Here is a 57,671-nt window from a genome sequence, read left to right as displayed (position 1 = left end):
CATGGTCGCGGGGTCGGAGAGCACGGTGAACCAGAAGTTGCGGCGCAGGTAGTCGACGGGCGAGTGGCTCCCGAAGTCGGCGCGGTAGTCGAGGTCGCGGCCCATGAACTCGATGCGGTCGATGAACATCGGCACCCATCCGATACCTCCCTCGGACAAGGCGATCTTGATGTCCGGGAAGCGCACCGGGATGCGGGCGAAGAGCCAATCGGCGGCGGCGGCCATCGAGTTGATCGGGAACAGCACGCCCAGGACCGCGGCCGTCGAGTCGCGGGAGGGAACGATCGTCTCGGAGGACGAACCGACGTGGAGGTTCACGACCGTGCCGGTCTCCTCGCACGCGCGGAAGAACGGGTCCCACGCGTCGCTGTACAGGGACGGCAGCCCGAGACGCTCCGGGTTCTCGCTGAACGTGACGGCGACGAAGCCGCGTTCGGCGTTGCGCCGGACCTCGGCGGCGGCGAGTTCGGGGTCGCCGAGCCAGGGGAGCTGACACGCGATGAATCGTTCGGGGTACGGAGTGATCCAGGCGTCGAGCAGCCAGTCGTTGTAGGCCCGCAGGGAAGCGAGCCCCAGGTCGTGGTCACCCATCGTGAGAAAACGTCGTCCGGCGAAGCCGAACGGCGCCGAGGGGAAGTTGAGTTGTGCGGCGATGCCGGCGGCGTCCATGTGGCGTACGCGTTCGCCCGCGTCGTACGTCGCGGGGTGCAACTCGTCGAAGTTGACCGGGCCGAGGTAGCCCTTGCCCGCTTCCCAGCCGCGGAGGGCGTCGGAGCCGAGCAGTGGGACGCGGTCGTTCTCGAACACCCACCAGTCGTTGCCCGCCGCGTCGCGTTCGAGGTGCGGCGCGGCGTCTCGCATGCGCGCGGGCACGCGGTCGCGGAACAGGTCGGGGGTTTCGATGAGATGGTCGTCGACCGAGATGATGTGGAACCGGTTCGTGCCGGTGGGGACTTCGCCGCGCAGCACGAGGTCGCCCTTCGGACCGGCGTAGGCGAGGATGCGTTCGAGCAGGTCAGCCATGGGAAGCCTCCGGGAATTCGGGGCGCGGTGCTGGGGGCGCGCCGATGGGGATGCCGAGCGGGGTCGTGCGGTCGTCGAGGTCGACGACCGCGCCGTCGCGGCGCGGGAAGAGGGCGTGCGGCGTCGCGTCGGTGATGCCGTGTTCCTCGAACGGGGGCGAGTGGTCGACGGTCGGTTCGCGCGCTTCGGTGACGCGGCGGGTGTCCCGGTGGAAGCGGCTGGAGCGGTCCGTGTCCGTGACGCGGTTCGCGACGGGGGCGAGGCGGTCGTAGGGCCTCGTGCTCACTCCGCGTCCCGGGCGCCGCTGCGCAAAATGGTGCCCGGCAGGCGGTGCAAGCGGTCGGTGACCTGCGCGCCGTGCTCGCGGATCGCGACGCCGGCCACGAGGATGTGGTCGAGTCCGGTGGGCGCGTCGGCGATGAGGCGTTCTCCGTCGGCGGGCAGGTCGCGCACCCGCCGGGTCGGGCCCGGGGAAAGGGCGTCGTAGTCGACGACGACGAGGTCGGCGTGGCCCCCCGGGCGCAGCCGTCCGCGGTCGACGCCGAGCACGTCGGCGATCTCCCCGGTGAGTTTGTGGATGCCGTGTTCGAGCGGCAGGACGTCGCGGTCGCGCACCCAGTTGGCGAGGAAGTCGGTGGGCATGACGGCGTCGCAGATCTGACCGACGTGCGCTCCGGCGTCGGACAGGCCCATGATGCAGCCTTCGCCGCGGATGAGTGTGGTGACGCCGTCTTTGTCGTCGTTGGCGAAGGTGACGGTGAAGCGGCTCGCCAGGGCGTCGTCGAGGGCGAGGTCGCAGATGACGTCGAAGGGCGTGGTGTCGCGTTGGGCGGCGATCGCCGCGACCGGCGCGCCGACCAGGTCCGGGCGCGAGGGCGAGTGGGTGACCGTGATGGTCTGCCAGCGCGGGTCGAGCCACCGGCCGCTCTCGAACTCGTCCCAGGCGCGCGCCCGCCAGGTCCGGTCCCGGAAGACGGTGTGCCGGCGGTCGACGGGTACGGCGACCAGGTCGGCGAACGCGGGCAGCGCGTAGAAGGAGGTCGGCTCGGCGACGGAGAACTCCTGGGTGATGGGTCGGCAGGTGACCTGCGCCCAGACGTCCGCGCCGTCGCGGCGGCCTCGCAGATGGTCGGCGAGCTTGTCCTGGTACGGCGCCCGGGAGGCCGTTCCCTCCGGGTAGGTGAGGATCGATGTCCAGGTCAGCGGGCGGCCGAGGCGGCGCTGGAAGTCGTACACCCAGCGGTAGTTCTCCCCGGTCGCGATGTGCACGATGCCCAGGCCGACCTCGGCGGTGACGGACGCGAGCGCTTCGACCTCCTCCTGGCCGGCGACCATGGACGGGACCAGGCGGCCGCCGTCGCCGAGGTGGAAGCCGGCGCGGTCGCTGGAGAATCCGAGGGCGCCGCCGCGGAGCGCGTCGGCGACGGCACCGCGCATTCGGGCGAGTTCGTCGTCGGTGGCGGGGCGTTCATAGGCCTCCTCGCCCATCACGTAGGTGCGAACGGCGGTGTGCCCCACGAATCCCCCGAAGTGGATCGCCGTACCGCGCCGCCGCACGGCCTCCAGGTATTCGGGGTAGGTCTCGAAGTCCCATGCCACGCCGGCCTCGAGGGTCGCGCCGCGCATGTCCTCGACCATCTCCAGCGTGCCGAGCAGCGAACGGCGGTCCTGCGGGCGGGCGGGGGCGAGGCTGTAGCCGCAGTTGCCGGCCACGACCGCGGTGACGCCGTGCCAGGACGACGGCGTCAGGAGCCCGTCCCACAGGACTTGCGGGTCGTAGTGGGTGTGGATGTCGAGAAAGCCGGGCACGACGAGGCGCCCGGTGGCGTCGATCTCGTGCCGGCCCGTCACGGTGTCCCCGATCTCGGTGACACGCCCGTCGCGGATGCCGACGTCGGCGCGGCGCGAAGGTCCGCCGGTGCCGTCGACGACCGTCCCGCCGCGCACGGCGATGTCGTTGCTACTCATGTTCGTTCTCCCGGTCGTTGCGTGTGGTGCCGGACGCGCCGGAGGTGGGTGCGCACCGCGCCCGGACGGTGGTCCGTGGCGGCCGCCATGACGTCCACGACGGCCGGCGTGTCTTCCGGCGTACCGCGGCGCCTCCGCGAGCCTGTGGAACGCCGCGGAATCCCCGACGGCGCCGCCCGTTCCTCGCCCGCAACGTATCCGGAGTAGATGCCTAAGGCAAGAGTTGCCGTAGGCAATGCTTGAATCCGAACAGGCACCTCGAACCAGGGAATCACCGGCTGACCGGTACCGTTCTGCCATGGTTGATCGCCGCGCCCGCAGCACACCGAACGCTTCCCGCCCCCCGGCCCTCGACGCCGCCGCGGACGCCGGCGGCGAGGATTCCGGCGACCGCGTGATCCGGGCCATCCAGCGGTTCTCCCGCAGCCCGGCACACGCCGAGCTGGCGCGTGCGCTGTACGGCGCCGGCGGCAAGGAACTCACGCCCACCCAGGTCGACGCGCTGGAAACCCTCGCGTCGCGGCCCGAGTGGCGCATGCACGAGTTCGCGGAGGCACTCGACATCGACCGGGGCGCGGCCAGCCGCACGACCGACCGCCTCCTCAAACTCGGGCTGGCCGAACGGCGGCCGGACGAGGGCGACCGGCGGTACGTCATCGTCCAGGCCACCACCGCGGGTCGGCGCATCAGCCGCCGCATCCAGCGCGACCGCTACGCGCTCATGCAGGAGGTCCTCAGCGGCCTGTCCGGCCGCCGACGCTCGGAACTGGCGGAACTGCTCGAATACGTCACCGCGGCCATGGAGGCGACGCTGAGCCGCAGGGCGGCCGCGGGACAAACGCCGACCTGATCGGACGCGCCCCGGCTCGACGTCGGCGGATGCCGGACCCACGGATGAACAGCCCTTCCCCCGAACACTCGCTCCGGTGCACGAGCACGGCGCGCACCGGGGCCACGACTGCCCCTACGGCATGATGCCGCCCAGGGGTTGCTCGGTCCAGATGGTCTTCCCCGTGGGGCCGTGGCGGCTGCCCCACCGGGTGGTCAGTTGGGCGACCAGGAACAGTCCTCGCCCGCCTTCGTCACTCCACTTGGCACGCCGCAGCCGAGGCTGGGTGTTGCTGGGGTCGGAGACCTCGCACACGAGGACCTTGTCGCGAATCAGTCGTAGCACCACCGGCCCGCCGGCGTAGCGGATCGCGTTGGTCACGAGTTCGCTGGCGACGAGTTCGGTGGTGAAGGCCGCGTCCTCCAGTCCCCACGCGGTGAGTTGCCGGGTGACTCGCTCACGCGCACCGGCGACGGCGGCCGGATCGGCGGGGATCTCCCAGGACGCGACGTCACACGAGTCGACGGTCCGCACCCGCGCCAGAAGCAGGGCGATGTCGTCGGACGGGTTGGCCGGGCCGATCTTCGCGACCAGTGTGTGGGCGGCTTCGTCGAGGTCCCGAGCGGGGTCGTGCAGCGGGACCAGCCCCTGGCGCAGGGCCTCCATCCCGGCGGTGATGTCACCCCCGCACTCCACGAGGCCGTCGGTGTAGAACGCGAGGGCAGTGCCCGGTGGCACGTCGATCTCGGTGAGTTCGAACGGCATTCCGCCGACGCCCAGGGGTGGGCCCGGCGTGACGTCGACGAACTCGACCGTTCCGTCGGGCCGTACCAGCGCGGGTGGCGGATGTCCCGCGCTCGCCATGGCCAGGCGGCCGGTGATGGGCTCGTAGACGGCGTAGAGACAGGTCGCGGCCGGCATGTCGTCGTGCGTCTCGTCGCTGTTTCCGGTCAGGCGCAGGACGATGTCGTCGAGGTGCGCCAGGAGTTCGTCGGGCGGGAGTTCGAGGTCGGCGAGGGTTTGGACGGCGGTACTCAGCCGACCCATCAGCGCGGTCGCGCGCAGACCGTGTCCCACCACGTCCCCGACCACGAACGCGACCCGGAGCGAGGAGAGTTCGATGACGTCGTACCAATCCCCGCCAACGCCCGAGCCGGTGCCCGTGGGCAGGTAGACGCCTGCCGTACGGGCGGCCGCCGTGTCGGTGGACGCCGACGGCAGCAGGCTGCGTTGGAGTGCGACGGCGGCCGTGTGCTCGCGGGTGTAGCGGCGGGCGTTGTCGATGCTCAACGCGCCGCGGGAGGCGATCTCCCGGAACAGGCGCACGTCCGCGTCGTCGAACGGCTCCGCTCCTTCGCGGCGCCACACCTCGATGCTGCCCAGGATCAGCCCCCGGGCGACGATGGCGGTGGCCATGAAGCCGTTGCCGCCGGCCGGGGCCAGGCGCTCGAACGCCCAGGTATCGCCCCCGAGTGCCGCGAGCATCGTGGCCCGGTCGGGAACCGAGAGGATCTCGCCCTGGCGGTACTGCGACCGGATGTCCATATCCGGAACACGCGGCAGATTCTCGCCCACGGGCACGTAGGGGGCCGAGTGGTCCACGCCCGCCGAGCTGACGGCGGCCCTTCGCAGCCCCACGTCCGCACCGCCTCGCTGGGGTGGCTCATCGCCGTCGAACACCTCGATGGCGAGGTTCACCACCGCCATGTCCCCCAGTTCCGGCACCAGGGCGGCGGTCAGTTGACGCGCGGTGGTCACCACGTCCAGCGAGTCGCCGATGGCCTTCGCCGCGTGGAACAGCAGATCCAGGCGGCGCCGGGCGCGTTCCTGCTCCGAGATGTCGGCGAACGCGAGGACCAGACCGGCCGGTCGACCCGCTGTGTCCCCCGTGCGCAACGCGGACAGCGAAACCACCAGGCGCGTACGGGGGTTGCCCGGGGTGGGTATCGACTGTGGGTGGTAGAGCAGCGGGGTTCCCGTTTCGAGGACGCGGCGCAGGGCCGAGACGAGCCCCTCCGCGTCCGCGGCGGACACCAGGGCGTCCACCCGGCTCCCCACGGGGATCGTCAGGCCGTGGAACCGCTCGGGCGCGACGTTGCTGCGCCGGACTCGCAGATCGCCGTCCAGCAGGGCCAGGCCGACGCTGCCCTCCCCGGTCAGCGCTTCGACGAGCGCCTCCTCCACACCGCCCATCGGCTCGCCGTCCATGGCCTCGGTGGGTGATGTCCCGGTGGACGGTGAGGGTATGTCCATGTTGCACCTTGGCTTTCACCTGTTGAGCCGTGCGGGTTGTCCCACGTGCGCCGGCGAACTCTCCACGATGCCAAAGTCGTCGCGGAACGTTCCTTTCCAGCCGGCCACGATATTGCCAACCGCGTGGTTACGGCTGGACAACCGCCCGCATGTCGTTCGAGCGGACCCTTGCGAAGCCGAACGTGTCGGACGAAACGCGGAAGGTTACGCGTGGCCCCGGCCACGACGCCGGTCTGATCCCGGCCCGCCCGGGGGACCGTGCCTCGCGCGGCGGCACGGTCCCCGTTCGGGTGCTCTTCGACACCCTTCCCCGACATCTCGAACCCGAGGAATTCGGTGTCCACCAGGCCGTCACGGACGGCGAGAACGCGGTCGCCCTCGACCACATGCGGGCCGCTACGAGCCGGCGCACGCCGTGAAGGCGAGGGCGTAGCACAGGACATCCTCGGCGATCGCCGCCGGCAGTGCGGGAATTCCGGTATTCGCGGCTGCGTCACGCCACGCCGCTCCCATGATGGCGCCGCCCACCGAGGCACCGGCGCCCACGAGCGCCGCGACCATCGCGCCGCCGCCGGTACGACGTGCCAGCATCGCGGCGGCCGTCGCTCCCAGCAGGACACGCGGAGCCAGGCCCGGCAGGCTCAGGCGCGACGGGACGTCGGGGCGCTTGTCCGCGACGAGTTCGCCGATCGCGGCCGAGCCGACGGCGAGCCGCGACGGGATGCCCGCGCCGCGCGCGGTGAAGCGAACGGCCGTGACCCCCGCCTGGCTTCGGCCGCCGCTCGCCGCCCCCACCAGGAAGGCGCGCAGGAGGGCGGTCACTTGGGGTCCATCGTCGCGAGCGCCGCGTACGTCGTGAAGCCGTACGCGATGTGCGGCACGATGTCGGCGGCCCAGTCGGTCGTCGACCACGCGCGCGGGTCCGACACCCGCAGCCCGGCCATCGGGGCGTTGGCGGCGATCATGGCAACGGCGCCCACGAGCAGTGAACCCGCCCAGATCGGCGGTCGCAGGCCGATGCCGCGCAACAGGCCGAAGGCGGCGCCGACACCTACGCCCGTCGCGATGCCCGACAGCGCGCCGAGCCCGGTCAATCGGTTCGCGCGCGTGTCGGAGGCGCCCCCGACGGGGTGTCCGATGCGGCGCGCGATGGTGGCCACCGTGCGTTGTGGCGTCTCACTGGCCGGACGCGCCCGTCCGGCCATGTCGGCGTAGGTGACCGCATCGAGAGCGGTGGTGCCGGCCGCGCCCGCGGCGGCTCCGCGCATGATCCCTGAAAACATGTCCACCCGTTGCCCACGCGCCGCGTGCGCAAACCGCCGTCGGGCGCCCCTGGCCGGCCCCGACGTCGGCCGATTCCGCCTCGTCCACAGAGCCGTTCGCCCCTCCCCTCGGCCCGGTCGTCGACGCGGTTCGCGCCCCGAACAGCGACGACGTCGAGTACGTCCGAACGCCCGGATCCTCGGAACCGCCGAGAGCATCGGCGCCGGGCAACCGGCCGACCGGGCGCGACCATCCTCGTGTCGTTGACGGCGGCGTGGACGCGTCCGTGGGCGGCCTTCGTATGCCGGGCACGGCGCCGATCACCTGTGCGGTTCCCCCGAGATGGATGTGCCGACGCTCCTCCGTCCGGTGGGCACCGGAACGTGTGACGACGTCCGGTCGAGCGCGCAGCCGCAACGATTACCGGCATCGGTTCACGGGCACGGGCACGGGCGGGGTGCCGCCACGGGATCCCTGTCATGAGGCCACAGGACACGGACGAGGATCCGGCGGAGCTCGTGAGGGACGCCCAGCGGGACCCCGAGGACCACCGGACCGGCGCTCGTGACCGGCCCCCGTCCCCGGGCATGGGGAGCAGCAGCGGTGCGACGCGCAACCGCCCGGCGAGAGGACGTCTTGTGCCCGATTCCACTTCGCTGCCCTCCGATGATCCCCACCGTCGCCCCGCCGGGGTGGACGACGCCACCGTGGCCGCCGTCGGGAGATTGTCGGAGGCGTGGGAGTACACCGCCCGCGCCCGGGGTCACCTCTACGCGTTCCATCAGCTCACCGGCAGCGCCGATCGCATCCTCCAGGACGCGGTGGACATGCTGTGCCGGGCCGGGCACGAGGAGGCCGCCCGCGTCCTGGCGACCGAGATCGCCGGTCGCGACGTCATCCCGGGACAGTGGACCTTCGAGATCGTCGAGGCGTACGACCACACGTACTACCAGCCGTTCGCCGACGCCGAACAACGCCTGCGCGAGGAGTTGGTCGGCGGCAGGCGGCATCTCCACGAGGCGGAGATGAAACAGCGCCTGCGCACCCGCGGACACTCCGACACCGCTGCCCAGCGGGAGCGTGTCGATCACACCGGCCCGGGCCGCGTGCCGGCGCCCGACGAACTCTAGCTGTCGAACTGCTCGCTGTGCGGCGGGCCGCGTCGAGGGGGTGGGGGGTCGGGGGACGCAGGCGCTGCCGCCGGTCAGCGGTGGAGCGTGAGCCAGGCGTCGGGCTCGGGGTGCACCTCGGTCCCGAACGGCCGGCCGGCCCGGGTCAGCGTTGCCGCGAGCCACTCGGCATCGACGCGTGGGGCGCGCCGGAGACGCATCCTGACGGCGCGCAGCGGTGCCATGCGCAGACCGACCAGCTCTCCCGTATCGCGGGCCACGGTGGCGAGATACAGGAGCCGCAGGTCGTCGCGGTAGTACTCGTGGCCGCGGATCCCTTCGTAGTCGTCGACGCAATCGCCGCAGCCGTACAGGATCAGCTTGTTCCGGTACACGTCAATCGCCCGCGGGTGATGCGAGGAATGACCGTGCACGACGTCCACGCCGCCGTCGATCAGGCGACGTGCGCATCGGGTCTGCGCCGGCTCGATGTCGTAGCCCCAGTTCGACCCCCAGTGCACGGACGCGACCACGACGTCCCCCGGGCGTTTCGCCCGGCCCACCCTTTCGACGAGTTCCGCGGCGTCCCGCTCCGATCCCTCATGGGTGAGGTCGACGCCGGAGCGGTTCGCGCTCGCGGCCCAGCCGGGCGGCACCCCGCTGGACTGCGTCCCCTGGGAAAAGACCACCACCCGCCCGTCTTCCCCGACGGGCACCACCGCGGGGCGCCGGGCTTCCTCGATGTCGGCCCCCGCGCCGGCGGTGCGCAGCCCCGCCCCGTGCAGCGCGTCGAGGGTGTCCGCCAGACCCGTACGGCCGAAGTCGAGGAGGTGGTTGTTCGCCAGGACGCAGACGTCCGGCCGGACCGCCTCGAGGCACGGGATGTTGTCGGGGTGCATCCGGTAGTGCACGGCCTTGAACGGCTCGAAGTCGTCGCTGGTGGTGATGCCGGTCTCCAGATTCACGATCCGCACGTCGGGCGCCTCGGCATCGAGGACCTCCAGCGCATCGCCCCAGGGCCAACGGAATGCCACCGGTCGCGGAATGGGTCCGTTGGCCTCCTCCGCCAATCGCACGTATTCGCGCGCGTCGCCGACGAAGCTTTCGCGCAGCGACGGATCCCCCGGGTGCGGAAGAATCCGGTCGATGCCGCGGCCCAGCATCACGTCTCCGCACAGACACAGCGTCACGTGGCGCTTGCTCATCCTTCAAGGATTCCACCCCCGGGCACCAGGCCCCGGGCCCCACCTCCGCGCACGGCGTCGCACCGGCTGACCGAGACGGCGTGGCGGCGCCCGGCGAACGCCCGGAACGGGCTCGTGCCCGGGGCGCCCCGGGGCCGCAGTGGGGAGTGCGCTCGTCCTTGACGTGCATTACCTTCGCGAACTCGTCCGTGCCGTCGAGCCGGATGTAGCGGATGCCTCGTTCGAGGCGGTGACCGCGTCCGGATCGGTGGAACGTTGCGGCGCCGCGGAGCCTTCCGCGGGCTCGGACCTCGCCGGCCACAGGCCGGTGAACACGGCGGTGGCCAAAGTGACGGCGCCGGCGGCGAGGAAGGCGCTGTTGAGGCCGGTCTCGAAGGAGGCGCCGCCGGATTGCCGGGTGCGGACGATGGCTCCGAGTACCGCCACACCGAGTACCGCGCCGATCTGCCGGGTGGTGCTGCTGATGCCCGACGCGAGGCCGCCTTCCTGCGGGCCGACCGCTTGGATGGCGGCTCCCGTCAGGGGGGACAGGGTCAGGGCGAAGCCGATGCCGACGGCTCCCAGCCGCCACCACACGTTCCCGTAGCCGGTGTCGGCGTGCACCATGCCGAGCGCCAGCAGTCCCAGGCCGGCCAGGGCCAGGCCGGTGGTAACCACGATTCGGAAGCCGTATCGGACGGCGAGCCGGCCCGCGTACGGGCTGACGATCACCATGGCGAGGGATGTCGGCAGGGTCTGCAGGCCGGCGCGCAGGATCGAGCTGCCCTGGACGTACACGAAGAATTGGGAGAAGAAGAACGACGAGCCCATGAGCGCGAACCCCACCACGACCATGGCGGTGTTGGAGACGGTGAACTGCCGCTGCCGGAACAGTCGCAGCGGCAGCATCGGAGCGGAACGGCGCGCTTCGACGGCGACGAAGGCGGCGAGGAGGATCACCGCGGCGGTGAAGCTGCCCAGGATCACCGGCGACGTCCAGCCGGCGGCACCACCCTCGATCAGCCCGTAGGTCAGCACCCCCACCCCCAGAACGGACAGCACCGTCCCCGGGATGTCGATCGCGGGGGCGTTCGGATTGCGGGTCTCCTCAAGGCTGCGCAGACCGACCAGCAGAAGGACCACGCCGATGGGCAGATTGACCAGGAAGATGGCGGGCCAGCCGAAGGCATCCGTCAGCACACCGCCGGCCACGGGGCCTGCGGCCAGGCCGATTCCGCTGAATCCGGCCCACAGCCCGATCGCCTTGACGCGTTCTTGCGGCACGGGATGGGCCGCGGCGAGCAGGGCCAGCGAGGCGGGGCTCAGCGCCGCGGCCCCGATGCCCTGCAGCACCCGACCGGCGACCAGCCAGCCGACCGAGGGCGCGAGGCTGCACAGCACCGACGCGGCGGTGAACACCGCCACGCCGGTCAGGTACACCCGCTTGCGGCCGAACCGGTCGGCGAAGACACCGCCGGACAGCAGCAGCATGGCGACCAGCAGTACGTACGCGTCGACGATCCATTGCAGGCCGGTCAGCCGAGTGTGCAGCCGGTGCTGCATATCGGGTAGCGCCGCTCCAACAATCGTGTTGTCGAGCAGGACCATGAATTGGCCCAGGCAGGTCACCGTGAGCAGCACGGCCCGGTTCGGTCGACTGCCTACGGCCGCGGGCGTTGCAGCCATGGGGATTCCTCTCGGTCGTTGGTTGCGCCTCTCCACGGCCGACGCGGTCGGCCTCCGGCGCTCTAAAGCAGTCAGTGGCTGCGTTAGGCGACTGTAGGGAAGGTTGCCTCACAAACGCAAGTGACGATTGCGTTAAGGTGGGGGCATGAACGAGCGAGAGCGAGAGCGAGCCCGACGGCCCGGCGGGCGCAGCGCCCGCGTCGGCGCGGAGGTACACCAGGCCGTCACCGACCTGATCAGCGAGCGCGGCCACGGCAACTTCACCGTCGGCGACGTCGCAGCCCGCGCGGGCGTGGCCGACAGCAGCATCTACCGCCGGTGGGGCAGCCTGGAAACCCTGCTCACCGACGTGGCGCTCACCCGCCTCAACGCGCGGTCGCCGATGCCCGACACCGGGAGCCTGGCCGGCGACCTGCGCACCTACGCGGCCAACGTGGCCCGCGAGATCACCGGACCCGACGGCCCGGCGCTGCTGCACCTGGTCGTCGCCCTGTCGAGCAACGGCCGGCAGGGCCTGCAGGCGCGTGACGACCTCCGCGCCGAACGCACCCGGCAACTGCAGTCCATGCTCGATCGCGCCCGCGAACGCGGCGAGGACGCACCCGACGCGTTCGGCGTGCTGGACCACATCCTGGCCCCGATGTACATCCGCGTCTTGTTCGGCGTGGGCCCGCTCACCCCGGACTACGTCGACGGGCTGGTCGACCGACTGTTGTGGCCTCGACCCGGGACTGCAACGCCGAACTCGGGCTGCCGCTGACGTGTGCCGACGAGGCGCGGCCCCTGGTCGCCGGCACACAGCGCACGGCCGTCGCGCACTCGGCGCACGCCGGTCCCCGGTGCCCGCCCCGCACGGGATGTACAAAGTCCCCGCGCCGAGTGCCAAAGACCCGGCCGACCTGTGTGCCGCACAGTGGAACCGTCGATCACGTCCCCGTCGCGGGGACATCACACCCGGCGGCCTGGATCACCGCCGATCGGATCTCCTGGTCCCCCAGGCGGATCGATGCGGCGAACCCGCCGGGAATTCACTGGGCGAACTCCTTTGACTACGGGGGTAGTCATGCGCATGAAGAAGGCGCTTTGCGCCGCGGTTTCGACGGCCGCCCTGGCCGGTGGCGCGACGGTGGTGTCCGCGGGCACGCGGAATCCGTGGAACTCCCTCGGAGCCAGGTGGCCGCCTTCGCGTTCTCCTCGATGACCGCCCGGCGCTCCCCGCTACAGATACGCCGGTGCGACACCGAGGCCTACTACTTCGTCGTCGTGCGCGACGGCGCGCTCCGGCTGGAGCAACAGCGCCGGGTGGCCTGCCTCGGCCGCGGGGACATGGCGCTGTTCTCGACGTCCCACCCCCTGGCGTGCGATTTCCTTGGGGCCGGCGGGCAGGTCGAGCTGACGCTGCTCCGGCTGAGCCGTACCGCCCTGCCGTTGGCCGCCGGGCGCGCGGACGGGCTGTTGGGCGAACGGCTGCCCGGCCTGGCCGGCTCGGCCGCCCTGCTCCGCAGCTATCTGTCCGACCTGCCGGCCGCGGCCCGCTCCTGCGGCTCCGCCGAGTTGGCCGGGCTCGACGACATCGCCGTGGCTCTCGCCACACGGTCCTCGCGGCTCGTCTCGGCCGACTACGCGACCTGCCCGCGGACACCCGGGCCGCCGCCCTGCGCACCCGCATCGGCGCGTTCATCGACCAGCACCTCGCGAACCCGGAGCTCCGGCCGGCGGCGATCGCGGCGTCCCAGCACATCTCGCTGCGGACTCTGCACACGTTGTTCCGCGACGAGCCCGAGACCGTCGCCTCCACCATCCGCCGCAGGCGCCTGGAACACTGCCGCGAGGAGCCGGCCGATCCCTCGCTCGCCGGCCGGACCATCGGGGAGATCGCCGCCCGCTGGGGATTTCGCAGCTCGGCCGACTCCAGTCGCGCATTTCGCCACGCCTACGGCATCTCCCCGAGCCAAGCCCGTCTTCGTGCCGAACCGTCCCCGGCGCAGGTCTATGCGTCGGGGACGGCGGCGTTGTCGGCGAAGGCGGCGCCGGTCGGCTCGAACTCGCCGGGCCCTGAGCCGGATCCGCCCGAGTAGACGATGTCGATCAGCAGGATCCGGTCGTTGCCCGCCGTGCCGTCCTTGTCCGTGGACGTGGTGAGCCAGATGTCCCCGTCGGAGTCGACCTCCACGGTGCGCAGCCGGTCGTACGTCCCCTCGAAGTACGTCTTCTGCTCGACCAGGTTGGAGCCGGAGTCGATGCGCAGCCGGTAGACCCGCTGGCCCCGAGTCGTGGCCACGAACACGTGGTCGTTGATGATGGTCAGGCCGCTCGGCGAGGCGGACGCCACCGGCCAGGTCTTCTTCGGCGCGATGTATCCGGAGCAACTACCTTCGGTGCCCTGACAGTTGGGCCAGCCGTAGTTGCCGCCCCTCTGGATCAGGTTGACCTCGTCCATGATGTTGTCGCCGAACTCCGCCTGCCACAGGCGTCCCTTGGAGTCGAAGTCCAGGCCCTGCGGGTTGCGGTGCCCGATGGACCAGACGGCGTTGCCGAACGGGTTGTCCGACGGGATCGAGCCGTCCGGGTTGATGCGCAGGATCTTGCCGTTGAGCGAGTTCTTGTCCTGCGCCCGGGAGTCGTTCTGGGCATCGCCCATGCCGGCGTACAGCTTGCCGTCAGGCCCGAAGCGAAGCCGCCCGCCGTTGTGGTAGCGGCTCTTGGCCATGCCATCGAGCAGCACCGTGTAGCCGCTCAGCGCGTTGTTCTCCAGCCTCATCCGGGCGATGCGGTTGCCGTCGGACGAGGTGTGCAGGAAGTACACGTAGTGGTCGGTGGCGAAGTTCGGGGAGACCTCCACGCCCATGAGGCCGCCCTCGCCGCCGGTGGTCTGCGAGTTGGGCACCTTGCCGAGCTGCGTCTTCTGGCCGGACTTGGTCAACCGGTAGACGTTGAAGGTGTTCCGCTCGGTGTAGATCCCGGAGCCGTCCGGCAGGAACGCCACGCCCCAGGCGACATCCACACCGCCGGCCAGGGTCTTCACCGTGCCCGGATCGGGGATGCCGCCCGGCTGGGAACCCGCGGTGGTGACGCTGATCTCCGGGCCGAACGCCGACCGGTTGCCCTTGGCGTCGAAGGCGCGCACCTTGAACCTGTACGTCGTGTCGGCCTGCAGACCCGCGACGGTCGTGGACGCGGTCCCCGAGGTACCCGCGGCGGCGCCGTCACGGTGGATGTCATACCCCGTGACCTTCACGTTGTCGGTGGACGGCGTCCAAGCCAGGTCGACACTCGTCGCGGTCTTGCCGGTGGCGCGCAGCCCCTGCGGGACACTGGGCGCCTCGCCGTCGGGCGGCGCGGGCAGCGTGGCGATGGTGACCACGTTGCTGGCGTCGGAGACGTTCGGGGCGGCATCGCGCGCGAAGACGGTCCAGTCGTAGCTGGTCTCGGGCGTCAGGCCGGTCACCGTGGTGGCCGACGTGGAGCCGTCGACCTGCTTCATGAGCTGGCCGTGCTGGTAGACGTCGTACCCGGTGACCTTCACGTTGTCACTGGCCGCGTCCCAGGTGAGGGACACGGAGGTGGCGGTCGGCTCCTTGTCCTTGCGCAGGTTCTTCGGGGCCGTCGGCTTCTCGGTGTCGGTCGGGCTCTGCGGGGTGAGGGTCAGGCTGTCCAGGTTGGGGCCGTCCACGCCCGAGGTGGTGGCGCGGATCCTGTTCGTGCCCGCGGCCAGTGCCGTGGTGACGGAGGCCGTCTTCCAGGTCGTCCAGGCGCCGGTGCCGGGGAAGGAGAGGTCGTCGGCGGCCTGGGTGCCGTTGACCGTGATGTCCAACCGCCGGTCGGCGGAGGTGCCGTTGGCGTAACGGAAGTCGAGCTTCGTGGCTCCCGGCTGCTCCGCCTGGACGGTGAACTCGACGTACGCGTCGGACACCACATCGAAGTTCACGAAGCCGGTGCCGGTGTGGCCGGCGTGGTTGGACTCCACCTTGCCCTTGACGACTTGGGCCGCCTCGGCCTCGTACGTGGCGGCGCGAGGGAGCGGAGCGGAGTGGGCGGCGGGCAGGGCCACGCAGAGCGAGGCGGTGGTGGCCGCGGCCACCAAGGCGCCGAACGCCCTGGACGGCCGGGATTTGACACATCTCACGGTGTCCTCCAGCGAAGAGGGGCTGAGCGCGGGGCGGCTCAGCGACTCGTGATGCTGCCCGGGCGGGTCCCTGCGAAGGTTTCACGGCAACCGACATCCGGCAACGGGCGATCACGCGGGGGAAGTTGGCGCTGGACCTTGATAGTTAGGAAACTTTCCTATCCGGTGATGGAGCACGCTAGGCCTCGGTGGTGTACCTGTCAACGGGTCACGCGCCACTCGATGCGCGGGCTCACTCCCGACCGCCCCTCGGTCGTGCCGCCGAATCGCCGCGTGAGGCATGGAACTTGCCGCACGGTCGCCCACCCACGACGCCGCCCCTGTCCGAGTGTTCGGACAGGGGCGGCGTCGTGGGTGTGTGGTCACACCGCCAGTCGGTGCACGCTTCCGTACGTCGTCCCCGCGAACAGCCACCGGCCGTCGGCCGACACGGTCAGCGACGACACCGACGGCTCCGGCAGGTTCCTGGTGATCGAGCCCCAGGTCCGGCCGCCGTCGGTGCTGCGCAACACCCCGAGCGCCGGGGTGAGGTAGTAGTGCGAGCCCGCGAACACCGTCGAGCCGTCCGGGGTGAACGCCAGCGAACTCAGGGAGCCGGTCAGGTCGGCGGCCACCTTCGTCAGGTGCTTGCCGTCGTCGGTGGTCACGTAGATCGCGTCCGTGGCGGCGATGACCGCGTGGCCCGGGGTGCGCGGGTTCAGCGCGATCGCGCTCACCCAGCCGTCGAGGACCTTGTTCAGGGTGACGCCGCCGTCGGTGGTGCGGAACAGCCCGTCCGGGCCGCCGAGCCAGGCGCTGTCGGGGTTGGCCCGGTCGACGGCGACGCTGGTGAAGCCCTTCAGGTCGTCGTGCCCGTTCTGGACGAGGGACTCGCCGCCGTCGTTGCTGGTGTACACGGCGGACGGCGAGTGGGTGGCGATGTACAGCCGCTTCGGGTCGGCGGGGCTGACCGTGATGCCGAGTGCCTTGCCCGGCACGGCGGTCTGGACGATGGTCCACCGCAGGCCCGCGTCGGTCGACTTCTCCAGGTAGAAGCAGGGTTGATCGGAGGTGCAGGTGTTGCGCACCCGGTACACCGTCGAAGGGTTCGACGGATCGGTGGCCAGGCCGTCGATCCGGTTGCCGAAGGTGTGCGGCGCGGCGCCGGAGAAACCCCATTCCTGGTACCCGCGCGGCAGCCGGCTCTTCAGTGGCGCGGACGACTGGTAGCTTCCGGTCATGGTGCCCGCGACGATCGCCGGGCCCGACCTGCCCTGGGCGACGGTCAGCGACAACACCTCGGAGCCGGGCACCCCGATCCGGCGGAAGGACTGGTGGTCGTCGGTGGTGTAGATGCCCGCGCCGGCCGAGATCACGTCCGTGCCGGGCCGTCCGGGGAAGGTGCCGGTGGACTCGTACAGGTCGATGCGGGCCAGGCCCGCCTCGGCGTGCCAGGTGCGGCCGTTGTCGCGGCTGCCCCATTGCTGCATCTCGCCGGTGGACTGGTTGACCTGGACGTGCAGCCGGCCCGAACCGTCCACGATCGCGGCCAGGACCACCACGTCGGTGCCCCACGGCCCGCGCAGCGTCCGCCAGTGCGCGCCCCGGTCGGTGGAGACCTGCGCGACCTGCAGGTCGCCCCTGGCGACCAGGGTGCCACCGGTGCCGGTGAACTGATCGACATCCGCGCCGGTCGAGCCGGGGCGGGGCAGCTTCACCGGGGTCCGCGCGCCCCGGCGGAGTACCCAGACATCGGCGCCGGACGTGAAGTACAGGTCGCCGCCGGTGAACTTGGGGTTGCGGGCGTCGGCGGGGGAACCGGGCAGCAGCCGCCAGGTGTTGCCGTGATCGGTGGTGACGTGCACGCCGTCGGCGGCCATGGCGTACAGCCGCGCGCCGGTCGGGTCGAACACGACGCCGCTGACGCGGCCCGGGGTGTCCAGCACCCGGGTGAACGTCTTGCCGGCGTCGGTGCTGCGCAGCACGTACCCGTGCCAGTTCTCCTTCTCCAGGCCGCCGGCGAACACCACGTCGGGCCGGAGCGGGCTGGCCGCGACGCCGCCGGCGTCCGTGGCGTCCACGGGCAGTTCGTTGCTCTGCTGCCAGGTGGTGCCCCGGTCGTCGGATCGGAAGACGACGTTGCCGATCGGGGTCTGCACGTAGGCCCGTTCGGGCCGGGCGGGGGTGAAGGCCAGCATGCCGCCGCTGCCGTTCGGGCCGACCTGCCGCCACTCGTTGCCCCGGGTGGCCAGGGTCGTCGTCGGGTCGTCGGGGGCCACTGGTTGCGCTTCGGCGGGCGCCGCGCCGAACGCGCCGAACACGGTGCCGAAGGCCACCGCGGCGATCAGGAATAGTCGGCGTCGGGACAGCTTCGCTGAACCCGACCGTGAATGCTGTGCGTTGGACATTCCGTCTCCCATGGGGCCGGTGGTGTGCTCTTTGTAGTCGCGCCTCCCGACGTCGGCCAGGTGTGGCCGGTGTCCGGTTGCGGCCGGCGCCGGAATCGGCCAAGCTCGCCCGCCATGGAAAACGACGAGTTCGTGTTCGGCGCCGTCGGCGTCGCGCCCTTCGACGAGCGGGTCTACCGCACCGTTCTGGCCGGACCGCCGGTCACCGTGCGCGACTTGGCGGAGCGCACCGGCTCCGGCACCGAGAAGCTGCAGTCGGCCCTCGCCCGGCTGCGCGGCCACGGTCTGGTCAGCCGGCTCTCGGGCCGCCCCACCCGGTGGGCGGCCGTCAGCCCCACCGCCGCCCTCGCCGCCCTGGTTCGCAACGCCCACGCCGACCTCGGCAGGGTCACCGAGACGGCCGCCGAACTCGAGGCCCTCTACCGCGCGCTCGGCGAGGCCGCCCGCCCCGGCGAGGGCGTCGAATTGCTGACCAGCGCCGAGGAGCTCGGCCGGTGGTTCGCCCGGCTCCAGCAGGAGGCCACCGAGGAGATCATGAGCCTGGACCGGCCGCCGTACGTCCTCGCCCACGGCAACCCGCTCCAACACACCCTCCTGGGCCGTGGGGTCCGCTACCGCACGATCTACTCCCCCGAGTCGTTCGAGATACCCGGCAACCTCGACGACGTGACCGGCCTGTCGCGGGCCGGCGAAGAGGCCCGGGTCCTCACCGGCATCCCGCTGAAGATGTCCGTCGCCGATCGCCGGATCGCCCTGCTGCCCCTGCACCTCGACTCGCCCATCACCCGCAGCGTCGTCATCCGGGGCACCACCCTCGTCGACGCCCTGGTCACCCTGTTCGAGGGGCTCTGGACACAAGCCGTCCCACTCACCGCCGCCGGCCCCGAGGAGTGCGACCCGCTCGACGCGGAGGACCGGCGGATCCTGAACCTGCTGCTGTCCGGACTCAAGGACGAGACGATCGCCCGGCAGTTGGGCACCAGCACCCGGAGCCTGCGGCGGCGAATGCGGGTGCTCCTCGACGAGTTGGGCGCGGAGAACCGGTTCCAGGCCGGGGTGCAGGCGGTGCGGCGCGGCTGGGTGTAGGGATGGCGCGAGCGATGTAGACCGAGGACGAGGGTGCGGAGGAGTTCGAACGACTCCGGCTCGGCGTAGGCCCCGGGCAGGGTCGCGACTTTCGGGTCTGCGCGCGCACGATCCGGGTGCGGACTCGTGGTGGATGACTGTTCCTCTCCCGGCGTGTGATGAAACGATGACGGCCCCTTCGAGCGGGGATTTCGGAGGCTCTACTGGACGACATGAACAGCGAGACCAACCCCTCCACCCGCCGTCGGCGCACTGTCCGGCTCACCGTGGGAATCGCCCTCGTCACCGCGACCGGGGTCTTCGGGCTCACCGCCTGCGACGACTCGGACAAGAAGAGCGGGGCCACCGACGGCCGGTCCGATTCGGCCCCCTCGGCCACCACTTCATCCGCCACGGCCCGCGGCGGCCTGGAACCGTCCGCCACCGGGAACAAGAACGTCAGGCTCGCCAAGCTGCTGTGGATGGGTGACTCCATCGGCGAAGTCCAGGCCCCCGCACTCGGGGCGGCGATGAAGGCCAACGGCATGGAGTTCAAGTCGATGGCGGCCGCCGGTGGCGGCGGTGTCATCGGCGAGGTGGCCGAACCCACCTGGGAACAACTGCCGAAGGAACTCGGCTCCTTCAAGCCGAACGTCGTCGTCTACCAAATCACGACCTACGACTGGGGCAGGGCAGAGGAACAACACGCGAGCTACGAACGACTGGCCAAGACGGTGACCGACGCGGGCGCCGAACTCGTCATCGTGTCCGCGCCGCCGTTCAGGATCGACGACTTCTACAAGCCGCACGAGGCCGCGATCAAGTCCGCCCCGAAGTCGGCCCGGGAGGTGGCGGACAAGCACCCGGGCAAGGTGCGCTTCCTCGACGCCGCAGCCCTGTGGGGCACCGACGGCGCCGCTGCCAAGGCGCAGCGAAGCAACGACGGCATCCACTCCTGCCCGCAGGGATCGGCCGCGTTCGCCCAGTGGCTGGGCAAGGAACTCGGCAAGCAGTACTCCTTCACGCCGGCGGCAGTGGACCGCTGGGCCACCGGGTCGTGGACCGGCGACAAGGTCTACGGACGCCTCGGCTGCAAGTAGTCGGCCCCGGGCGATGCGCTCGCCCTTCCGGGCACAGTGATCGAGGGGCGGAACGGGCCCAGGCTCGTTCCGCCCCGTGTCTTTCGGAGCCAAACCCCATGCCTGCGCAGACCTCCCCCCGGCGTACCCATCGGCGGGTTCCCACGCCGTCCACAACGACCGCGAGCCCGCCCACCTCCGCCAAACCGCACATCGGACCGCTGGACGGTCTGCGCGGTGTGGCCGTCGCGGCGGTACTGCTCTTCCACGCCGGACACTTCGGTGGCGGCTTCCTGGGCGTCGACCTGTTCTTCGTGCTGTCCGGGTTCCTGATCAGCGGACTGCTGCTCGAGGAGGCGGCGGCCGGCAACGGCCGCATCGACCTCGTCGCGTTCTGGGGACGGCGTGCCCGCCGCCTGTTGCCCGCACTCGCCGCCATGGTGTCCGGCACGTTGCTGCTCGTGTGGGCCTTCGGCTCGCCCGCGCTGATCCGGAACGCGCTCGACGACAGCCCGTGGGTGGGGGCGAACCTCGCCAACTGGCACTTCATCGCGGACAAGATGGGCTACTGGAACTCCGCCGACACCCGGGTCTTCGGCCACCTGTGGAGCATCGCCGTCGAGGAGCAGTTCTACCTGTTCTGGCCACTGCTCCTGGTCCTGGTGGCCCGAGGCCGGAACGCGGGCCGAAACGTCGCCGTCGTCGCGGCGACCGGGGCTCTGGCCTCGCTGGCCCTGATGATCGATCTCACCGATCCCATCGACACCACCCGCGTGTACGAGGGCACGGACACACGTGCCTCCTCGCTGCTCCTGGGCGCGATGGCGGCCACCGCGCCGGCCACGCGCGCGGTGGCCCGCCTGGGCGAGCACCTGGCCGGGTGGATCTCCCTGGTCCTGGTGTGCGGCCTCGGCGCGTATTGGGTCCTGGCCGACGGAGAGGATTCCCCTTCCCTGTTCCAGGGGGGCATGTTCCTCCACGCGCTGGCCGCCGCCCTCCTCGTCTCCTGCCTCACCCGGGCCCCGGGCAGCCCCGTCGGCCGTGTCCTGGGCGGCACCGCGTTGCGCTGGACCGGTCTGATCTCGTACAGCCTCTACCTGTGGCACTGGCCGGTCTATCTGCTGCTGGACGAGGAACGTCTCGGCTTCTCCGGCTGGGGGCGGACGGCTGTCATCGCGGCGGTTTCGGTTGCCGCCGCCGTACTTTCCAAGTTCCTGGTGGAGGATCCGATCCGCTTTCGGGCCCGTTGGGCACGTGGTCGGACCGGGGTCGTTGCCCTGTTGGCCACGTTCGCCGCGATGGTGGCCCTGTGGGCGGTCATACCGGAGCCCCACAGCGGGGCGGGCTCCGTGGACATCACTCGACTCACCGCCGGATACTGAGAGTTCTACGGGGTCGGGGCGATTCGGCGGTCCGTGGCCGGTCGTCGAAGCAGGTTCACGATTGCGGGAAGCTGTAGTGGTAGCCCTGTTCGTCGAACCAGGTCAGCAGCTTTTCGAGGGCCTGGAAGGACTGTTCGCGGTCGCCGCCGCCGTCGTGCATCAACACGGTGGGTCCCTTGCTCAGTTGCTGTTGGACGCGGGTGACGATGGTGTCGACTCCCGGGCGCTGGTAGTCGCTCGGATCGACGTTCCAACCGAGGGGACGCATGCCGTGGTCGGCGGCGACCCGGCGGCTTTCCGGGGTGAACGCGCCACCGGGCGCGCGGTAGTACCAGATCCGTCGGCCTCCCGACGCCTGGTCGATCATGTCCTTGGCGTCGAGGATCTCTCGTGCCTGGTAGTCGACGGGTTTCTTGTCCATGCCGGTGTCGTGACGCACCGAGTGGTTGCACAGGCGGTGGCCGGCGTCGACGATCCTGCCCAGCAGTTCGGGGTTGGCCTTGGCCGCGGGCCCCAGGACGCAGAACACGGCCTTGGCGTGGTGCTTCTCGAGCAGATCCAGGAAGCGGGGCGTCCACACGGCATCCGGGCCGTCGTCGAGGGTGAGGTTGACCGACTTGCCGCTGTCCTCCGCGTGCCGCGATATCGACGGATCGACCTTGCCGCCCTCCTTGGGGCGCGGGGCGATCGGCGGTTCGACACCGGCGGCGCCCGGCGCCGGGCGGGCCGCCTGGTGGGTGCTGCCGACGGGCCGGTTCGCCGGTGCGTCGGAGGCGCCGGCGCAACCCGCGAGGGCCGTCGCGGTCACGATGAGGGCCATTGCCGTGCCCGCGCCCCTCGCCATGCCGCCGCGACGTATTCCACCAATCATCATAGATATTCCTGTCTCGATATCCCGGGTCTTCGTTCGACTGCCCGCCGAGCCAAACACGTTCGGGTATCGAAACCGGAGGCTGTCATCGTCTCGTCACATATCGCGCACAGATCCGTCATCCCGGGCCCATACGGTGGTCAAGGAGGCCCTGAGCTGTGCGAGCAGGCGCCAACACGCCCGCCGACCGGCTCGGGACGGGATCGCCACCGCGAAATTCGTCGTAAAGTCGAACGGCACCGCAGACCGCCGTTCCTGCCGTACCGCAACGCCTTCGGACGGCCCGGACACAATCCCCCATAATCCGCCGTGACGACTCAGCAGGGAATTGTCACCACCATGCCACGCGTATTGCTTATCGAAGACGATCCCGCAGTCCGAAGAGGCGTCGGTATCGCACTGCGACGGCGCGGCCACGAGGTCGCCGTCGCGCCCACCGGGGAGGCCGGGCTCGCCACCCTGGAGGACTTCCGCCCCGATCTCGTCCTGCTGGATCTGATGTTGCCGGGCATCAACGGCCTGGAGGTGTGCCGCCGGATCCGCGAGCGACACCAACTCCCGATCATCATCCTCACCGCCCGCGGCGACGACATCGACATCGTGGTCGGCCTGGAGGCGGGCGCGGACGACTACGTCGTCAAGCCGGCCGGCGGCGAGGTCCTGGGCGCCCGGATCAAGGCCGCCCTGCGCCGCGCCGTTCCCGCCGACACCGAGGACGGCGCCGCCGAGGACTCGGCGCCGGCCCGGCTCGACCGGTACGGCGAGTTGACCATCGACCGGGCCGCGCTGATCGTGTCCAAGAACGGAACCGAGCTCGCGCTCGCACCCTCCGAACTCAAACTGCTGCTGTACCTGTCCGCCTCCGCCGGGCGCGTCTACAGCCGCGACATCCTCCTCGAACGCGTCTGGGAACACAGCTTCGCCGGGGATGCCCGACTGGTGGACGCGTGCGTGCTGCGGCTGCGCGGGAAGGTCGAGGACGACCCTCGCCGCCCCCGCTACGTACAGACGGTCCGCGGCTTCGGATACCGATTCGGACCGCTGTGACCGAGCCCGGTGTGCGTGCCACGACCCGGTCGCCGGAACCGCTCGGACGCCGGCTGTCGTTGCGCGGGCTGCGCCCTCGGCTGATCGTCGCCTTCCTCCTGGTCGCCGCGTTCAGCGCCCTGACCACCTCCGCGCTGACGTTCGACCGGGCCCGCGACGCGATCCTGGACCGCACCCAAAACGCCGCGACCGACGAACTGCGCGCCCAACTCGACTCGCGCGCGCCCGACCTGCCGTATCCGCCCAGCACCGAGAACCTGCTGGAGTTGACCGTCCTGCTCGACCGCGCGGGCACCCCGCGCGACTGGCGCACGCACGTCTCGTACCAGGACGGCCCACTCATCCCCGCCCAGCCGCCCGGCACCCCCGGCGCGGTCACCGCGGCACTGCGATCCGCGGTGTTGCGGCAGAACGGCGCGGTGGCCCAACGCGTGGCGGGGGCCGACGGCCCGCGGCTGGTCGTCGGGATGCCGATCCTGCACGCGGGGCGGGACGACACCCCCACCCGGATCGTGGTGTACGCCGAAATGTCCCTGCGCGGCGAACAGGCCGACATCCGCGCCCTGGTCACCGCGGCCCGCTACGGCGCGATCCCCGCCGTCGGACTCGCCCTCGTCCCGGCGCTCATCGCCGCAGCGCACGTCCTTCGTCCGGTGCGCCGGCTGCGCGCGGGCGCCCACCGCATCACCGAGGGCGAGCTCGACACCCGCATCCCCGTCCGCGGCACCGGCGAACTCGCGGACCTGACCGCGACGTTCAACACCATGGCCGACACCATCGAACGCGACGCCGCCGAACGGCGCCGCCTGGAGGCCGGCGCCCGCAGGTTCGCGGCCGACGTCTCCCACGAACTGCGCACCCCGCTCGCGGCGATGGTCGCCGTGACCGAGGTCCTCGACGAGGACACCGACCATCTGGACCCCGACATCTCCGAAGCGCTTCGGCTGGTGGCCGAGGAGACCCGCAAACTCGCCCGCATGGTCGAGGACCTGATGGAGATCTCCCGCTTCGACGCCGGGGCCGCGATCCTGCACACCGACGAGGTCGACGTCGCCACCGCGGTACGCCGGACCCTGCGGGCCCGCGGCTGGACCGACCGGGTGGAGACCGAACTCCCCGACGGTATCCGCGTCGTCCTCGACCCACGGCGCTTCGACGTCGCCCTCGCCAACCTGGTCGGCAACGCACTGCGCCACGGCGGCAGCCCCGTGCGCGTCGTCCTGCGCCGCGCCGACGACCTGGTCGCCATCGACGTCGTCGACCGTGGTCCCGGACTGGATCCGGCCGTGCTCCCGCACATCTTCGACCGCTTCTACAAAGCCGACTCGGCCCGGACCCGATCCGAGGGCAGCGGCCTGGGACTTGCCATCGCCCGCGAGAACATCCACCTGCACGGCGGCACCCTACGAGCGGCCGACGCCGCCGAGGGCACCGTGTTCACCATCGAACTCCCACTCGTGCCGCCGGCCGCCGTGCCGGACCCCCGACACCTCGACGACATCGGCGCACACGAAACCGATCACGACGGCGAGCCCGCGTCGTCGGGCGAGGTCGGACACCGACGTACGGAGGACCAGTGAAGCTCGCCACCGCCGTGATCGCCGTCGCGGCCTCCCTTGTCGCCGGATGCGGCATCTCCACCACGAAGCCACACGGAGTCGGCCCCCCGGCCAGCGGCGTTCCCCAGGTCGGCACCGTGCCCGACCGGGCTCGTCTGTTCTTCGTGTCTTCCTACGGTGTCCAAGCGGTGTCCCGACCCACCGACACGTCCCTCGACCCCGGCCAAGCGGTCGCACTGCTCCTGAAGGGACCGACCGACACCGAACGGCGGCAGGGCTTCTCGACCGCCCTGGCGGACGTGGCCGGCCGGGTCGGCGTCGACACCGGGGACGGCAGGGTCACGTTCACGCTGCCCCTCGACGCGGGCCAAGTGCCCGTGGAGGGGATCCACCAACTCACCTGCACCGCGGCCAACGCCCGCGTTCCGGGCGGTCGACCCGTCGCCGACGTCGACATCGACTTCCGCGAACTCGGCAAGCCGGGCGTGTGGGGCCCTTTGCACTGCAACGTCGCCGGCTACTACGCCCTACCCGAAGGGGCCCGCTCCCCGGGGAGCTTTTCCGGCTGAGACTCTCGGACCAAGGGTCTGAGATCCCCATCGGGTGGCGGCTCCTGCACGGCAGGCGTCCCGCCCGGCGGACGGCTCCGCGGCGCCGGCCAGGTATCCGCCGATCCGCTCGATCCCGGCGAGCGCACCGGCTCCCAGTTGTGGAAGCCGCCGATCAGTCCGGTGAGGGCGGGCGGAACGCCCTCGTCGTCGAGCTTGTCGAACCTGGCTGTCATCGCCCCTTCGCACCGCGCCGCGCCGCCACCATCGACACCGGACCTCGATTTCCGGGGCCGAGACCGTCATCGCTCGGGCGGGACGATGGGATTGGGGGTGGGCCAGTTGGTCCACTCGGATGTGCGCTCGCCGTACGGGAGGTGTTCGCGGGCCTTTCGCCACATCCCGTTGACCACGTAGAAGGGGGCCTGAGCGCCGTACTTGTGACCGTAGGCCGCGATGACGAGCAGAATGTGGTTGCGGACGCCGACGTCGCGGGCCGCTTCGCGGCCGGCCTTGAGGCCCTCGTACCAGGCTTCGCGTTGAAGCTGCCATTCGCTTTCGGTCCCCCAGTCGAACGGCCAGTCCTGATCGGGTAGTTCGAGGGCTTCGTAGATGAGGCCGTAGCACTTGCCTTTGGTGAAGGCGATGTTCTCGCCGGTGCCCAGCGCCACCAGGATGTCCCAGGCGATTCCGAAGATCGAGATGACGCTGCCGGCGGCGCCGACGATCCCGAGGGCCTTGAAGATCTGCGACTCGTGCAGCACGTTGGCGATTTCACCGAGGATGTGGACGGCCTCGGCCAAGTCGCCGATGACGTGCGTGCCGAGCAGGAACTCGCCGATGTAATGCTCGAGTTCGTAGGGACTCATCCCGCCGATCTCTGATGCGTCGGGCGGCTCCGGCAGCGGCTCCGCGGGGGGTGCCGGTTCCGGCCGGTCGATCCCGGTGACGTGGTCGAACGCCTCGGCCTCACGCGATTTGCGCTTCGGCTTCCGAGGCGGGTCCGCCGTGATGACGATCTCCGGCAGTCGGATCGGCCCTTTCTTCGCCGGCGCGCTACTCGGCGCACCCGGCGCCGGCGCCGACTCCCCTCCGGTCGGGGCGCCGGAATCACCCACGCCGCGGTCGTCGAGGCTGCGTCCGTGATTGATCGCCGCCCCGGCGGTCGAGATGTTCCTGCCCGCGCCGGCTCCGGGGACCGCGCCGGGGGCGCCGGCTCCGGCTGCCGCCGCCGCGGCGGCGATGCGCGCGAGTTCGATCTCCTTCTGCGCCGCGATCTTCATGGCCTCCCCCGCCCGTGCACCCGCCTCCGCCGCACCGCGTCCCGCCGTTTCCAGGCCGGCGCCGGCGAGTGCGCCGGTCGCCGCGAGGCCGCTCATGTCGCGGAACATGTTGGCGCCGGCAAGCGCGGTCAACGCCGCCTGTACGCCGGCCGGGTCGGGCAGCGGAGTCGGGTTGACGATGTTGACCAGCGGCTGGCTCAAGGTGCCTGGCGTGAGTTCCTCGGTCTCCGCGCGGGACTGCAGTTGGGTGGCGGCGATTTCGGGCGCCGACAGAGGGGTGGGAGAGTCCTGCCAGTTCCAGAAGCGGGTGATGTCGAGCTTCTCCGCGCAGTTGTAGCGACCGAGCACCGCCTCGGCGAACACTCCGCCGCTCGGCAGCGGGACGAGTTCCTGGGTCGCCTGGCGCAGGTCCACGCCGTGGTCGCGCAACCACCGCCCCCATGTCGTCGGTTCACCCTCGGAGTCGGTGGCCTCGTCGTGCATGCGGAAGACGAGGTAGTTGCCCGCGACCGTGACGGGCAGCGGGTCGACGAGCTCCCCGACGGGTCGGCCCTCGAATTCGTACGGTGACAACAGCAGGGCCAGCGAGGCCGAGTCCAGCGCCTGGAAGACCGCCTGGCTGTAGTGCAGCCGGTTGGCCTCGAGGTGTGCCAGGACCTCCGCACCGGCCCGCTGTCCCGAGAACGTCACCACGGTCTGCGCGACACCGGCAGCGGCGGTCAGGTGGACGGGCACATCCAGCGGGAAGTGACGCCCATAGGACACCAAGGAGAGCCGCAACGCCGCGGTCCCCGGGGAATCGATGGACGTGGCCACCGAGATCGCGGCGAGGTCCAGCAAGGCCTCCGGTTGCCGCAGAAACACCCCCTGCGTCGTGAGAGGCCCCAACGGTACGGCGGAGCCGTTGCGCCGCTCCACCGTCATGTGGACGGTCGTCGCGCCCTGCAGGGACAGTCCGACCAACTCGACGTCGTCGGAGAGATGCACCGCGTCGTCCAGCGGGCGTACCACCGCCTTGTGCGTCACGTCGCCCGCGTACTCCAACTGGGCCTGCTGCCACCCGGTCGCGCCCGCCGCCGCGGCTCCGGACGCCCCCGCGACCGTTCCGACCGCAACCGTCTCACCAGGGGCCGGTGCCATCGCGACCGGTCTTGTGGCCGGGGCACGCGACTTTGCGGGTTCGCTGGAGTCCCCCGTCCTGCCCGGCCGGTCGTCGTCCGGGGCCGGGGCCGGAGTCGGAGTCGGAGTCGGAGTCGGAGTCGGAGTCGACGGCAGGTTGTGCGACCCGCCGGGTACGAATACGGGACGGGCCGGCAGCACGGGATACCCGGGATGCATCACGATGATGTCCCCGGGCACGGTGGTCGGCTCTACCGCGACGACGCCGTACTCGGTGGTCAGCAGCTTGTGTGCCCGCTCGTCCAGAGCCGCTGCGGCAAGTACCGCGCGGAACTTCGCGACGACGTCCTGGTTCGTGAAGTCGACCAGCTTCATCGGCACGAACAGGCAGCGTTCGGCCTTGGTCAGCTGCACCGCGACCCGGTAGATCTGGATGACCTCGTAGTACTGCACGGACAACGCGTGCATGTGGTTGTAGTTCGCCACCACACGGGTGCTCACCGCTTCGTGCTCCGACTGCGAGACCTCCCGGACGATGGAGGCCCGCCTGTTGCGCACGGCGTTCGCGCTCTGCTGCGTGCTGTCCATGACGTTCTGCGCCATGGACGCCTCGAGTTCGCGTACGCCGGACGAGGCCGAGAAACCCGTCGCGTCCGTCGTCGTCCTGGCCCGCGACCCGGACGCGCCGATCGTGAGCGGGCCCAGGCCGAGCCCGCCCGAGCCCCCGAACTGCTTGGCGACGCTTTCGCTGTGGCTGCGCGAAAAGCCCGACTGCGCCTCACGCGCGACCGCGTTCTGCACCTCGCTCATGGCCCTGCTGTGCTCCATGCTGTTCAGCAGGGACTCCGTCTCGGAAATGGCCTCGGTCGCGGACGCCTTGGTGCGCCGGGACCAGTCCAGCATCGCGATCCGGGTGCTCTCCCCGGGCGCGAGCGCGATGCTGTGCAGCAGTTGCCCGAGGGCGACGCCCTGCGCGAACCACGATTGCGCGTACGTCAGCAACGCGCCGACACCCGGCCGGGTGAAGCCGAAGTCGGAGTCGGCCACCGGCGCGATGTCGATCGGCCCGGCGGTCCCCAGCGGCGTGAGCGACGCGGGGTCCTCGCCGAGTTCGTCGAGGACGAGCGTCCGGTAGAACACGCGTTCCGTGGGGTACTCGCCGGAACCCGGCACCAGGTCGGAGGGGGACTCGTCGAGCTCGGGACCGCCGACCGCCTCGGGGAAGAAGGCCTGCCGCAGGATCTCCTTCGCGGCGATATAGGGCGGCCACAACGCGAGATCGCGGATGGTGACGACGTCGAGGGCCGAACCGAGCCGTTCGGCGTTCCCGTTGGTGCTCGCCAGGAGCGCGATGGGCTGGAAGGGCAACTGATCGACCGGAACCGTCGCCGCCGCGGTGGTGAGGGTGTCTCCCGGCACCGCGCCGAACCGTGCGGCGGTACTGCCCGGGTCGGTCCCCGCGGCGAGCACTGCGCCGGCGTCCGCGAAGGTCCGCGAGCCGGAGAGATCGAACACGGTGGCGATGCCGAACTCGGCGAGCACCTCGGAGGCTGCCGCACTCACTCCGAGGAGGGCGCCTGGCGGTTCGTCGAGTACCGCGTGGACGTCGCGGCCGGCGAATTCACTTCTGATCAGGTCGGTGATGCGCTTGGCCATGTGTGTTCACCCCGATTCAGGCCGACGTGCGGGCCGGTGCACCGGTCGTCACTCCGCCGGGCGTACGGCGCGGTCCAGGACGCGGCCGACCCGGTCCAGCGCGGCGTCCCCCACCGACACCCTGCCGGCCACCCCGTCGCCGGAAGGCGTCGCGGAACGCGCCGGGCCGCCACCCTCCAGTGACTGCAAGGCGGCTCGCCAGGTGTAGCACTTGGTGATCAGTTCGCTGAGCTTGGTGTCGTTGTCGCCGCTCTTGAAGGTGACGATCGCCGCCAACGCCTCGGCACCGCGCAACGCGACGCGCTGACGATTGCTGATCCGCTCGCGCGAGATCACGGCCTCCTTGCCGTAGTCGCCCCCACGCAGCTGCGTCGACACCGCTTCGACCAGTTTGTCGGCGTTCGCGTCCTCGGCATACGGCCAGTCGGGGTCCGGGGCCTTGTCGATGCCGAAGACCGCGGCCACACCTGCGTCCCGGAGCACGTCGTGCGCGACCCCGGCGAGGTTGCCCAGGCTTTGCGCGCTGAACTGGACCGACGCGCCGTGCAAGCCCGACAAGTACTTGCCGAACGGCCGGTGGGCACTGCGCACCCGCTCCCGCAGCATCTTGACGCCTTCGTTGAACACACGCTCCGCGAACGCCGCGGAGGCGTCGAGGAGGGCGTCGCGCAGGCGGAAGAAGTCGCCGTCGCCGGCCCAGGGTTCGCCGGCTCCCGGGATCCCGTCGACCGAGCCGAACAGTGACCGGTGGACCGTATCCCGCTGCACCTTCGACAGGTAATCCGGGTCGGACCCCAGGCGCGTGCGCAACCCCGCGATGTCCTCGGCCAGCGTCGGTGTCCGGCCCGACGTGCCAATTCTGACGTACAGGTGTGGCCGTTCGAAGAAGTCGTGCGACACCCGGGTGGCGAGATCGAACAGGCAGTCGAGCTGCTGGTAGAAGTACAGTGCCGCGATCTCGTTCGGATCCTTGACGGTGCTACGAAATGAGGCGGCGTCCTCGATGTCGCTCATATGACAGCTCCCTGACCAAGTCGCGTGACGCCTCCCCATGCCCGGCCACCCCTGGACTATTCCGAAAGTCCAGGCCCTGCACCTGTACGGGCGACCACGCGCCATCGGCGACCGATAGCGTCCTGGAGCGGTCGCCAGTCGCCTGGGCGGCCTCCTGGGCGGTCGCCTGGGGCGGCCGCAACGCAGGGGTCGCCGGCAAGACGGGCGTCGAAGTCTTCGCGGCTGAGCTTGGGCTCGCTCACTCGTGGACCCACCGCCCCCACACCGACGGTCCCGCGGGCACCGTGGGCCCCTCTGAACCGACAAGCCGAGCGGCACGACCGCTCCGGTCGGCAGGCATCCGCACGTGCCGTGTGGATCACGGTCGGGCCAGGAGCGCCGGGGGCGGCGTTGATCTCGGCAATGGCGGGCATGGCGGGCATGGCGGGCATGGTGGGCATAGGGACACTACCGGTCCCACAACTCGCGTCCATCTCACGGCACTTGCCGTCACAAGGGGACTACTGTCGGACCGGCCACGGCTGGAGCTTCAGTCCCGGCCTGCCGGGCGATCCGATCGTCGGACATCACGAGGCCCTGGCAGAACACGGCTGTTCGGGGTTCATGGATGGGTGGCAGACCCCTCTGAAACACCGTCAGACTGAAATATTGTCGAACAAAAGCGGCGGCGCGACCGCGAAGAACCCTCGACACTCCCCGAGGTCGGCGGGCGCGAGGGGAACACCCGGGCGCCCGAGGTGTGGAAACGAACCGGGACGGGAAGGCCACGTTTGTCGTCCACCCCCGGACTCGGTCAACACCCCGTCGACCGTTTCGCCGATGATGATCAGCCGACTCAACGCCTCCCCGCCGGCGGCCGGTTGTTGCGCCACCCGCGAGTCCTCCGCGCGATGCCCCCGTGTTCGCGCGGCACTTTTCTGATCCCGAAACCACTGTGGCAGGCCCGCCGCCGCACTGGGGAGCACGATCTTGGCCATGGACGACAGCGAACTGCAAGCGGAGTGGTTCAGCCACCTCACTCGACGGCGAGGAGAGTCGCCATGCGGACCGGCATCGTCATGACAGCAGGGCCGGGTGTGGAACACCTGGCCGCCCGCGCGGAGGAACTCGGCTTCGACAGCTTCTGGGTGTACGACACGCCGATGATCCACGGCGACCCGTTCGTGAGTCTCGCACTCTGCGCCAAGTCCACCCACCGGATCAGGCTCGGTATCGGTGTCACCTCACCCGCGCTGCGTTCCGCGCCCGCCGCGGCGGCGGCCGTCGGCAGCCTCAACGCCCTCGCCCCCGGCCGCATCGTCTGCGGGGTCGGCACCGGCAACACGGCGCGCCGTACGCTCGGCATGCGACCCACGAAGATCGCGGAGCTGGAGTCGTTCACGGCCGCCCTGCAGGATCTCACCGCCGGCCGCGAGTCGGACTACCGCGAGGGGACCCGGTCCAGCAGGGTGCGATTCCTGCACGTCGGGCCGTACGTCGACACCGAGGCTCCGGTGGAGTTCGTCGTGGCCGCGTTCGGCCCGAAGGCTGCCGCGGTCGCCGGCCGGCTCGGCGCGGGAATGATCTCCTACGGGATGCACGACCCCGCGGCCTGGTCCGCCCTCGGCCGGACCCGGCGGGCGGCGGCGCGGGACGCGGGCAGCGCCGAGCAGACCCGTTCGTATCTCATGTCCTCCCTGCATGTCCTCGCCGACGGCGAGGACCGCTACGGCGATCCGGTCAAGGACTCGATGGGGCACATCGCCCTGAGCGCACTGATCCTCGGCGCGGAGAACCCCGCCTTCCGCGCGGCCCTCCCTCCGGAAGAGGCCGCGGCTGTCGACCGTCTGCTCCGGTTGCGCGGCACCACCCCCACCGATCCCAAGCTTCACCAGGTGCTCTACCACAACTACCTGGGTCGCCTGTCCCCCGAGGACCGCGAGCTCATCGTGCCCTCCCTGGTGGACAAATTCGGCCTGGTCGGTACCAGGGACGAGGTCACCGAGCGGATCGACGAGCTGGAGAAGTCGGGAGTCGACGAGTTGGTGATCCAGCCCGTAGTGGACCCGGAGACCGAAATGGCCGAGTTCGCACGGCTGCTGGCCTGACACTCGGCGAAGGACGCCCGTCGGATCGTCCGGCGGGCCACTTGGGCTGTTCGCCGAGGTGGCGGGCAGGCTGCCTGTGCGTGCCCGCCCCTCGACCGTTGGGGAACGATCGTCGACGAATCGGGGAACGAAGCCTTGAAGGGCTTCGTGGCCCCATGTCACCCCACTCGTGCCCCCATGGGCGCCCGACCTCGTGAGCCCTCCCCCGCAGTCGCGATCGGAGCAGCACGCGGAACTCCTGCGCCCGACCACCACGCGGTGGGATGCTCAACACGGGTTGGCAGGCGGCTCCTTCGCGCTCGCCCCCCGCGAGGGCAACCGGGCGTCCGCAACTCGCGCCCGGGCTTCTCGGCGATGGAAGTACCGGCGGGTCGCTACCCAATGCGGCGCCGGGCCTGGAGAACGACGGCCACGACCTCGTCGGACACTTCGTCGCCCACCGCGATCCGAACGTCCGTGACCGTGCCGGGCCCGGGAGCTGTGAGCTCGGTCGAGGCGTAGTCGTTCTCCAGGACCGCCAGCAAGTCACCGTCGCGGACAGTCCGCCCGCGCCCCACCAAGCCCTCCATCACACGCCACGGTCCGCCGAACGGCGCCGCACCCCCCATGGTGAGCTCCCGCGGCCCCAACTCGAGCCAGACCGGCGGCGCCAGCGGTCCGCCGATGCGTCGCTCGATGCGGTCCAGCGCCTCCGAGGCGCGTCTTGCCGTGTGACCATCGTCGGCGCTCAGCCTGCGCAGCAAGGGTCCGACCGCGCGGACGTCCCCCAGTCGCCCGAGTACGTCGAACGCTTCGGACCGCGTCAGTTCGCTCGCGTCGTCCAGGCAGTCGACAACCGCCTCCGTGTGATCGGCGGTGCCGTGCACGGCCAGACCGCACAGGGCCGACCAGCGCGCTCCGCTACCGGGACGCAGGCCGCGTTCGAGAATCGGCACCGCGCGGGGATCCTCGACGCTCTTGAGCATCCGCATGACCGCCGATTCGAGTGTGCGGTCGTGCGCCACCACCTCGAACAGGGTCTCGGGAAATGCGCGGACCAGGAGCCCCTCCAATCGGTCGAGGCGCTCGAACTCCTCCCGGCCGCAGCGTTCCCCCGTCGCCCCCGGGGCGTCCCGGCCCAGGTCGACCCGACCCGCCAGTGCACCGATCAGACGACGCAGGCTCACCGGTCCGGCGGCCACCAACCTGTCGCCGGCCCTGGTGTCGCCGGCCAGGAACGACACGATGAGGTCGTCGATCCCGTCGGGTATCACGTACATCGCACATCCACCGCGCTTTCGGCAGGCAAGGGCACGGCACAGGGCACACGGACCGGCCCCGCCAGTGTCCCGTCAAGCGGCGGCCCGCGGAAGTCGGTTCCGGGGCGGCGTACCGGTACTGGCGACCGAAGCGATGTGCCGGGCGAAGGACTGCCGCTCGTTCGCATGGACACGAGCCGGGGCCGGTGGCGGCAAGCGTCCACCGGCTGTCGGGCAGCAGGAATCCGCCTGCATGAGGTCCTGCTCCGAACGGGGGCAGTCGGACGGACGCATTTCTCCAAGGCGGGGCAATGCGGGACACGCGACGAGCCGTGACGGCCCGCGTCGGGTTCCTTGTGTAAAGGTTTTCTTGTGGATCTTGGGTTGCGTGCTCGCGTGTACCTGGTGACCGGCGCGAGCCGGGGCTTGGGGTTGGCCGCCGCGACGGTATTGGTCGCCGAGGGCGCCCGGGTGGTGATCTCCGGCCGTGACGCCGGTGCCGCGCGGACCGCCGCGCTGCGCCTGGGAGGCGCCGCGAGCGTGGTGGGCGTGGGCGCCGACAACGCCGATCCGAAGACTCCCGGCCGTTTGGTCGAGGCGGCGGTAGCGGCCTTCGGACGGATCGACGGAGCATTGCTGAGCGGTCCCTCTCCGCGGTCGGGAACTCTCGGCGAGGTGACCGATGAGGATTGGCGGGTCGGGTTCGAGGGCGTATTCCTCGGTGCCCTGCGGCTCGCTCGGGAAGTGGCCGGGTGCGCCGGGCCGGGTGGGTCGATCGCGTTCGTGCTGTCGACGGCCGCCCGCGGCCCCATTCCGTGGCTGGCGGTTTCGTCCGGGTTGCGGCCGGGGCTGGCCATGGCCGCCAAGGTCCTGGCCGACGAAGTGGGCCCGAAGGGCATCCGGGTCAACGGTCTGCTCCCTGGGCGCATGGCGACCGAGGGTCTGCGGGATCTGGACGCCGAGAAGGCCGGTACGACGGAGCGGGTTCGAACGCGCATTCCGCTGGGCCGGGATGGCACGCCCGAGGAGTTCGCGCGGGTGGCCGCGTTCGTGCTTTCGCCTGCGGCGTCCTACGTCTCGGGGGCTCTCATCCCGATCGACGGCGGTGCCGCCAGGGCGCTGTGATCACGTGTTCTCCTGCCAGAGCACCGGGCAGTACTCGGGATCCGTGTAGTCCGGAGTGCCCTCGATGGTCTTGCGGACCAGGGTGTCGTGGCTGTAGACGACGCGGCTGCCGTCGCGTTTGCGGACATCGCGCCACCGGTTCGAGGCGTCCTGGAAGCGGACGGTGACGACCCGGCGCGGGTGGCGCATCCGGTTCGCGCTGCTGCCGTGGTAGGTGCGGCAGTGGTGGAAGCTGACCCGCCCCTTGGGGATGGCGAGTCGGACTTCGCGAATCTCGGCCCGGTTGAAGCGGGCGGTCGCTTCGAGAGCTTCGTCCAGGATCCGGGCGGGCCGGTCGGCGAAGTGCAGGGTCACATCGTCCGTGGGAGCCGGCGGAAGTTCCCGCCAGCGGTGACTGCCGTCGACGACGGTGAGCGTGCCGTAGTCCTCCCCGCAGTCGTGCAAGGGGATGAACGCGGTCATCAGTTCGTCGGAGGTGCACGTCTGCCAGTGGTGGCGGTCCGTGTGCCAGGGCACGACGCCGGTCGGGTTGTCGGGGTTGGGGGGTTTGAGGATCAGTGTGCTGCTCCACAGGCGGATCTGGGTGGTTGCGGCCAGGCGAGCGGCGACCGCCGCGATGAGTGGCTTGCACAGGATCCGGCGGATCTCGTCGCTCTCGTAGCAGATGTAGTCGTTGTGCCGTTGCACCGCGTCCCCGTCGGCCGCCGTCCAGTAGGACGAGGAAGGGAGCCGCACGGGCAACCTGCGGTCCCGGTGGCCGGCGTAGAAGCGTTCGACGGCCGCGCCGACACGGTCGATCTCTTCGTCGTCCAGTAGCGGTTCGGACAGATACCAGCCGCGGTTGCGGTAGTGCTCGACATCCGCCGCGGACGGCAGGAGGTCTTGCTCCTCCTGGGAGAGCTGGCTCAACGGTCCCACCTCGAGGCTCGATCTCCGGTCCCCTGATCCAACAGCTTCCAATGAGTCGCGGGTGGCCGCCGGCTCCGAGGGCTGTTCGGGTGCCACGGCCGGTGCTCCTCGTCGTTCCCCGGCTCGATCCGGGGTGGGACTCGTGGATGAGAACGTGCGTCATCGAGGTCGGTGCTTCCTTTCCGGAAGTGCCGGCGCCGGGCATTGCCCGTAGCGTGCCTGTCGTGGGTAATCGGATGTGCGCGCCTGATCCGCCGAGGCCGGAGACCGCATTGTTCGACCCGGAGCGGGATCTGTCCCCCGGTTCGGAGGCCGGGCAGCGCTGGGCGGCACGGATGCGCCGTGCCCATCGGGAGGTTCTCCGAAGGGTGGACGTCCCCGCCGGTCCCGTGCTGCCCGGCATCGTCGCCCTGAACCCGGACGCCGAGCGGCAACTGGGCGACGACGTCCTGGAGTTGTGCGCCGGCCTGGAACGCGTCATCGCACGCTACCGGAGCGATCCGCACCTGCGGGCGTTTCTCGACGCCCCCGACTCCGTGCGCGCGTGGGTGCTGCGCGACGATGCGCCCGCTCACCAGCGCATCGATTCCTGCCGCCTCGACCTGCAGGGCACGAGCGCGGGGCGGGTGCGTGTCCTGGAGGTCAACTCCAACCCCGGCGGGGTCTTCGTCGGGGCGGTCAACCGTGCATGGCGACAGGCACCCGGCATCGGGGAAGTCCTCGCCGAATGGGGTACGGCCGTCTTCCCCTTCGAAGAAAAGGGCTGGCCGCTGAACCGGATCCTGGCACTGGGGGACGAACGCTCGCTGCCCGCCGACCAACTGCGTCGAATCGCCCTGCTGCATCCGCCCGCCGAGGCCATGGGCGACCAGGAGTTCGCCGAGCTGCACGAGTTGCGGCGGCAGGCCCGGGCAGCGGGGCTGGGCGTGGTCATGACGACCCCTTCGATGTTGCGTCGTGCCGACGGAATCCGGCTCGGCTACCTCCGGTGCCACCCACACCGTCTGGCCGAAGACATCCGGGAGTGGGGGCAGTTCTGCGGCGATGTGGTCTCCGGCCGTCTCGTGATCCCCAACTCCTTCGCCCAGCGTTGGCTCGTGGACAACAAGCTGAGTCTCGCTGTACTGTCCGACCCCCGGTTCCGAGACCTCTTCAGCGACACGGAGCATCGGGCGCTGAGAGCCCTGGTCCCCTTCAGCCGCAAGCTCGGCGACGGCATCGACGTCACCGAGGCACGCTCGTCCCGAGGCGACCTGGTGATCAAGGCCCCGTTCTCCTCCATGGGGAAAAGCGTCTACATCGGACGGCAACACTCGATACGGGAATGGGCCGACCTTCTGCGGGCCCATCCCGGCTGGCTCGTCCAGGAGTACGTCGCCGCATGTCCCGTCACCACGACGGGCGGCTCACTCGTCCGTGACCTGGGTGTCCATGTCGCGGACGGGCACATCGCCGGCTACACCTCCCGAGTCCACCGGACCCTGCCCATCAACGTCGCGCGCGGCGCGAGGGTCCAGGCCGTGTTCGCCAACGCCGTCCACTGAGCGGGTGAAGGCCAACAGCCGTTCCCACGCGTCCTCGCACACGTCCTGCCAACCCGGCAGCGACCGGTCGAAGAACGAGTGCGGAGCCCCCTCGTAGACATGGGCCCGGTATGGCTTGGCACACTCGTCCAGGCGTGCCATCAGGTGGTCGTACCGGCTGCGGGAAGTCTCCTGGTCCTCACCGGCCAACAGCATCAGCAGCGGCCTGGAAATGTCGGAAACCACCGGCTCGACCAGCTCGGGCAGGCCATAGAAGCCGATCGCCCCGGCGAGATCGAGACCACTGGCAGCCAGCCGCCACGAGTGTCCACCGCCGAAACAGAACCCCAGAGTGAAGACCTGCCCGGAGAACGACCGCATCGCTTCGGCCACATCGGCTTCGACATGCTCGGGGCGTACCCGGGGCAGGTGATCACGCCAGTCGAACGACGAACCGGTGCTGTCGGCAGTCCTTCCGTAGTAGTCGATGGCCATCGCCGTGAAACCCGTCTGGCCCAATCGCCGGACGAGATCCTCGTAGAAAGGGTGCAGGCCACGCACGTCCGGCAGGACAACCACGCCGCGGCCGCTCGGCACCTCGGGAAGCGCCGCATAGGCCCGCACCGCGGACAGTTCGACGGGCCCGTGTGCGATCACGTTCCCGGCATTCGCAGGAACGGGCACACGACCGTCTTCTCGGTGACACACGCTCCATCCTCTCCCATGACACCCGGATGTGTACTGTGTGTAACTAACCACAACCTAACGTGATACCGGGAGCCGCCATGCCCATGCTGCTGATCAGGGGAAAGTTCAAGGTGGAAGGGGGCGCCAAACCGGATGGCGACACCCTCCCCTTCATCCCGGACAACGTGGCCGACTGGAAGCTCGTGCCCGGGGACGGGCAGGTCGTGCCGAAGGCCGACGGCCGCGCGAGCATCCGGCTCGAAGGAATCGACGCCTTGGAGACCCACTACGGCGAGAAGCCGCACGTGGAGCATCAGCCGCTGGGTCTCGCCCACGAGGCCGCGGACGAGCTGCTGAAGTTCCTCGGCTTCGACACCGTTCTCCGGGACGACGACGAGACCGTCGCCACCACGCCGGACATCGTTCCCGGCTGGATCCTCACCCGGGGCGCCGACACCTTCGGCCGCTGCGTGGCCTTCGTCGGCAAGGGCACCCCGCCGGTATACAGCGGCTACTGGACCGGCGTCGACGACGACCTGCTGAAGCGGACCGCCAACCACCGCCTGCTCCTGCTCGGCCTGGCCTACCCGACCTTCTACTCCGGCCTGCCCGTGTACCTGCGCGAACTCCTCACCGACGCCTCGGAGAAGGCGAGGGCGTCCGCGAAGGGCGTGTGGAAGGTCGACAAGACCCTCGACGGGGCGCAGATCACCGGAATGACATCGCTCACGGACGATACGACCGGCGCGGTGATCCTCCCGAAGCTGTTCCGCCGCTTGAAGGACTACCTGGACTTCAAGGGCACCGACTCGTCACTGGCCTGCTTCCGCGCCTTCCTGGCCGGGGCCGCGGACGACGAGTACCGCCTCCTCTCGGAGCCCGAGAAGCTCCACAGAGGCCTGCACCACATCGTCGAGGTCACCGCCGACAACACCGTGAAGATGACCCGCCCGGCCAGGGAGATCATCTTCACGGAGAAATGAGCAGGAACCCGTCGGGGCTCGCGGCCCCGGCGGGTCCGCTCGTGACCCGACTCGGTAACGGGTGCCCGGGTAACGGGTGTCCATGGGAGAGGTGGGCATCAAGCGGGCGGCTACCGACCGTGGGTTGGTGCGGCGTGGTTCGCCGCACCCGGACGGAATGGTTCATCCGCGTACGAGCCGCCGCGAGGGCGATCGGGTCAGGTGGCCGCGCGGTAGGCGATCAGCCACCCGGTTCCGAGGTGGTCGCCGCGCCGGGTGAAGGCGGCCGTACCGCGTCGTCCGGCGGAGGGGTCGTCGTCGAGGGGGTGCGGGTACGGGAGTGTCGTGGTGTCGCCGCTGTGGGTGTGGGTGGTGAAGGCGGCGCCGTCCCACAGGTGGATGACGGCGCCCGGGGGCGCGGTGGTGATGGTGGCGCGAGTCGGGGCGGCTTCGAGTGCGGTGTGGGTGGTGCGGCCGTTGAGCAGGGCCGTGTACTGGTCGGGTTCGAGACGGCAGTCGTCGGGGGCTCGGCCCGCCGGCCAGTCGGGGGCGGTGATGCCGCGGGCGGTGGCGGCCTTCCACATGCGCGGCACGGCCTCGGTGGTGTGCGGGGGTGTGGCCATCTGTTCGCACATCCACAGCAGGCGGCCCGCTCCGCGGCCGGGGCCCAGGGAGCGCCATCGCACGCGGCGGCCCAGGTCGGCGGCGACCACGACCGCCCACGGGTGAAGGGTGGCGCAGGTGCCCTGGGCGCCGAGCCAGGCGAGGTAGCGTTCGGCCTCGTCCAGGACGGGTGTCAGGTTGTCGGTGGGGATGCCGGCGACGACGCGGGAGGTTCGGCGGAACAGGTGGGGGCTGGCGGCGACGAGCATGAGGGCGGCTCGGGCGAGGTCTCCCGGTTCGAGGGAGGGTTTGGAGGCGAGTCCGGTGCGGGGCGGGGCCCATGCTCCGATGTCGTCGACGAAACCGCGGGCGTGCAGGACGCGCAGGACGGCGATTTCGGCGTGTTCGTTGGTGGGGGCCTGTTCGAGTCCGGGCAGCAGGGACGCGGCCAGGGCGATGAGGAGGTCTTCCGCGTCGTCCGCCCCGTCGGGGACCGGTAGTGCGGCGACGGCCCGGCGTAGTTGGTCGGCGACGGTGGCGGCCACCATCATGCGGCAGGTGAGCCGGCCCAGGTCGGTGGCGGTGAGGGCGTCGTCGCCGAGGGGCCCCGGTTCTCGTCGCAGGAAGTCGGCGTCGGTGAGGAAGTCGAGGGCGTCGCCGAGGAGGTCGGGGTCTTCGTCGCCTTGGTGGTGGGCGAGGGTCTGCACCCACCAGGCGTCGGCTTCGCGGACGGTGCGGACGCGCTCTTGGACCACTTCCGCGAGGACCTGGTCGGGGAGGCTGTTGCGGATTTGGGAGCGGACGGTGTAGCCGGCGGCCAGGCGGGCCTGCCAGACCGGGCGTTCGGTTTCCTCGGTGAGGAGGTAGGCCCATCCTTCGGTCTCACCGGCTCCGACGCGGCCGGCCCGTCCGAACATCTGTTGGACCATGGAGACTTCGATGCGGTCCATGCCGACCTGGGTGTCGCGGACGACGACGGCGCGGGCGGGGAGGTTGACGCCGGCGGCGACGGTGGAGGTGGCGACGAGTACGTCGATGTCGCGGTTGCGGAAGGCGCGTTCGGCGTCGCGTTTGTGGGGCCAGTCGCGGTAGTGCAGGCCGACGCCGGCTCTGCGGCACAGGTCGTGGACGCGGTCGGTGTCGTCGACGTCCACGCCGGTGGTCCGTTCGCCCCGGCTCGCGGCGATGGCCAGGGCGGTGGCACGGACGTTGCGTTTGCTGCCGCAGAACACCAGGACGCTGCCCCCGTCCTGGGCGACGCTCTCGGTGAGGCGGGTCGCGGCGCGGGTTCTGGACAGTTGTCGGGCGGACCGGTCGGCGGCGAGGGGGATCATCGGGAGTTGCCAGACGAGTCGGGTCGGCCGCCATGTCACCTTGACCAGGGTCGCGCCCAGCCACCGGGCGATCTCGTCGGCGTTGGAGACGGTGGCCGACAGGCCCACGATGCGCACCTGGTCGGCGACTTCGCGGACGCGGGCCAGGAGGGCTTCGAGGATGGGGCCGCGGACGGGATCCCCCAGGAGGTGGATCTCGTCGACGATCAGGCAGCCGACCTCGGCGAGGACGTCGCGCAGGGATGCGGTGCGGCAGACGGCCTCGAATTTCTCGGTGGTGGACACCCACACGTCCGCCTCCCTGATGGCCCGGACGTCGGTGGCGTACTCGCCGGACAGGCGGGCGACGCGCAGTCCGTGTCGGCGCCACGGTTCCAGGTCGCGGTCGAGTTCGTCGGTGAGCGAGCGCTGGGGGACCAACCACACGGCCTTGCGTCCGCGTTCGTGGGTGTGCAGGGCGGCGACCATGCCGATCGGTGTCTTGCCGGCCCCGGTGGGCGCGACGATCAGGACGTGGCCGACCTCGTCGTCCAGGACCGCGGGGACGGCCTGGATCTGGGCCGGGTTGAACGTGGGGTGCGGCAGAAGCGCAGTCCATGCGGCGGGCACGAGTTCGCCCACCGGCATCGGGGCGGGCACACCGTCGGGGTCCTGGGGTGCGAGGCCTTCCCACGCAGCCTCGAACACGTCGCGGGCCGCGTGCGCGCCCGGACCGAGCACCGGCGGATGGTCGCCGCCGAACGCGGCGGAGACCGGGGAGGGTTGGGCGAGCGCGACCGGCTCGCCGAGCGTGCCGTCGTCGCCGAGGGTGCTCACCGTTTCGGCTTCCACCCAGTACGGCACGGATCGACACTGTGCGCCGCGCCCACGCAGGTGTTCGCGCAGCGGTTCGTACTCGTCGCCTTCGGGGACGATCACGCGCACGTCGGCGTCGGAGGTGACGTGCGCGGGCAGTCGCCATCGCGGATCGGTGACCTTGCACCAGTGCAGTCGCCGCGTTTCCGCGGGCGCGGTCGACGGCAGGTCCGCGGGCCACACGCCCGGCCGGTCCAGGCGGCGGGTCGCGGGCTGCGGCACGCGTACGCCGCGAGCGGCGACGGGCGCGGCGACGGGCGCGGCACCGGCGTGGTCGCCGCGCGGCCCGGGCAGCCGCACGTCCGGCCCGCCCGACCCGGGAGCGGGGTCGACGCGGGGAGGGAACCCCGTCGGGGGGTTCGCCGGTTTCGTCAGGTCACGTGTGCCGATCCCCAATTCCTGCAGAGTGCTCACACTGGGGCACGTCGGGCAGACGACGGCGATGTACCGCCTGAGGGCGCCCTTCGTGTCGACGAACGGCTTCCGGAGGGTGTGCGTGACACTCGTGCACCGGGGGCAGCGGAACTCGACGGGGCCCTCGTGGTACCAACCCGGTTCGTGCATCCGCGCGGGCAGTGCGCTCGTCACGACCGTGACGCCCCAGTGCCGTTCGATCACACGCGCCACGGTCGAGTCCCCGTCGGTCGCGTCGTCGGGGCCTTCGGGAGGCGTGCCGGACGAGTCGTCCGGCACGGTGGTCGCGGTCGACGAGGCGTCCGCCTGGAGCGCGAGGTGGCGCCGCTCGTTGTGGTTGCTCACCCTGGGGTCGCCGTTGGTGCCCACGCAGGGATCCCCGACCGCGGCGTCACAGTAGGGGCAGGCGACCGCGGCCCTGATCCGCTCGCGATACTCCTGGAGGGCCTTGCCTTTTCGGCTGCGGACCGGCGCCGTTGCGCGGACCGGAGCGGGCCCCGCGTCCGCCGGCCGGTGGGCGGCGCACCAACCGTTGTCCACCGGTACCAGCGCCCGGCATTGTTGCCCCCGGGTCGTGGTGCCCGGGCATCGCTGGACGTCTCCCGCATCGGTAAGTGATGTCACGAACACATCATGGAGCAATCGCAGTTCGGCTCCCTCGCCGGGCGGGCCGCATCGTCGCCGCGAGGCGCGAGGGCGACAGGAACACGCCCCGCGCACCGCCACCCCACAGGCATGGGCTTGTGTGGCCTGTCCGTACATCCGACCTGACCGCCGCGACGAGGTCAGTCGGAGTGCGTCGCCGCCTCCCAGGCCTCGAGGATCGCGATCGGGACGCGCCCGCGGTCCGGCACGTCGTAGCCGTTCGCCCTGGCCCAGGTACGGATGGTGCTCGTGCTGACGGACGACCAGGTGTTCAGGGCGGTGACCGGTACGCGACCGCGGAGCCGGGACGGGGTGAAGGCGGGCCCGTTGTCGAGGAGGTCTCGGGGGAACAGCGGGACGCGCAGCGTCCCGCCGAGGACGTCGACGAGAAACGCCGTCACCGACCCGCGGTACGTGAACCAGGGGGCGCTCAGACGTTCGGTGACGGCGACCCTCCACCGGTCGGGGTCGTCTCGGGGCCGGGTGTCCCAGAACAGGTGGTGCCCGTTCCCGGTGACGCCCGCCGCGAGGAGATCCTCGGTCGCGCACGGAAGCGCCCCGGAACGACGCGCGTCGACGGTCCGGCCCTCGTCGAGCTGCGCGCGCAGACGCGCGGGCATGGGGCCGGTCAGGTCGACCCACTCGCTGAGGGCACCAGGCCGGTACAGGGTGAGGAAGTCGCAGAATTCGCCGGGCCCGTAAACGGCCACGAGTTCCTTGTAGTCCCGGGGCAGGCTCAGGCCCAGCTCGCCCTCGGCGAGGGACCAGTCGGGCGCCGGCGGAACGACGGCGGGAGGCGGGCACAGCGCGGTCAGAGCGGCGAGGTCGGTGCGAGGGGTCACCGGACCAGTACATCGCGAACGTGCCGCTCCCGGGCCCCTCCCCGACGCCGATCGGACGTCAGCCGGTGCACCGGCGACGGACCGTGTCGTCGTCGAACGTGAGCCACGTGTCGTCGCCGAGGACCGACGCGCGCGCCGTCACGTCAGACCGGCGTGGTCGCGGGCACCATCCGCTTCGTCGCTCCGTCGACGGCGAACGACTTCAGGTGGGTGACCGTGCTGTCCGGCTTGGTGCGGTCGGCGACCTTGTACCAGTCCATCTGCACGCGTGCGGCGGTCACGTCCAGCACGCCGCAGCCGTTGGATTCGGCTTCGCCCCATTGCAGGTGCGGGTTCAGCTCGAGGATCGCGGCGACGATCTGCGCGCCCACTCCGTCGGGGTACAGCGTGCCGAAGGGCGTCGAGGTAACCGACGTCATCACGAACTGCGATGCGATCGGCGCCCCTCCACCGGGCGCCGGGACCTCGCCGGCCCACGAGGAGTGCAGGTCGCCGGTCAGGAAGACGGTGTTGCGTTTGTCGTGGTTGCGCAGGTGGGTGAACAACTCGCTTTGTTCGGCCCGGTAGCCGTCCCACTGGTCGGGGTTGACGGTCACGGGCGCCTCGGGACGTCCGCTGGGCAGCCACCACGGCGCGACCATGACGGAGCCGGCGATCAGATTCCAGGCGGCCGTACCGCGCGCGAGGCCGTCCTTGAGCCGGCCCATCTGGTCGCGGCCGGTGAGGGTGCGCGCTCGGTCGTCGAGGCCGGCGGTGTCGGTCGGCGCGACCTGCCGGGAGCGGAAGCTGCGCAGATCGAGCATGTTCAGGTCGGCGAGGGTGCCGAAGGACAGGCAACGCTGCGTGGAACCGGGCACCGCCCGGCGTACGGGCAGCCATTCGAAGTACGCCTGTTTCGCCGCCGCGACGCGGTCCGCCCAACTCCCGTCGGAGGCCGGATCGTGCTCATCCGCGCCCCCGGACCACCATCCGCTGCATACATCGTGGTCGTCCCACGTGGCGATGATCGGTGCTGCGGCGTGCATCGCCTGCAGGTCGGGGTCCGTGCGGTACCGGCCGTGCCGGGCGCGGTAGTCGGCCAGCGTGCGGCACGCGGCGGCCGGCTCCATGGTGCGGACGTCGCCCGGCCTGGTCGCGAACTCGTAGATGTAGTCCCCGAGGTGGATCACCGCGTCGAGATCGCCGCGCCGTGCGAGGTGCCGGTAGCCGGCGAAGTGGCCGTTGGCGTAGTTGACGCACGACGCGATACCGAAGCGCAGGCCCGCGACCTGTTGCCGGGCGGCCGGCGCGGTCCTGGTGCGCCCCACCGGCGAGCTGTCGTGGGCGGTTCGGAAGCGGAAGTGGTAGGTGGTGCCGGGGCGCAGGCCGCGCACATCGACGTGGACGGTGTGGTCACGGTCGGGGCCGGTGCGGGTCCGACCGGCACGCACCGGGTGCCGAAAGTCGCGATCGAGGGCGACCTCCCAGAACACGAGGCCGGCCGGGCCGCGCCGCGAACCCGGGTGGCAGTCGGGGTCGGGGGTGACGCGGGTCCAGATGACGACCCCGTCGGGCACAGGGTCACCGGACGCGACGCCGTGCAGGAACGACGACCCCCGCGCGACGCCCACCGCCTCGGCGGCCTGTGCTGCGGGGGCCGCGGCGATACCGACGGCCGCCGCGCCGGAGGCGGCGGTGATGCGGACGAAGTCGCGGCGGTGCAGGGGAGTTCCAGTCATGCGTTCCTCCGAAGGTGTGGCACGGCCGGGTGGGACCGGGTCGCGGCAAGGGGGTTGAGACACGTGCTTCGACTGGGAAGGGGCAGGAGTGGAGCCCGGGTTGCCCATGCGGCACAACGAGATGACATCGAGGCTGGGCACATCGAGGCTGGGCACACCCGGGCACCGGATCAGGAATCGACCGAACGCTCGGCGAAGGAAACGGAGTCGACCGTGTCGAGGACGACGTGTACGACGGCGAGGCGGTATGCGCCGCCCTCTCGACGAACCACGGCCCGCACGATGCCGCTCGCCACCGCCGAAGGCAGTTGTCCGACCGTCTGCGTGACGTGGAGGTACGAGGTGATCGAGACGTCCTGGCCCGTCTCGCCGTCGACGTGGATGTTGGTGCCGTGGTGGCGCAGCGGATACGGGCTGGCGAGGCGGTGTTCCTTCTGCCACGCCAACACCTTGTCGCGCCCGCGGTTGTCCGAGGCGATGAAGGCTTCGTAGGGATGCTTGCCGGTGTCGGTACGGGAGGTGAACCACGTGTCCTGTGTGAACATCCGCGGCCAGATGTCGAACTGTCCCTCGTCGTAGACGTACCACCAGCGATGCATGAGTTCGTGGACTGCGAGGCGGTCGTGCATGATCGTCCCTCTCCTTGTTTCCGGGGTCGAGTTGCCGTGAGAACGTCGTGAAGATGTCGCCGCGGATAGTGGGGTACGACTCACCGCCGCCGGCAACGATCGCGTACCGTGCGTCGGCCGGCGGTGGGACCGGACGCCCGCTCCGATTCCTCAGCCGGTCAGGGCGAGTTCACCGGGCAAATACGTGCCGTCGTTGACCTGGACCACGCCCGTGACCTTCGATGACGCGATCACCGCGACGGTGGCCTGCGCATAGACCCAGTAGGGGAGTTCGCGCGAGAGGATCCGTTGGACCTCGGTGTACGCCTGCCGGCGCACATCCTCGTCCTGGCTGGTCCGCGCTCGGGTCAATGCCGCGTCGATCTCGGGACTGCGCAGGCCGGCGTAGTTCTGGGGGCTCTGGGAGTGCACGAGGTTGTGGAGGTTGGGTTCCGGGTGCGCCCACCATTGTTGGGACAGGGTCGCCTGGAAGTCGCGTTGGATGCCGTACCGCGTGGCGTAGGCGGAGTAGTCCAGGCTCTCGATGGTCATCCGGACGCCGCGAAACTGGTTGAGCCGGCTCTGGAAGTACTCCGCGACCTGCATCGAGCTGCGGGCCTGGGGAACGAGGTACCCGAAGTTCATCGGTTTGCCCTCGGCCGCGAGTTGGTCGAACAGGCGCTGTGCCTCCGCCTTGTCGGGTCCTGGCTGGTCCGCGCCGGGGGAGACGAACGGGCTCTGGGACGGCGAGAGCCCGAGCGCCGGCACGTATCCGTTGCGCAGGGTCTTCGCCATGTCGGCCGGGTCGAGGGCGAGGGCGACGGCACGACGCGCTCGTGGATCGTCGAACGGGGGGCGGGTGGTGTTGAACGTGACGAACTGCCCACCCCCCGAAACGACTTCGTCGACCTCGAGCTTCTCGGTCCGTGCCCGTTCGATGTTCGCGCCGTTGGACGAGTTCAACAGTTGTGCCCGGCCGGATACGACATTGGCGAGTTGTTGGCTCTCCTCCGCGACCACGTCGAAGGTGATGCTGTCCAGGTACGGGCGGGCGGGTCCGCCCCAGTACGTCGGGTTCTTGACCATCGTCATCCGGCTGCCGCGAACCCATTTCCGGAGCTTGAACGGGCCGGCGCCGACGGGCTTGGCGCCGAAACCCTTCGGGTCCGCGCGGTATGCGGTCGGCGAGACGATCCAGTTGAGTTCCTGGGCGATCACCCGGTCGAAGAAGGTGTTGGGCGCGGGCAGTGTCACCGTGAGGGTGAGCGGGTCGGCCACGGTCAGGGTCAATCCCGACGCCGCGAGCATGCGATAGGACCGAACGGCGGGATCCGCCTGGGTCTGCCAACTGAACTTCACCGCCTCCGCGTCGAAGGCGGAGCCGTCGGTGAAGGTGACCCCGGGACGTACCTTGACCGTCCATTCGGACGGATTGCCCGGCGTCATGGCGACGGACTCGGCCAGTTGCGGTCGCATCGTGCCGCTCTTGGCGTCGATGTACACGAGGCCGTCGTAGAGGGCGTCCAGGCGCGGCGAGTCGGCCACCGCGGATTTGAGCGCCGTGAACGGGTCGAGGGTCGCCGCGTCCTGGAGAGTGTCCATGACGATGCTGCCGCCGGATCGCGGCGGGCCGCCGGCCGCCCGCTTCTCCTCGCCACCGGATCCGCAACCGGCGACGAGCGCGGTGGCGGCGGTCACGGCGGCCCAGAACCGTGCGCGGTTGCGGGAGCCTGGGGCGGGAGTCCGGGGGGTGACTCCGGTGCGTCTCCTGAACACGAGCTTCCTCTCGTCGGAAGGGAACACGGCGGCATCGGGCCGTCACGGGATGTCGCATCGTCGGCAGCGCGCGCAGCGGCGCGTATTCGGGCGGCCGGATCGGAATCGGATGTTCCGGATCGTCGGCACCGGGGATCGCGCATCGAGTGTGGACCGAACAATTGCGATAGTCCAGTACACGAATCCCACGACGTCGCCCGGCGCATCGAATTTGCGTAGTCGTTACTCAATATGTGCTCGCCAAGGTGGCCCGGCGGCATCCACGGATGGCGCGGCCGCCGAGGCGCCTCCGCCTCGCAGCGTGGGCGGACGAGGCGGAAACCGTCGACGGTGAACGTCTCCTCTTCGCGGGCGATCCGTGCCCCGGTCAACGCCTCGGCAGGGACCGCCGGGTGTCGCACAGGCCTTGGCAGGACCTGTCGAAGGGGACGCCGTCCATCGGCCGCGGTGGGACCGACCGGTGGGTGGGGCGGGGGTGGCCGGGCGGGGTGTTCAGCCGGTGAGTCGTTCCCACAGGTCGGGTTCGCCCCCGCCGGTCGTGAGGGCGCCCAGGAGTCGGGCCCAGGATTCCTCGTCGCCGTACTCGTCGCGCCAGGCCCACAGCCGGGTGGTGAGGGGGTGCAGGCGGTACTCGCGGGTGACGCCCATCGCCCCGTGGAGTTGGTGGGCGAGCCTGGCTACGGTGTCGGTGGCCTCCGCGGCGACGACGCGGGCGACCGCCGCGGCGGCGAGCAGGGTTTCGGGGCCCGCGGGGCCGGCGTGCAGGTCCACGGCGCGGTCGACGGCGGCGTTCACCTGGAGCCCGGTGACCTTCATGGTCGCGAGAGAGGCGGCCACGGCGGGGATGTCGATGAGGGGACGCCCGAACTGCCGGCGTTCCTTCACGTATGAGCGCGTCATTTCGTATGCTCCCGCGCACGCTCCCGCCAGGGCCGCGGCGCGCAGCATGGCGATCCGGGCCCGGATCACGTCCGCGTCGGGTGCCCCGGCGAGGTCGACGAGGGGGGTGTCACCCGGGTCGACCGCGTCGCGCGGTTCCCCGGCCAGGTTGGCCCCCTCCCCTACCTCGACCCGCCGCCCGGCGAGGTCGGCGTACCGGACCACGTCGTCCGGGCCGACCACGACCAGGCCGGCCGCGCGGCGGCCCCAGGGCACGGCCGGGTACGGGCCGCCCGCCCCGGGAACGCCGCCGAAGACCACCACGAGGGGCCCGCCCGCGGGCAACGGCCTGCCGGCGCGGGTCAACGTCCAGGCGGCCACGGCGTGTTCGGCGACCGGTACGGACGCCGCCCGGTGGGCGAACCGGCCCACCACGGTGACCAGGTCGGCGAGGTCGCCGCCGGAACCGCCGTCGCCCTCGGGGACGCCGATGGTGTGCAGGCCCAGGCCGACGACATCGTCCCACAGCCGGTCGGGGTCGTTGAGCGCGGCGGTGATGTCGTCGACGAGGTCGCGCAATGCGGCGTGGACGTCTTTCACGTGCGGGTCTCCTGCTTGGCGATCAGGGACAGCAGCACGTCGGCGGCGCCCCCTCGGATGGTGAAACCCGGCGAGGCGAGCAGCGCCTGGTCGAACGCGGCCCGCAGTGCCGGGTCCGGGATGCGCCGGCACACTCGGCGCGCGAAGTCGACCACGTCGTTCTCGAAGGCGTTGCCGAGGTACTTGAGCGTGGCGGCCTCGACCGTCGACGCCCGGCCCTCGTCCACCTGGCGGGCGACCTGGAGGGCGAGCCGACGCAACGTGGCCAGGCGCGCGGTGCGCCTCCCGAGGTCGATGCGCAGGTCACGCGCGTGCGGGGGGTCGCCCGCGAGGGCCTCCACGCACCGGGCCAGCAGCGGATACGTCGACAGGACGCGTTCGGGGCCGCCGCGTTCGAACGACAGTTGCTCCACGACCTGGCGCCAGCCCTCGCCGACCGTCCCGAGCAGGCGGTGGGCGGGGACGTGGACGTCGGTGAAGGTGATCTCGTTGAAGTGGTGCTCGCCCGCGAGGTCGACGATGGGGGTGACCTCGATGCCGGCGGTGTCCATGTCGACGACGAACTCGGTGAGGCCGTGATGCCTGCGTTCGCCGCGCGCGGTGCGTGCGAGCAGGTAGATGTGGGTGGCGTGATGGGCGCCGGTGGTCCACATCTTGCGGCCGTTGACCGTCCATCCACCGGGCACCGCCTCGGCCGTGGTACGGACGGCGGCGAGGTCGGATCCGGCGTCGGGTTCGCTCATGCCCAGACAGAGGACGGCCTCGGCGCGGGCGATGAGCGGCAGGATCTCGGCGCGCAGCTCCGGGCTGCCGTACCGCAGGACGGCGGGGCCGATCTGGCGTTCGCCGATCCAGTGCGCGGCCACCGGCGCGCCGGCGCGCAGGAGTTCCTCGGTGACCGCGAGCCGGGCGACCTGGCCCAGGCCTGCGCCGTACTCGGTGGGCCAGGCGAGGCCGAGCAGGCCGCGGCGGGCGAGTTCGCGGCTGAAGTCGGGGGCGAAGCCGCGCATCCAGTTGTCGCTGCGCGGGGTGTAGCGGCCCTGGACGCGCCATTGGGTGGTGAGGTCGCGGACCCGCCGGCGCAGGTCCGCGACGGCGGTGCCGGTCGCGGGGCGGCCGTTCGCCGCGGCGGTGGTCTCGCGTTCGCGTGTCGTGGCCATCTCACTTCCCCGTGTAGTCGCCGGGGCGGCGGGTGCGGAAGGCGTCCATCGCCTCGTGGGAGTCGGCCGTGGAGGTCATCACGGCCTGGTGGGAGGAGATCAGGTCCAGCGCGGTGCGCAGGTCCTGGCGTTCGCCCGCGCGTACGGCGCGCTTGATCAGTTGCACGGCCAGCGGCGGGCGGGCGGCGAGCTTGAGGGCGAATCGGCGTGCCTCGCCCTGGAGTTGGTCGTCGGGATGGACGGCGCTGACCAGGCCGAGGGCGAGCGCTTCCGGGGCTTCGACGAAGTCGGCGGTCCACAGCAGGCGCAGGGCGGTGGCGGTGCCGACGATGCGGGGCAGGTACCAGCAGCCGCCGTCGCCGGGTACGAGGCCGACGCGGACGTAGCCCTCACAGAAGCGGGCCGATTCGCCCGCGATCCGGATGTCGGCCATCAGCGCCATGTCCATTCCCGCGCCGACGGCCGCGCCGGCCACGACCGCGAGATAGGGCTTGGTCAGTGCCTCCGCGGCGAAGGCCACCTGGTGGATGCGGGACATGAGTTGCTTCTCCGCCAGGGGGGTGCGCTCGCGCTCGGCGAAGGCGTCCAGGTCCACCCCCGAACAGAAGGTGTCTGCGGCGCCGGTGACGACGACCACCCGCACTTCGGGGTCGGCCTCGGCCTTGCGCAGGGCCTCGGCCCAGGCGTCCACCATCTCCAGGGTGAAGGCGTTCTTGTGGTGCGGGCGGTCGAGGGTGATGGTGGCGATGTGGTCGGCGTGGGAGTAGTCGAGTTCGGCGGGGCTGCTCATCGAGTCCTCGGGTTCGGGGGGTTCGCGGGTTCGGGCCGGGTTCGCGGGTTCGGTCGCACGGGTTGCGGCGGGGGGTTGCGTTCAGGGCACGATCGCGGCGCGGACGACGTCGCGGTGGTCGGCGGCCCGGAACGCTTCGTTGACGGCGTCCAGGGGGAAGACGGTGCTTTCGGTGAACCGCTTGGGCAGGCGGTCGTGCACGGTCTCGAGGAAGTGCAGGCTCTTCCCCAGCGCGGAGGGTTCGTACAGGGACACGCCGATGACGCTCTTGTTGGTCATCGTCAGTCGGGACGGGTCGGCCTCGTAGGTGCGCTTGGCGCTGATGTTGCCGACGCTGAGGTAGCGGCCGAAGCGGCCGAGCATGCGGATGCCCTCGTCGACGACGGCCGGTGATCCGACGAGTTCGACCACGACGTCGGCGCCGCCGTCGGTGAGCGCCTGGATCTTCTTGATCCGGGATCGCGCGTCGGTCGCGACGGTGATGTCGACGGTGGCGTCGGCGCCCATCTCCCGGGCGAGTTCGAGGCGTTCGGCGACGGCGTCGAGGACGATCACGGTGCGGGCGCCGCGGGCCTTGGCCAGGGCGGTGGCGTACAGGCCCAGGCCGCCGGCGCCCTGGACGACGACGGTCTCGCCGAAGCCCAGTTGTGCGCGGTCGAGGCTGTACATCACCTGCGACAGGGCGCAGTTGGCTCCGGAGACGACCTCGTCGGAGAGCGTGTCGGGCACCGTGTACAGCAGCGCGCCGGGCGGCAGGACGAAGTAGTCGCCGAACGCGCCGACGTAGTAGGGCGGTTCGGCGGCACTGGTGAGCATGGCCATGCGCAGCCGGGTGCATCCGGCGCTGCGTCCGGAGACGCAGTACCGGCAGACGTGGCAGGCGAAGAAGTACGGGAAGACGACGCGCGTCCCCGGTTCCAGGGGTGTGCCGTCGGTGTCGCGGCCGGTGCCCTCGCCGAGGGCGGCGACGCGTCCGACCATCTCGTGCCCGAGGACGGTGGGGAGTTTGCCGCCGAGGCCGCGGGTGTCGAAGTTGCCGTGCCAGGCGTGCAGGTCGCTGCCGCAGACGTTGGCACGGGTGACCCGGATCAGGATCTCGCCGGGGAGGATCCCGCGACCGGCGAGCGAGACCTCCTGGATCTCGAACGGCTGCTCGGGTGCGTCGAACCGGGCGATGCGTCCTTCGAACATTGGGGTGATCCGCCTCTCGATGCTCGGCGTGCTATCTATGTACATGGAATAGATCATTGACCTGAGAAATCGTCAAGGGTCACCATCCCGCCCCGCCGCCCCCACCATCGGGAGGACTTTTCATGCCGCCGACCATCTACCTCGACGGACGCTTTTGCGACTCCTCGTCCCCGGCCACCGTCCCGGTGATCGACCCGACCACCGAACAGGTCTACGACCACGTCCCGCGAGGCACCGCCCGGGACGCGGACGCTGCCGTGATGGCCGCCCGCCGTGCGGCGGACACCTGGGCGGCGACCCCGCAGTCCGAGCGCATCGCCCTCGTGCGCGGGCTCCGGGACACGCTCACCGCCCGCGCCGACGAGCTGACCTCGGCCGTCGTGCGCGATGTCGGCACCCCGGTACGCATGGCCCGTCCGTTGCAGACGATGCTGCCGATCGGCGCCGTGGCCGACTTCCTCGCCGCGGCGGAGGGCATCGAGGAACCCCATGAGGTCGCGAACTCGCTGGTGCACCGCCGGCCCGTCGGCGTGGTCGTGGCCGTCACCCCCTGGAACTATCCACTGCTCCAGATCGTGGCCAAGGTCGTGCCCGCGCTGCTGAGCGGCTCGACCGTCGTCCTCAAGCCGAGCGAGGTCGCCCCGCTGGTCCCCCACCTGCTCGCCGAGGCGGTGGACGCGGCCGGCTTCCCGCCCGGGGTGTTCAATCTCGTCTCCGGCCTCGGCCTCGAGATCGGCGACGCGCTGGTACGTCATCCCGAGGTGGACATGGTCTCCTTCACCGGCTCCACGGCGGCCGGCCTCGCCGTGCACGCCGCGGCCGGGCTCAAGCGCGTGCAGCTCGAACTCGGCGGCAAGTCGGCCTCGTTGGTATTGCCGGGCGCCGACGCGGTCGCGGCCGCGCGGGCGACCGTGAACAGTTGCCTCCTCAACTCCGGCCAGACCTGCCTCGCGCAGACCCGCCTGCTGGTGCACCGTTCGCTCTACGTCGAGGCGGTGGAGGCGGCCACCGCGACCGCCGCCCGCTTCACCCTCGGCGATCCCGCCGACCCGGCCACCAGGCAGGGACCGCTGATCTCGGCCGCCCAGCGCGACCGCGTCCGGGCATTCATCGAGCGCGCCGCCGCCGACGGCGCCCGACTCACCGTCGGCGGCGCGCACGCGCCGGACGGCCTCGCGCGCGGGTTCTTCGTGCGCCCGACCGTGTTCGCCGACGTCGCGCCGGAGTCGGTACTCGGGCAGGAGGAGGTCTTCGGACCCGTCCTGGCCATCACGCCCTACGACGACGTGGACGAAGGCGTGCGGATCGCCAACGGCACCCGATACGGCCTCTCCGGCGCGGTGTGGGGCCCGGACCGGGAGAGCGCCGCCGCCGTGGCGCTTCGGCTGCGGACCGGGCAGGTCGACGTCAACGGCGGGCGCTTCCACACCGCCGCCCCCTTCGGCGGCGTGAAGTCCTCCGGACGCGGCCGCGAGTTCGGCCGCGCGGGGTTGGAGGAGTACTACGAACTGCAGTCGCTCCAACTGTGACGGCGCCAGGCCCCGGCGGGTCGGGCGCGGCCGGCGCCCGGGCCGCGAGACCTCAGTACGTCCACTCGACCGGGCGGCCCATCAGGTCCGGGTATCGGCGACGCCAATACCGCTCGGCCTCCTCGAGGTGTTCGCGCATCGCCGCTTCCGCGGCGTCCGGATCGCCCGTCCGCAGAGCCGCCACAATGACCTCGTGGGCGGCCGCGACGGCGGCCTGTTTGCGTGCCGAATAGGTCACGCCCACCCGCACGCCGTCCGCCAGCGCCTTGAGCGAACTGGCGAACACGTCCAGCACGACACTGCGCGCCGCCTCCGCGACCACGGCGTGGAACCGCTGGTTCTGGGCGGCGAACACCTGCTGGTCGCCGGGGTTCTCCCGCAGCAGGCGCACCGTCTCGTCGAGTTCGACCACCTGCTCCGGAGTGATCCGCTCCGCCGCCCGCCGGGCGAGCATCGGCTCCAACGCGCGACGGGCGTCCGCGACGTCGCCGAAGGAGGCGCCCTCGATCTGGAGCAGGAGACTGAGCGACTCCCCCAGGCTCTCCTTGCGCGGGTGTCGTACGATCGGCCCCCCTCCCGGACCGCTCTTGAGCGTGATCAGGCCGCGGGCCTCCAGCAGTCGCAGCGCCTCGCGCACGGTCGGGCGGCCGGCCTCGTAGCGCAGCATCATCTCCTGCTCGTTGGGCAGGCGGTCGCCCTCACGGAGCGCGCCGGTGAGGATCGGCCGCGCCAAGACCTGCGCCAGCCGTTGCGACGCCTTGGGCCCACGCCACGACCTGTCCTCGATGTTCGTGCTCATACCTGCCCGTTCCCCGGCGAACACCGGCAGCGCATCCGACTCGACCTATTCCTGTACAGGAAAGCGTACCGGGCTGCGTCACCTGTCTCCCGGGCCGATCTCGAACGATCCGGGGTGGCACGTCGGGCCGACGAATGGCAAGCTTTCGCGTAACAGCAACGCAAAATTGATAGCCTCGGAAACCGACGGCTTCACCCGCATGACCTCGGTCACACGGTCGATCCCGTTGACCTCGTCTTCCCGTCGTCCTACTGTGCCGGGAACCACCGCCCCGACGGGCTGCTCCCAAGGCAACGCACCGCTCCGGGGTGCGCAAGAACCCCGAACCGAACGAACCCGTCGACCCGAACCCGCGGGTCGAGGTCCTGCCCGCGTCGGCGATCCTCCCCCTCCGGGATCGATCTCTCTCGGCCGGCCCCGCGCGCTCGGCCGGCCCCGCGCACCGAGTCGGGCGATTCGCTCCACCCGACGAGGGGACGCGTCACGCGGGCGGAATTTGTGTACGGAATAAGTATTCGCAGGCGGCCACCGAGCGTCGCGCCGCCCGGAAGGGAAACCACACGATGAGCCCGACCCTGACACAGCTCAACGACATCCTGCGACCGGTGGCACCGCCCAAGGTCTTGGAGGGTGTGTACACCGACGACCAGCACGGACGGATCCTCGACGTCCTCAAGCAGCACGGCCCGTGGCCGACGATCGTCGCCCAGACCTTCGACTCGATCGAGGAACTGGTCGCCACCTCCAGCGGCCCGGACAACGACCAGGTCCTGAACCTCACGCTCGACGACATCGCCGGCGCCCACTTCCGCGGGTTCTTCGCCCAGAACTCCACAGTGCTGTACCCCGAGTTGGAGGACTGCTTCTACAACTCCCGTTTCCTGGACCTGGCGAAGGCGTACTGGGGCGGCGAGTACGCCCGCCCCACGATGATGCTGTTCAACCTGTGCGGCCCGCACCACAGCACACTCACCTCGCACCTGGACGCGGTCACCTTCCGCGGCATCCGCTACGAGAACTCCCCCACGTGGCTGATGAACGTCATGGGGCGCTCGGGCCTGTTCACCGACCACCTGGTGAAGATGGCCCAGGTCATCACGTGGTGGTACCTCGGCGAGAACGGCACCTTCACCTACTGGCCCGACGGGCCGCACGGCGAGCCCAAGCGCCTGGACCACCCCCTGTGGAACAAGGGCGTGGTCGTGCAGAACGAGGCGATGTTCCACCGCGGCGACCCGGTGGGCCGCCCCGACGAGCGCGACACACCCGGCCTGAAGAACCGCTCGCTCCTGGGCTGGGACGCCTCCCGCGACGACTGGGCGATCACCACCGACGGCGAGGCGATCCGCCGCTACCGGCCCGAGGAGATGCGCCTGCTCGTCCACTGGAACGCCGAGGTCTACGCGGACCACGACGAACTGAGGAAGAACATGGACCACTCCGACGACCTCACCCACGACATCGTCTTCGAACGCCTCCTGGCGGACCTGCGAGCCCGGGGAGTCGAGGTCGCCGAACCCTCGGACCCGATGAACGACAAGGACTTCATCCGCGCCCTCATCGCGACCTACGCGATCGCCCCCACCACCGACTGGGCCACACCGGACACTGTCTGACGCGTCCCGCGGAACGCGCGCCCGTCCGCCCCCTCGTGCGAGGGGCGGACGGGCGCGCGGTGCCGGTTCGACGAGTCGCCTGCTCCCACAACAGAGCGGCCCGCCACCGACGAGCCTTCGCGGCCGGGTGAGCGACATCCCGGCGTCCCGACCGCAGCACCTTCCGTGTCCGCGAAGGTCGGCACGCTCGACTCACACACCCTCGTACCCGCGTCCCTCCCTCGCTGTTGCGCTGTGTGCGCCCACGTCCCGGGAGGCGAACCACCGCGCGAAAGGAATCCCCCATGACCACTCGGGCCGAGGCCGAGCCTCCCGCCACAGAAGCCGGCAACGAAATCGAGGTCGACACCGGTCGGCTCGACGGCGCCTCGCCAGGGCGCGTCGTCGCGGTCGTGGCCGTCGTCATCATGTTCGCCGAGGTGGTGCCCCTGCAGTACGCCATGATCGCGCCCGCGGTCCAGAAGGTGGGCCACACCTGGCCGGAGGTCGGGGACAACCTCACCTGGATGATCATCATCCTGGGCCTGGTCGGCGGAGCGACGACACCGATCGTGAGCAATCTCGCCGACCTGTACGGCAAACGCCGCGTCATGCTGGCGGGCAGCGTCTCCTTCCTCGCCGGGTCCCTGCTGTGCGCGACGACGGACGACTGGACACTGTTCCTGGTCGGCCGGGCCCTGCAGGCGAGTTGCTTCGCCCTGACCGCCATCGCGGTGGGCCTGCTCCGCGACCTGGTGCCCCGCCGGTACGTACCCATCGCGATCGGCGCGCTGGCGACCGGCTTCGGGTTGTCCGGTGTGCTGTCCCCGCTCGTGGGCGGGGCACTGACGGAGGCCTACAGTTGGCGGTCGCTGTTCTGGTTCCTGGTCGTCTACATGCTGGTACTCATCCCCCTCATGGTGTGGCTGGTGCCCGAGAGCAGGGTTCGGGCCCGACAGCAGCTCGACTGGGTCGGAGCGATCCTGATCGGCGCGGGCGCCGCGCTCGTCCTGGTGTACCTGAGCAACGGTCAGAGCTGGGGCTGGGGCAGGCCGTCCGCGTGGGGCTACCTGCTCGCCGGCCTGATGGTACTGGTCGCCTTCTGGGCGTGGGAGACGCGGACGCCGGCGCCGATGATGGACCCGAAGCTGCTGCGGGCTCCCAAGGTCTCGATCGTCCTGGCGATCGGATTCCTGGCGAACGTGGTGATCGGCGGCGCGGGCTTCGCCGTTCCGTACATGGCACAGACCGACGCGGGCGAGATCAGGGACGGCATCCTCGCCGGAGCCGCGGCGCAGGCGCACGCGCCGGTCGAGATGATGCGTCAGGTCATCACGTTCGAGGGCGGGAT

43 protein-coding genes and 1 pseudogene (2 of these 44 running past the window's edge) are annotated in these 57,671 nt (G+C 70.9%); 17 read left to right on the top strand and 27 right to left on the bottom strand.

The features are described 5' to 3' along the window. The 3 genes in view from ACWCPW_RS17860 to ACWCPW_RS17850 are tightly spaced (each overlapping or abutting the next) and all read right to left on the bottom strand, a layout consistent with a single transcriptional unit that may run on beyond the window. Nucleotides 1-1,023, bottom strand: the 5' portion of a protein-coding gene (locus ACWCPW_RS17860; protein ID WP_449762505.1) for an amidohydrolase family protein. It extends 189 nt beyond the left edge of the window; 1,023 of the gene's 1,212 nt are visible here — the first part of the coding sequence; its start codon is at nucleotides 1,021-1,023; its stop codon lies beyond the left edge, outside the window. Next, complete coding sequence (locus ACWCPW_RS17855; RefSeq protein WP_449762504.1) at nucleotides 1,016-1,309, bottom strand: hypothetical protein; 294 nt, start codon at nucleotides 1,307-1,309, stop codon at nucleotides 1,016-1,018. Before ACWCPW_RS17855 ends, ACWCPW_RS17860 begins: the two co-directional genes overlap by 8 nt. Further along, nucleotides 1,306-2,991, bottom strand: a complete 1,686-nt coding sequence (locus tag ACWCPW_RS17850) for an N-acyl-D-amino-acid deacylase family protein (RefSeq protein WP_449762503.1) — start codon at nucleotides 2,989-2,991, stop codon at nucleotides 1,306-1,308. The genes ACWCPW_RS17855 and ACWCPW_RS17850 overlap by 4 nt, the downstream gene beginning before the upstream one ends. 298 nt (nucleotides 2,992-3,289) lie before the next feature. Between ACWCPW_RS17850 and ACWCPW_RS17845 the strand changes: the two genes are divergently transcribed. Continuing rightward, entirely contained in the window at nucleotides 3,290-3,841 is a 552-nt protein-coding gene (locus ACWCPW_RS17845; RefSeq protein ID WP_449762502.1) for a MarR family winged helix-turn-helix transcriptional regulator, read from the top strand. Between the two features lie 114 nt (nucleotides 3,842-3,955). Here the strand turns inward: ACWCPW_RS17845 and ACWCPW_RS17840 are convergent, their stop codons facing one another. The 3 genes from ACWCPW_RS17840 to ACWCPW_RS17830 form a co-directional block, all read right to left on the bottom strand. After that, nucleotides 3,956-6,073 (bottom strand): SpoIIE family protein phosphatase, encoded by a 2,118-nt coding sequence (locus ACWCPW_RS17840; RefSeq protein WP_449762501.1) that lies wholly within the window; start codon nucleotides 6,071-6,073, stop codon nucleotides 3,956-3,958. A gap of 396 nt (nucleotides 6,074-6,469) precedes the next feature. Next, nucleotides 6,470-6,895 (bottom strand): hypothetical protein, encoded by a 426-nt coding sequence (locus tag ACWCPW_RS17835; protein ID WP_449762500.1) that lies wholly within the window; start codon nucleotides 6,893-6,895, stop codon nucleotides 6,470-6,472. Beyond that, complete coding sequence (locus ACWCPW_RS17830; protein ID WP_449762499.1) at nucleotides 6,892-7,356, bottom strand: hypothetical protein; 465 nt, start codon at nucleotides 7,354-7,356, stop codon at nucleotides 6,892-6,894. The genes ACWCPW_RS17835 and ACWCPW_RS17830 overlap by 4 nt, the downstream gene beginning before the upstream one ends. 618 nt (nucleotides 7,357-7,974) lie before the next feature. On the opposite strand from ACWCPW_RS17830, the gene ACWCPW_RS17825 reads away from it, so the two are divergent. Next, nucleotides 7,975-8,466, top strand: coding sequence for a hypothetical protein (locus ACWCPW_RS17825; protein ID WP_449762498.1), 492 nt, complete (start codon nucleotides 7,975-7,977; stop codon nucleotides 8,464-8,466). Nucleotides 8,467-8,540: 74 nt separating this feature from the next. On the opposite strand, the gene ACWCPW_RS17820 is transcribed toward ACWCPW_RS17825, so the two are convergent. After that, the gene (locus ACWCPW_RS17820) at nucleotides 8,541-9,650 is read right to left on the bottom strand and encodes a CapA family protein (RefSeq protein WP_449762497.1); all 1,110 of its coding nucleotides are present in this window, start codon (nucleotides 9,648-9,650) and stop codon (nucleotides 8,541-8,543) included. A gap of 168 nt (nucleotides 9,651-9,818) precedes the next feature. Further along, the gene (locus ACWCPW_RS17815; RefSeq protein ID WP_449762496.1) at nucleotides 9,819-11,315 is read right to left on the bottom strand and encodes an MFS transporter; all 1,497 of its coding nucleotides are present in this window, start codon (nucleotides 11,313-11,315) and stop codon (nucleotides 9,819-9,821) included. Between the two features lie 145 nt (nucleotides 11,316-11,460). Between ACWCPW_RS17815 and ACWCPW_RS17810 the strand changes: the two genes are divergently transcribed. The 3 genes and pseudogenes from ACWCPW_RS17810 (at nucleotide 11,461) to ACWCPW_RS17800 (ending at nucleotide 13,393) form a co-directional block, all read left to right on the top strand. After that, nucleotides 11,461-12,075, top strand: a complete 615-nt coding sequence (locus ACWCPW_RS17810) for a TetR/AcrR family transcriptional regulator (RefSeq protein ID WP_449762495.1) — start codon at nucleotides 11,461-11,463, stop codon at nucleotides 12,073-12,075. Next, nucleotides 12,030-12,809 (top strand): annotated as a pseudogene (locus ACWCPW_RS17805) (AraC-like ligand-binding domain-containing protein); the annotation flags it as partial. The gene ACWCPW_RS17810 and the pseudogene ACWCPW_RS17805, both read left to right, overlap by 46 nt. Before the next feature lie 269 nt (nucleotides 12,810-13,078). Then, nucleotides 13,079-13,393 carry a helix-turn-helix domain-containing protein gene (locus tag ACWCPW_RS17800; RefSeq protein ID WP_449762494.1) on the top strand — a complete coding sequence of 105 codons (315 nt, stop codon included), beginning with the start codon at nucleotides 13,079-13,081 and terminating at the stop codon, nucleotides 13,391-13,393. Here the strand turns inward: ACWCPW_RS17800 and ACWCPW_RS17795 are convergent. Together ACWCPW_RS17795 and ACWCPW_RS17790 are read right to left on the bottom strand one after the other, a co-directional pair. Then, a complete protein-coding gene (locus ACWCPW_RS17795; protein WP_449762549.1) occupies nucleotides 13,306-15,282 on the bottom strand; it encodes a PQQ-dependent sugar dehydrogenase in 1,977 nt (658 codons plus the stop codon). The two genes, ACWCPW_RS17800 and ACWCPW_RS17795, sit on opposite strands and share 88 nt — an antisense overlap. 521 nt (nucleotides 15,283-15,803) lie before the next feature. After that, entirely contained in the window at nucleotides 15,804-17,828 is a 2,025-nt protein-coding gene (locus ACWCPW_RS17790) for a WD40/YVTN/BNR-like repeat-containing protein (RefSeq protein WP_449762493.1), read from the bottom strand. Between the two features lie 114 nt (nucleotides 17,829-17,942). On the opposite strand from ACWCPW_RS17790, the gene ACWCPW_RS17785 reads away from it, so the two are divergent. From ACWCPW_RS17785 to ACWCPW_RS17775, 3 genes are all read left to right on the top strand, one after another. Next, complete coding sequence (locus ACWCPW_RS17785; RefSeq protein ID WP_449762492.1) at nucleotides 17,943-18,914, top strand: helix-turn-helix domain-containing protein; 972 nt, start codon at nucleotides 17,943-17,945, stop codon at nucleotides 18,912-18,914. A gap of 212 nt (nucleotides 18,915-19,126) precedes the next feature. Then, a complete protein-coding gene (locus ACWCPW_RS17780; RefSeq protein WP_449762491.1) occupies nucleotides 19,127-19,993 on the top strand; it encodes an SGNH/GDSL hydrolase family protein in 867 nt (288 codons plus the stop codon). 98 nt (nucleotides 19,994-20,091) lie between these two features. Beyond that, nucleotides 20,092-21,354 (top strand): acyltransferase family protein, encoded by a 1,263-nt coding sequence (locus tag ACWCPW_RS17775; RefSeq protein ID WP_449762490.1) that lies wholly within the window; start codon nucleotides 20,092-20,094, stop codon nucleotides 21,352-21,354. Nucleotides 21,355-21,409: 55 nt separating this feature from the next. Here the strand turns inward: ACWCPW_RS17775 and ACWCPW_RS17770 are convergent, their stop codons facing one another. Beyond that, on the bottom strand, nucleotides 21,410-22,174 hold the full coding sequence (locus ACWCPW_RS17770; protein WP_449762489.1) for a polysaccharide deacetylase family protein: 765 nt from the start codon (nucleotides 22,172-22,174) through the stop codon (nucleotides 21,410-21,412). A 390-nt stretch (nucleotides 22,175-22,564) separates the two neighbouring features. On the opposite strand from ACWCPW_RS17770, the gene ACWCPW_RS17765 reads away from it, so the two are divergent. From ACWCPW_RS17765 to ACWCPW_RS17755, 3 genes are read left to right on the top strand one after another with little or no spacing between them, the layout of a single operon-like run. Beyond that, nucleotides 22,565-23,272, top strand: a complete 708-nt coding sequence (locus tag ACWCPW_RS17765) for a response regulator (RefSeq protein ID WP_449762488.1) — start codon at nucleotides 22,565-22,567, stop codon at nucleotides 23,270-23,272. 11 nt (nucleotides 23,273-23,283) lie between these two features. Continuing rightward, complete coding sequence (locus tag ACWCPW_RS17760; protein ID WP_449762487.1) at nucleotides 23,284-24,852, top strand: sensor histidine kinase; 1,569 nt, start codon at nucleotides 23,284-23,286, stop codon at nucleotides 24,850-24,852. Then, nucleotides 24,849-25,400 (top strand): hypothetical protein, encoded by a 552-nt coding sequence (locus ACWCPW_RS17755; RefSeq protein WP_449762486.1) that lies wholly within the window; start codon nucleotides 24,849-24,851, stop codon nucleotides 25,398-25,400. Before ACWCPW_RS17760 ends, ACWCPW_RS17755 begins: the two co-directional genes overlap by 4 nt. A gap of 281 nt (nucleotides 25,401-25,681) precedes the next feature. On the opposite strand, the gene ACWCPW_RS17750 is transcribed toward ACWCPW_RS17755, so the two are convergent. From ACWCPW_RS17750 to ACWCPW_RS17740, 3 genes are all read right to left on the bottom strand, one after another. Next, the gene (locus tag ACWCPW_RS17750) at nucleotides 25,682-29,437 is read right to left on the bottom strand and encodes a hypothetical protein (RefSeq protein WP_449762485.1); all 3,756 of its coding nucleotides are present in this window, start codon (nucleotides 29,435-29,437) and stop codon (nucleotides 25,682-25,684) included. 48 nt (nucleotides 29,438-29,485) lie between these two features. Further along, nucleotides 29,486-30,451, bottom strand: coding sequence for a hypothetical protein (locus ACWCPW_RS17745; RefSeq protein WP_449762484.1), 966 nt, complete (start codon nucleotides 30,449-30,451; stop codon nucleotides 29,486-29,488). A 635-nt stretch (nucleotides 30,452-31,086) separates the two neighbouring features. Next, complete coding sequence (locus ACWCPW_RS17740) at nucleotides 31,087-31,428, bottom strand: hypothetical protein (protein ID WP_449762483.1); 342 nt, start codon at nucleotides 31,426-31,428, stop codon at nucleotides 31,087-31,089. A 63-nt stretch (nucleotides 31,429-31,491) separates the two neighbouring features. Here ACWCPW_RS17740 and ACWCPW_RS17735 point away from each other — a divergent pair, with 63 nt between their 5' ends. Continuing rightward, the gene (locus tag ACWCPW_RS17735) at nucleotides 31,492-32,538 is read left to right on the top strand and encodes an LLM class flavin-dependent oxidoreductase (RefSeq protein WP_449762482.1); all 1,047 of its coding nucleotides are present in this window, start codon (nucleotides 31,492-31,494) and stop codon (nucleotides 32,536-32,538) included. Between the two features lie 374 nt (nucleotides 32,539-32,912). On the opposite strand, the gene ACWCPW_RS17730 is transcribed toward ACWCPW_RS17735, so the two are convergent. Further along, nucleotides 32,913-33,797, bottom strand: a complete 885-nt coding sequence (locus tag ACWCPW_RS17730; RefSeq protein WP_449762481.1) for a HEAT repeat domain-containing protein — start codon at nucleotides 33,795-33,797, stop codon at nucleotides 32,913-32,915. A 351-nt stretch (nucleotides 33,798-34,148) separates the two neighbouring features. Between ACWCPW_RS17730 and ACWCPW_RS17725 the strand changes: the two genes are divergently transcribed. Then, nucleotides 34,149-34,901: an SDR family oxidoreductase gene (locus tag ACWCPW_RS17725; protein ID WP_449762480.1), complete on the top strand. Its 753-nt coding sequence runs from the start codon at nucleotides 34,149-34,151 to the stop codon at nucleotides 34,899-34,901. Here ACWCPW_RS17725 and ACWCPW_RS17720 read toward each other — a convergent pair whose 3' ends face one another. Beyond that, a complete protein-coding gene (locus ACWCPW_RS17720) occupies nucleotides 34,902-35,819 on the bottom strand; it encodes a phytanoyl-CoA dioxygenase family protein (protein ID WP_449762479.1) in 918 nt (305 codons plus the stop codon). It abuts the gene before it with no gap. Nucleotides 35,820-37,216: 1,397 nt separating this feature from the next. Continuing rightward, complete coding sequence (locus ACWCPW_RS17715; protein WP_449762478.1) at nucleotides 37,217-37,990, bottom strand: dienelactone hydrolase family protein; 774 nt, start codon at nucleotides 37,988-37,990, stop codon at nucleotides 37,217-37,219. A gap of 128 nt (nucleotides 37,991-38,118) precedes the next feature. On the opposite strand from ACWCPW_RS17715, the gene ACWCPW_RS17710 reads away from it, so the two are divergent. Next, entirely contained in the window at nucleotides 38,119-39,003 is an 885-nt protein-coding gene (locus ACWCPW_RS17710) for a thermonuclease family protein (protein WP_449762477.1), read from the top strand. A gap of 197 nt (nucleotides 39,004-39,200) precedes the next feature. Here ACWCPW_RS17710 and ACWCPW_RS17705 read toward each other — a convergent pair whose 3' ends face one another. The 9 genes from ACWCPW_RS17705 to ACWCPW_RS17665 all read right to left on the bottom strand — a co-directional run bounded on the left by ACWCPW_RS17705 (nucleotide 39,201) and on the right by ACWCPW_RS17665 (nucleotide 52,397). Beyond that, the gene (locus ACWCPW_RS17705) at nucleotides 39,201-42,557 is read right to left on the bottom strand and encodes a DEAD/DEAH box helicase (RefSeq protein ID WP_449762476.1); all 3,357 of its coding nucleotides are present in this window, start codon (nucleotides 42,555-42,557) and stop codon (nucleotides 39,201-39,203) included. A gap of 416 nt (nucleotides 42,558-42,973) precedes the next feature. Next, nucleotides 42,974-43,675 (bottom strand): Lsr2 family DNA-binding protein, encoded by a 702-nt coding sequence (locus tag ACWCPW_RS17700; RefSeq protein ID WP_449762475.1) that lies wholly within the window; start codon nucleotides 43,673-43,675, stop codon nucleotides 42,974-42,976. 143 nt (nucleotides 43,676-43,818) lie between these two features. Further along, the gene (locus ACWCPW_RS17695) at nucleotides 43,819-45,393 is read right to left on the bottom strand and encodes an alkaline phosphatase D family protein (RefSeq protein ID WP_449762474.1); all 1,575 of its coding nucleotides are present in this window, start codon (nucleotides 45,391-45,393) and stop codon (nucleotides 43,819-43,821) included. Between the two features lie 170 nt (nucleotides 45,394-45,563). After that, complete coding sequence (locus tag ACWCPW_RS17690; protein WP_449762473.1) at nucleotides 45,564-46,022, bottom strand: nuclear transport factor 2 family protein; 459 nt, start codon at nucleotides 46,020-46,022, stop codon at nucleotides 45,564-45,566. 150 nt (nucleotides 46,023-46,172) lie between these two features. Next, nucleotides 46,173-47,699: an ABC transporter substrate-binding protein gene (locus tag ACWCPW_RS17685; protein ID WP_449762472.1), complete on the bottom strand. Its 1,527-nt coding sequence runs from the start codon at nucleotides 47,697-47,699 to the stop codon at nucleotides 46,173-46,175. 570 nt (nucleotides 47,700-48,269) lie between these two features. Further along, entirely contained in the window at nucleotides 48,270-49,256 is a 987-nt protein-coding gene (locus ACWCPW_RS17680; RefSeq protein WP_449762471.1) for an acyl-CoA dehydrogenase family protein, read from the bottom strand. Continuing rightward, nucleotides 49,253-50,416, bottom strand: coding sequence for an acyl-CoA dehydrogenase family protein (locus ACWCPW_RS17675; protein WP_449762470.1), 1,164 nt, complete (start codon nucleotides 50,414-50,416; stop codon nucleotides 49,253-49,255). The genes ACWCPW_RS17680 and ACWCPW_RS17675 overlap by 4 nt, the downstream gene beginning before the upstream one ends. A gap of 1 nt (nucleotide 50,417) precedes the next feature. After that, complete coding sequence (locus tag ACWCPW_RS17670) at nucleotides 50,418-51,206, bottom strand: enoyl-CoA hydratase/isomerase family protein (protein ID WP_449762469.1); 789 nt, start codon at nucleotides 51,204-51,206, stop codon at nucleotides 50,418-50,420. An 81-nt stretch (nucleotides 51,207-51,287) separates the two neighbouring features. Continuing rightward, the gene (locus ACWCPW_RS17665) at nucleotides 51,288-52,397 is read right to left on the bottom strand and encodes a zinc-binding dehydrogenase (RefSeq protein WP_449762468.1); all 1,110 of its coding nucleotides are present in this window, start codon (nucleotides 52,395-52,397) and stop codon (nucleotides 51,288-51,290) included. Nucleotides 52,398-52,519: 122 nt separating this feature from the next. On the opposite strand from ACWCPW_RS17665, the gene ACWCPW_RS17660 reads away from it, so the two are divergent. Continuing rightward, the gene (locus ACWCPW_RS17660; protein WP_449762467.1) at nucleotides 52,520-53,926 is read left to right on the top strand and encodes an aldehyde dehydrogenase family protein; all 1,407 of its coding nucleotides are present in this window, start codon (nucleotides 52,520-52,522) and stop codon (nucleotides 53,924-53,926) included. Nucleotides 53,927-53,978: 52 nt separating this feature from the next. Here the strand turns inward: ACWCPW_RS17660 and ACWCPW_RS17655 are convergent, their stop codons facing one another. Then, entirely contained in the window at nucleotides 53,979-54,725 is a 747-nt protein-coding gene (locus ACWCPW_RS17655; protein ID WP_449762466.1) for a FadR/GntR family transcriptional regulator, read from the bottom strand. Between the two features lie 563 nt (nucleotides 54,726-55,288). Here ACWCPW_RS17655 and ACWCPW_RS17650 point away from each other — a divergent pair. Together ACWCPW_RS17650 and ACWCPW_RS17645 are read left to right on the top strand one after the other, a co-directional pair. Then, a complete protein-coding gene (locus ACWCPW_RS17650; RefSeq protein WP_449762465.1) occupies nucleotides 55,289-56,341 on the top strand; it encodes a hypothetical protein in 1,053 nt (350 codons plus the stop codon). A 284-nt stretch (nucleotides 56,342-56,625) separates the two neighbouring features. Next, nucleotides 56,626-57,671, top strand: partial view of an MFS transporter gene (locus ACWCPW_RS17645; protein ID WP_449762464.1) — the 5' portion only. 580 nt of this gene lie beyond the right edge of the window; 1,046 of the gene's 1,626 nt are visible here — the first part of the coding sequence; it begins with the start codon at nucleotides 56,626-56,628; its stop codon lies off the right edge, out of view.

The sequence above is a fragment of the Embleya sp. NPDC001921 genome (assembly GCF_053594475.1).
This window is presented reverse-complemented; position numbering and strand designations above follow the sequence as displayed.

Excerpts from the sequence above, each read along its gene's own strand:
- ACWCPW_RS17850 (WP_449762503.1), bottom strand. The coding sequence starts at position 2,991 with ATGAGTAGCAACGACATCGCCGTGCGCGGCGGGACGGTCGTCGACGGC.
- ACWCPW_RS17845 (WP_449762502.1), top strand. The coding sequence starts at position 3,290 with ATGGTTGATCGCCGCGCCCGCAGCACACCGAACGCTTCCCGCCCCCCG.
- ACWCPW_RS17840 (WP_449762501.1), bottom strand. The coding sequence starts at position 6,073 with ATGGACATACCCTCACCGTCCACCGGGACATCACCCACCGAGGCCATG.
- ACWCPW_RS17830 (WP_449762499.1), bottom strand. The coding sequence starts at position 7,356 with ATGTTTTCAGGGATCATGCGCGGAGCCGCCGCGGGCGCGGCCGGCACC.
- ACWCPW_RS17820 (WP_449762497.1), bottom strand. The coding sequence starts at position 9,650 with ATGAGCAAGCGCCACGTGACGCTGTGTCTGTGCGGAGACGTGATGCTG.
- ACWCPW_RS17815 (WP_449762496.1), bottom strand. The coding sequence starts at position 11,315 with ATGGCTGCAACGCCCGCGGCCGTAGGCAGTCGACCGAACCGGGCCGTG.
- ACWCPW_RS17810 (WP_449762495.1), top strand. The coding sequence starts at position 11,461 with ATGAACGAGCGAGAGCGAGAGCGAGCCCGACGGCCCGGCGGGCGCAGC.
- ACWCPW_RS17790 (WP_449762493.1), bottom strand. The coding sequence starts at position 17,828 with ATGTCCAACGCACAGCATTCACGGTCGGGTTCAGCGAAGCTGTCCCGA.
- ACWCPW_RS17785 (WP_449762492.1), top strand. The coding sequence starts at position 17,943 with ATGGAAAACGACGAGTTCGTGTTCGGCGCCGTCGGCGTCGCGCCCTTC.
- ACWCPW_RS17780 (WP_449762491.1), top strand. The coding sequence starts at position 19,127 with ATGAACAGCGAGACCAACCCCTCCACCCGCCGTCGGCGCACTGTCCGG.
- ACWCPW_RS17775 (WP_449762490.1), top strand. The coding sequence starts at position 20,092 with ATGCCTGCGCAGACCTCCCCCCGGCGTACCCATCGGCGGGTTCCCACG.
- ACWCPW_RS17770 (WP_449762489.1), bottom strand. The coding sequence starts at position 22,174 with ATGGCCCTCATCGTGACCGCGACGGCCCTCGCGGGTTGCGCCGGCGCC.
- ACWCPW_RS17765 (WP_449762488.1), top strand. The coding sequence starts at position 22,565 with ATGCCACGCGTATTGCTTATCGAAGACGATCCCGCAGTCCGAAGAGGC.
- ACWCPW_RS17750 (WP_449762485.1), bottom strand. The coding sequence starts at position 29,437 with ATGGCCAAGCGCATCACCGACCTGATCAGAAGTGAATTCGCCGGCCGC.
- ACWCPW_RS17745 (WP_449762484.1), bottom strand. The coding sequence starts at position 30,451 with ATGAGCGACATCGAGGACGCCGCCTCATTTCGTAGCACCGTCAAGGAT.
- ACWCPW_RS17740 (WP_449762483.1), bottom strand. The coding sequence starts at position 31,428 with ATGGCCAAGATCGTGCTCCCCAGTGCGGCGGCGGGCCTGCCACAGTGG.
- ACWCPW_RS17735 (WP_449762482.1), top strand. The coding sequence starts at position 31,492 with ATGCGGACCGGCATCGTCATGACAGCAGGGCCGGGTGTGGAACACCTG.
- ACWCPW_RS17730 (WP_449762481.1), bottom strand. The coding sequence starts at position 33,797 with ATGTACGTGATACCCGACGGGATCGACGACCTCATCGTGTCGTTCCTG.
- ACWCPW_RS17710 (WP_449762477.1), top strand. The coding sequence starts at position 38,119 with ATGCCCATGCTGCTGATCAGGGGAAAGTTCAAGGTGGAAGGGGGCGCC.
- ACWCPW_RS17695 (WP_449762474.1), bottom strand. The coding sequence starts at position 45,393 with ATGACTGGAACTCCCCTGCACCGCCGCGACTTCGTCCGCATCACCGCC.
- ACWCPW_RS17690 (WP_449762473.1), bottom strand. The coding sequence starts at position 46,022 with ATGCACGACCGCCTCGCAGTCCACGAACTCATGCATCGCTGGTGGTAC.
- ACWCPW_RS17675 (WP_449762470.1), bottom strand. The coding sequence starts at position 50,416 with ATGGCCACGACACGCGAACGCGAGACCACCGCCGCGGCGAACGGCCGC.
- ACWCPW_RS17670 (WP_449762469.1), bottom strand. The coding sequence starts at position 51,206 with ATGAGCAGCCCCGCCGAACTCGACTACTCCCACGCCGACCACATCGCC.
- ACWCPW_RS17665 (WP_449762468.1), bottom strand. The coding sequence starts at position 52,397 with ATGTTCGAAGGACGCATCGCCCGGTTCGACGCACCCGAGCAGCCGTTC.
- ACWCPW_RS17660 (WP_449762467.1), top strand. The coding sequence starts at position 52,520 with ATGCCGCCGACCATCTACCTCGACGGACGCTTTTGCGACTCCTCGTCC.
- ACWCPW_RS17655 (WP_449762466.1), bottom strand. The coding sequence starts at position 54,725 with ATGAGCACGAACATCGAGGACAGGTCGTGGCGTGGGCCCAAGGCGTCG.
- ACWCPW_RS17650 (WP_449762465.1), top strand. The coding sequence starts at position 55,289 with ATGAGCCCGACCCTGACACAGCTCAACGACATCCTGCGACCGGTGGCA.